The 57671-nt window shown below is 61.2% G+C and carries 48 protein-coding genes, 5 pseudogenes and 1 riboswitch (2 of these 54 only partly in view); of the genes and pseudogenes, 32 read left to right on the forward strand and 21 right to left on the reverse strand.

Annotation, left to right across the window (positions count from 1 at the left end):
* Positions 1–61, reverse strand: partial view of a WYL domain-containing protein gene (locus tag SCLO_RS13965; RefSeq protein ID WP_066519888.1) — the beginning only. 824 nt of this gene lie to the left of the window's left edge; only the first 61 of its 885 coding nucleotides appear in the window; its start codon is at positions 59–61; its stop codon lies beyond the left edge, outside the window.
* Between the two features lie 223 nt (positions 62–284).
* Between SCLO_RS13965 and SCLO_RS13970 the strand changes: the two genes are divergently transcribed.
* The 6 genes from SCLO_RS13970 (at position 285) to SCLO_RS13995 (ending at position 15368) form a co-directional block, all read left to right on the forward strand.
* A complete protein-coding gene (locus tag SCLO_RS13970; protein WP_066519886.1) occupies positions 285–2939 on the forward strand; it encodes a PD-(D/E)XK nuclease family protein in 2655 nt (884 codons plus the stop codon).
* Positions 2936–6325 carry a UvrD-helicase domain-containing protein gene (locus tag SCLO_RS13975; protein ID WP_231923238.1) on the forward strand — a complete coding sequence of 1130 codons (3390 nt, stop codon included), beginning with the start codon at positions 2936–2938 and terminating at the stop codon, positions 6323–6325. Before SCLO_RS13970 ends, SCLO_RS13975 begins: the two co-directional genes overlap by 4 nt.
* A gap of 125 nt (positions 6326–6450) precedes the next feature.
* Positions 6451–9126: an ATP-binding domain-containing protein gene (locus SCLO_RS23925; protein ID WP_231923239.1), complete on the forward strand. Its 2676-nt coding sequence runs from the start codon at positions 6451–6453 to the stop codon at positions 9124–9126.
* Between the two features lie 93 nt (positions 9127–9219).
* Positions 9220–10404, forward strand: coding sequence for a DUF6361 family protein (locus SCLO_RS13985; protein WP_066519877.1), 1185 nt, complete (start codon positions 9220–9222; stop codon positions 10402–10404).
* Positions 10394–12250: a phospholipase D family protein gene (locus SCLO_RS13990; protein WP_066519875.1), complete on the forward strand. Its 1857-nt coding sequence runs from the start codon at positions 10394–10396 to the stop codon at positions 12248–12250. Before SCLO_RS13985 ends, SCLO_RS13990 begins: the two co-directional genes overlap by 11 nt.
* On the forward strand, positions 12240–15368 hold the full coding sequence (locus tag SCLO_RS13995; RefSeq protein ID WP_066519874.1) for a P-loop NTPase family protein: 3129 nt from the start codon (positions 12240–12242) through the stop codon (positions 15366–15368). Before SCLO_RS13990 ends, SCLO_RS13995 begins: the two co-directional genes overlap by 11 nt.
* Position 15369: 1 nt before the next feature.
* On the opposite strand, the gene SCLO_RS14000 is transcribed toward SCLO_RS13995, so the two are convergent.
* From SCLO_RS14000 to SCLO_RS14015, 4 genes are all read right to left on the reverse strand, one after another.
* Positions 15370–17223, reverse strand: coding sequence for a HipA domain-containing protein (locus SCLO_RS14000; protein WP_066519871.1), 1854 nt, complete (start codon positions 17221–17223; stop codon positions 15370–15372).
* A gap of 310 nt (positions 17224–17533) precedes the next feature.
* Complete coding sequence (locus SCLO_RS14005; protein WP_231923240.1) at positions 17534–18415, reverse strand: plasmid partitioning protein RepB C-terminal domain-containing protein; 882 nt, start codon at positions 18413–18415, stop codon at positions 17534–17536.
* A gap of 19 nt (positions 18416–18434) precedes the next feature.
* Positions 18435–18911 carry a plasmid partitioning protein RepB C-terminal domain-containing protein gene (locus tag SCLO_RS14010; RefSeq protein WP_231923241.1) on the reverse strand — a complete coding sequence of 159 codons (477 nt, stop codon included), beginning with the start codon at positions 18909–18911 and terminating at the stop codon, positions 18435–18437.
* Positions 18908–19780 (reverse strand): recombinase family protein, encoded by an 873-nt coding sequence (locus SCLO_RS14015; RefSeq protein WP_306304823.1) that lies wholly within the window; start codon positions 19778–19780, stop codon positions 18908–18910. The genes SCLO_RS14010 and SCLO_RS14015 overlap by 4 nt, the downstream gene beginning before the upstream one ends.
* A 157-nt stretch (positions 19781–19937) precedes the next feature.
* Between SCLO_RS14015 and SCLO_RS14020 the strand changes: the two genes are divergently transcribed.
* Positions 19938–20270, forward strand: a complete 333-nt coding sequence (locus SCLO_RS14020) for a hypothetical protein (RefSeq protein ID WP_231923242.1) — start codon at positions 19938–19940, stop codon at positions 20268–20270.
* A gap of 150 nt (positions 20271–20420) precedes the next feature.
* Complete coding sequence (locus SCLO_RS14025; RefSeq protein WP_066519864.1) at positions 20421–23075, forward strand: UvrD-helicase domain-containing protein; 2655 nt, start codon at positions 20421–20423, stop codon at positions 23073–23075.
* Between the two features lie 68 nt (positions 23076–23143).
* Here the strand turns inward: SCLO_RS14025 and SCLO_RS14030 are convergent, their stop codons facing one another.
* From SCLO_RS14030 to SCLO_RS14040, 3 genes are read right to left on the reverse strand one after another with little or no spacing between them, the layout of a single operon-like run.
* The gene (locus SCLO_RS14030) at positions 23144–23605 is read right to left on the reverse strand and encodes a DUF6527 family protein (protein WP_197705105.1); all 462 of its coding nucleotides are present in this window, start codon (positions 23603–23605) and stop codon (positions 23144–23146) included.
* Positions 23605–24789, reverse strand: a complete 1185-nt coding sequence (locus tag SCLO_RS14035) for a ThiF family adenylyltransferase (protein ID WP_066519862.1) — start codon at positions 24787–24789, stop codon at positions 23605–23607. The genes SCLO_RS14030 and SCLO_RS14035 overlap by 1 nt, the downstream gene beginning before the upstream one ends.
* Entirely contained in the window at positions 24764–25423 is a 660-nt protein-coding gene (locus SCLO_RS14040; protein WP_066519860.1) for a multiubiquitin domain-containing protein, read from the reverse strand. Before SCLO_RS14040 ends, SCLO_RS14035 begins: the two co-directional genes overlap by 26 nt.
* Positions 25424–25562: 139 nt before the next feature.
* On the opposite strand from SCLO_RS14040, the gene SCLO_RS14045 reads away from it, so the two are divergent.
* The 5 genes from SCLO_RS14045 (at position 25563) to SCLO_RS14065 (ending at position 29002) form a co-directional block, all read left to right on the forward strand.
* Complete coding sequence (locus tag SCLO_RS14045; protein WP_096362149.1) at positions 25563–25952, forward strand: MbcA/ParS/Xre antitoxin family protein; 390 nt, start codon at positions 25563–25565, stop codon at positions 25950–25952.
* Positions 25927–26649: an RES family NAD+ phosphorylase gene (locus tag SCLO_RS14050; RefSeq protein ID WP_066519858.1), complete on the forward strand. Its 723-nt coding sequence runs from the start codon at positions 25927–25929 to the stop codon at positions 26647–26649. The genes SCLO_RS14045 and SCLO_RS14050 overlap by 26 nt, the downstream gene beginning before the upstream one ends.
* A 68-nt stretch (positions 26650–26717) precedes the next feature.
* A complete protein-coding gene (locus SCLO_RS23660) occupies positions 26718–27443 on the forward strand; it encodes a hypothetical protein (protein ID WP_197705106.1) in 726 nt (241 codons plus the stop codon).
* Between the two features lie 24 nt (positions 27444–27467).
* Positions 27468–28244: an NYN domain-containing protein gene (locus tag SCLO_RS14060; protein ID WP_066519853.1), complete on the forward strand. Its 777-nt coding sequence runs from the start codon at positions 27468–27470 to the stop codon at positions 28242–28244.
* Complete coding sequence (locus SCLO_RS14065; RefSeq protein ID WP_083949150.1) at positions 28241–29002, forward strand: GIY-YIG nuclease family protein; 762 nt, start codon at positions 28241–28243, stop codon at positions 29000–29002. The genes SCLO_RS14060 and SCLO_RS14065 overlap by 4 nt, the downstream gene beginning before the upstream one ends.
* 104 nt (positions 29003–29106) lie before the next feature.
* On the opposite strand, the gene SCLO_RS14070 is transcribed toward SCLO_RS14065, so the two are convergent.
* From SCLO_RS14070 to SCLO_RS14095, 7 genes and pseudogenes are all read right to left on the reverse strand, one after another.
* On the reverse strand, positions 29107–30396 hold the full coding sequence (locus tag SCLO_RS14070) for a hypothetical protein (RefSeq protein WP_123905517.1): 1290 nt from the start codon (positions 30394–30396) through the stop codon (positions 29107–29109).
* 283 nt (positions 30397–30679) lie between these two features.
* Positions 30680–31951 (reverse strand): tyrosine-type recombinase/integrase, encoded by a 1272-nt coding sequence (locus SCLO_RS14075; protein WP_066519847.1) that lies wholly within the window; start codon positions 31949–31951, stop codon positions 30680–30682.
* 254 nt (positions 31952–32205) lie between these two features.
* Entirely contained in the window at positions 32206–32343 is a 138-nt protein-coding gene (locus tag SCLO_RS23415; RefSeq protein WP_157080321.1) for a hypothetical protein, read from the reverse strand.
* A gap of 21 nt (positions 32344–32364) precedes the next feature.
* Positions 32365–32574 (reverse strand): DUF2274 domain-containing protein, encoded by a 210-nt coding sequence (locus SCLO_RS14080; protein ID WP_066519844.1) that lies wholly within the window; start codon positions 32572–32574, stop codon positions 32365–32367.
* A pseudogene (locus SCLO_RS14085) lies at positions 32571–32999 on the reverse strand (TrbI/VirB10 family protein); the annotation flags it as partial. The pseudogene SCLO_RS14085 and the gene SCLO_RS14080, both read right to left, overlap by 4 nt.
* A pseudogene (locus tag SCLO_RS14090) lies at positions 32996–33628 on the reverse strand (ATPase, T2SS/T4P/T4SS family); the annotation flags it as partial. The pseudogenes SCLO_RS14090 and SCLO_RS14085, both read right to left, overlap by 4 nt.
* A 177-nt stretch (positions 33629–33805) precedes the next feature.
* A complete protein-coding gene (locus tag SCLO_RS14095) occupies positions 33806–34534 on the reverse strand; it encodes a hypothetical protein (RefSeq protein WP_197705107.1) in 729 nt (242 codons plus the stop codon).
* Between the two features lie 122 nt (positions 34535–34656).
* Between SCLO_RS14095 and SCLO_RS14100 the strand changes: the two genes are divergently transcribed.
* The 13 genes from SCLO_RS14100 (at position 34657) to SCLO_RS14160 (ending at position 46699) form a co-directional block, all read left to right on the forward strand.
* Entirely contained in the window at positions 34657–34914 is a 258-nt protein-coding gene (locus SCLO_RS14100) for a ribbon-helix-helix domain-containing protein (protein WP_174521979.1), read from the forward strand.
* Between the two features lie 4 nt (positions 34915–34918).
* Positions 34919–35233 carry a type II toxin-antitoxin system RelE/ParE family toxin gene (locus tag SCLO_RS14105; RefSeq protein WP_066519839.1) on the forward strand — a complete coding sequence of 105 codons (315 nt, stop codon included), beginning with the start codon at positions 34919–34921 and terminating at the stop codon, positions 35231–35233.
* Between the two features lie 47 nt (positions 35234–35280).
* On the forward strand, positions 35281–35730 hold the full coding sequence (locus SCLO_RS14110) for a GIY-YIG nuclease family protein (RefSeq protein ID WP_083949148.1): 450 nt from the start codon (positions 35281–35283) through the stop codon (positions 35728–35730).
* A gap of 34 nt (positions 35731–35764) precedes the next feature.
* A riboswitch (TPP riboswitch) is annotated at positions 35765–35881 on the forward strand.
* A 38-nt stretch (positions 35882–35919) separates the two neighbouring features.
* The gene (locus SCLO_RS14115) at positions 35920–36567 is read left to right on the forward strand and encodes a TenA family protein (RefSeq protein ID WP_066519892.1); all 648 of its coding nucleotides are present in this window, start codon (positions 35920–35922) and stop codon (positions 36565–36567) included.
* A gap of 4 nt (positions 36568–36571) precedes the next feature.
* Positions 36572–37249, forward strand: a complete 678-nt coding sequence (locus tag SCLO_RS14120) for a TenA family protein (protein ID WP_066519838.1) — start codon at positions 36572–36574, stop codon at positions 37247–37249.
* Entirely contained in the window at positions 37249–37743 is a 495-nt protein-coding gene (locus SCLO_RS23930) for a thermonuclease family protein (protein WP_231923243.1), read from the forward strand. The genes SCLO_RS14120 and SCLO_RS23930 overlap by 1 nt, the downstream gene beginning before the upstream one ends.
* 360 nt (positions 37744–38103) lie before the next feature.
* On the forward strand, positions 38104–39768 hold the full coding sequence (locus tag SCLO_RS14130; protein WP_066519836.1) for an AAA family ATPase: 1665 nt from the start codon (positions 38104–38106) through the stop codon (positions 39766–39768).
* Positions 39765–40646 carry an HNH endonuclease gene (locus tag SCLO_RS14135; RefSeq protein ID WP_066519834.1) on the forward strand — a complete coding sequence of 294 codons (882 nt, stop codon included), beginning with the start codon at positions 39765–39767 and terminating at the stop codon, positions 40644–40646. Before SCLO_RS14130 ends, SCLO_RS14135 begins: the two co-directional genes overlap by 4 nt.
* Positions 40647–40655: 9 nt before the next feature.
* Positions 40656–42530, forward strand: a complete 1875-nt coding sequence (locus tag SCLO_RS14140; RefSeq protein ID WP_123905518.1) for a hypothetical protein — start codon at positions 40656–40658, stop codon at positions 42528–42530.
* Complete coding sequence (locus tag SCLO_RS14145) at positions 42527–43288, forward strand: hypothetical protein (RefSeq protein ID WP_096362150.1); 762 nt, start codon at positions 42527–42529, stop codon at positions 43286–43288. Before SCLO_RS14140 ends, SCLO_RS14145 begins: the two co-directional genes overlap by 4 nt.
* A 64-nt stretch (positions 43289–43352) precedes the next feature.
* Positions 43353–44615 (forward strand): IS21 family transposase, encoded by a 1263-nt coding sequence (gene istA / locus SCLO_RS14150; RefSeq protein ID WP_096362064.1) that lies wholly within the window; start codon positions 43353–43355, stop codon positions 44613–44615.
* Positions 44612–45472, forward strand: coding sequence for an IS21-like element helper ATPase IstB (istB, locus tag SCLO_RS14155; RefSeq protein ID WP_066522470.1), 861 nt, complete (start codon positions 44612–44614; stop codon positions 45470–45472). Before istA ends, istB begins: the two co-directional genes overlap by 4 nt.
* Before the next feature lie 126 nt (positions 45473–45598).
* Positions 45599–46699 (forward strand): hypothetical protein, encoded by a 1101-nt coding sequence (locus tag SCLO_RS14160; RefSeq protein WP_096362151.1) that lies wholly within the window; start codon positions 45599–45601, stop codon positions 46697–46699.
* Positions 46700–46786: 87 nt separating this feature from the next.
* On the opposite strand, the gene SCLO_RS14165 is transcribed toward SCLO_RS14160, so the two are convergent.
* The 3 genes from SCLO_RS14165 to SCLO_RS14175 all read right to left on the reverse strand — a co-directional run bounded on the left by SCLO_RS14165 (position 46787) and on the right by SCLO_RS14175 (position 51940).
* Positions 46787–47710: a hypothetical protein gene (locus tag SCLO_RS14165; protein ID WP_066522112.1), complete on the reverse strand. Its 924-nt coding sequence runs from the start codon at positions 47708–47710 to the stop codon at positions 46787–46789.
* 3 nt (positions 47711–47713) lie between these two features.
* Positions 47714–51190, reverse strand: a complete 3477-nt coding sequence (locus tag SCLO_RS14170) for a hypothetical protein (protein WP_066522114.1) — start codon at positions 51188–51190, stop codon at positions 47714–47716.
* Positions 51191–51733: 543 nt separating this feature from the next.
* Positions 51734–51940, reverse strand: coding sequence for a recombinase family protein (locus SCLO_RS14175; protein ID WP_066522116.1), 207 nt, complete (start codon positions 51938–51940; stop codon positions 51734–51736).
* 368 nt (positions 51941–52308) lie between these two features.
* Between SCLO_RS14175 and SCLO_RS14180 the strand changes: the two genes are divergently transcribed.
* Together SCLO_RS14180 and SCLO_RS14185 are read left to right on the forward strand one after the other, a co-directional pair.
* Complete coding sequence (locus SCLO_RS14180; protein WP_066522118.1) at positions 52309–52503, forward strand: hypothetical protein; 195 nt, start codon at positions 52309–52311, stop codon at positions 52501–52503.
* Between the two features lie 8 nt (positions 52504–52511).
* Positions 52512–53087, forward strand: coding sequence for a Fic/DOC family protein (locus SCLO_RS14185; protein WP_066522120.1), 576 nt, complete (start codon positions 52512–52514; stop codon positions 53085–53087).
* A 125-nt stretch (positions 53088–53212) separates the two neighbouring features.
* On the opposite strand, the gene SCLO_RS14190 is transcribed toward SCLO_RS14185, so the two are convergent.
* On the reverse strand, positions 53213–54283 hold the full coding sequence (locus SCLO_RS14190; protein ID WP_066522499.1) for an IS630 family transposase: 1071 nt from the start codon (positions 54281–54283) through the stop codon (positions 53213–53215).
* Between the two features lie 50 nt (positions 54284–54333).
* On the opposite strand from SCLO_RS14190, the gene SCLO_RS24405 reads away from it, so the two are divergent.
* Both SCLO_RS24405 and SCLO_RS14195 read left to right on the forward strand, forming a co-directional pair.
* On the forward strand, positions 54334–54480 hold the full coding sequence (locus SCLO_RS24405) for a hypothetical protein (protein ID WP_407695335.1): 147 nt from the start codon (positions 54334–54336) through the stop codon (positions 54478–54480).
* 661 nt (positions 54481–55141) lie between these two features.
* Positions 55142–55966: pseudogene (locus tag SCLO_RS14195) on the forward strand (tyrosine-type recombinase/integrase); the annotation flags it as partial.
* A 12-nt stretch (positions 55967–55978) separates the two neighbouring features.
* On the opposite strand, the pseudogene SCLO_RS14200 reads toward SCLO_RS14195, so the two are convergent.
* Positions 55979–56181: pseudogene (locus SCLO_RS14200) on the reverse strand (helix-turn-helix transcriptional regulator).
* A gap of 556 nt (positions 56182–56737) precedes the next feature.
* Between SCLO_RS14200 and SCLO_RS14205 the strand changes: the two are divergent.
* Both SCLO_RS14205 and SCLO_RS14210 read left to right on the forward strand, forming a co-directional pair.
* Positions 56738–57100: a type II toxin-antitoxin system RelE/ParE family toxin gene (locus SCLO_RS14205; protein ID WP_066522415.1), complete on the forward strand. Its 363-nt coding sequence runs from the start codon at positions 56738–56740 to the stop codon at positions 57098–57100.
* A gap of 2 nt (positions 57101–57102) precedes the next feature.
* A complete protein-coding gene (locus tag SCLO_RS14210) occupies positions 57103–57441 on the forward strand; it encodes an XRE family transcriptional regulator (protein ID WP_066522413.1) in 339 nt (112 codons plus the stop codon).
* Positions 57442–57577: 136 nt separating this feature from the next.
* Here the strand turns inward: SCLO_RS14210 and SCLO_RS22995 are convergent.
* A pseudogene (locus tag SCLO_RS22995) lies at positions 57578–57671 on the reverse strand (IS481 family transposase); its annotated part runs 509 nt beyond the window's last position; the annotation flags it as partial.

Raw genomic sequence — 57671 nt, forward strand, 5'->3', positions numbered from 1 at the left:
ATTCAATGAATTCAAGCCGGCGCTCCACCCCCCATTTCAGCGTCGTTGCGGCTTCTGCCATCTTGGCCTCGCATAAGTAAGAATAAAAACTATATGGACATGCCGTATCGATCCGTGTAATTATTATTCCCATATTGAGCTACAGTCAATGGGCTATCGGGTGCAGAGATGGAGCAAGACATGCATCAACAGGGCTTGAAATGTCAGACCATCTGCGCGCGGGCGGCATCCGCCGCCACTGGTGTGACGCCCGGCAGTAAACGATTCCTGAAAGGAGAGCGGCAATGACCATTGCGCATCGATCCACCCTGATCGTTCACGGCCGCCTTGCGATGCGGGAGAGCCGGTTGGCCGCCGGTCGTGACGCTCGCCACGGTCTCCAGATCATGTCCTTCGAGCAGGCCGCTGTCCGCCTCGCTGGTGGCTTCGTCCGTCCGATCGATGATGAAAGCCTGCGCTCGGCCATTCAGGCAGCCATTCCGGCGACACCGATGGGTGAGTTGGAGAGCATCAAGACGCTTCCTGGCATGATCGACGCTGCTGCGGACACGCTGCACAAAGCCTGGCGCGCGGGGATCGATCTTGCTGGGCGCTCGGCCGATCATCCGCGCCTCGCTGCCATCGCTCGCCTAGAAGCGGCGGTCCTGGATCAACTGCCCACCGCCATGATGCGGCCAGTTGACATTGTCGCCGCCGCGATGGCCCGCATCGGCCATGCACCGGCAGTCCTCGGCCCGGTGGAAATCACTGGCCTTACCGAACTATCGCCTTGCTGGCGGCCCTTGCTCCAAGCCCTCACCGACCACATCCCAGTGCAGTGGACGGCTGGCCCGAGGGGCATTCCTGCATGGCTGGAGGGCATGGGCGTCACTATCGCGCGGGCGCCGGCAGGAGCCCCGGAGATCAGTGCCGTCAGCGCCGCGACCTCCTATCACGAAGCTGTTGAGGCGATGCGCTGGGCGCGAGGCCTGCTGGCATCGGGCGTCTCGCCCTCGGAGATCGCCATCGCGACGGCCTCGCCTGCGGACTATGACGATCATTTCCTGGCATTGCGCGCTGACGCCAATATCGACCTCCATTTCGTCCACGGTGTCCGAACCGTCGCCACCCGGGAAGGCCAGGCAGCCGCAGCGCTCGCCGACATTGTCGTTCGTGGGCTGTCACAATCACGGCTGCGGCGCCTTGCTGCTCTATGCCGGGAAAGCGCACCTTTCGAAGCGCTACCTGATGGCTGGCTGCGTGTTTTGCCCGCAGATGCGCCGCTTTCTACGGAAGGCGCCTGGAGCCGCGTGCTCACTCGGTTGACGCCTGAGCACTGGCCTGACGGCAAGGATCACGCCCCGGCGCTCCGCGCCGCTGTCGATGTTCTGGCGAAAGGGCCGGACGCCGCCAGCGAAATCGGTGAGGCCTTTCTCTCTGGCCGGGGGCTCGCAATCTGGCGTAAGGCACTGGTGGCTGGCCCCGCCGCCTCGATCGACGCAACTCTAGAGACCCTGAAACAGGACGATGGACTGGAGGCCTGCGTCTCTATCGTCTGGATGCCTGCCAGCGCGCTAGCGTCGTCGCCGCGCCGCTTCGTGCGTCTTCTCGGGCTGAATTCTTCGCGCTGGCCGCGTGGGATCGCCGAGGATCGGCTCATTCCCGACCATATCATCTCAACTCCGGTTCTCGATCCCTTGCCGGTCAATCTCGCCGACCGCCGTGACTTCGAGACAATCCTCGCCACGACAGCCGATACCGTCGTTCTCTCGCGCGCCAGACGCGACAGTGATGGCCGTCTCCTGGGACGCAGCCCATTGCTCGCTGGACGCGGCGACGAAATCTACCTCCGCCGCAATGCGATTCCAACGCATGCCTTCAGCGAGACCGATCGCCTCATGGGCCGGCCAAAGGAGTTCGCTGCCGACCCGCAAGCGATCGGCGCACAGGGCTGCTGGCACGACTGGAGGCAGGCGGATATCACTCCTCATGACGGTCTGGTGCGTGCGGACCATCCACTTGTTCTCGCCATCCTCAACCGCACCCAGTCAGCCAGCTCACTGCGGCGCCTGCTGCGCAATCCACTCAGCTTCGTCTGGGTCTATGCGTTCGGCTGGCGTGAACCACAGAGCAGCGCCGAACCACTCGTCCTCGACGCGCTCGGAATTGGCGATCTCGTCCACATGGTTCTCGACCGCGCCTTGCGTGACCTCGAAGCCGCAGGTGGGCTTGCAGCCGCTGACGCGCAATCCATCGAAGTCGCGGTGACACAGGCCGTTCAGGCTGTCGCTGCGGATTGGGAAAGCGAACGGCCGGTTCCGCCGACGGTCATTTGGGGGCGAACCCTCGACGATGCCCGCGTCCTGGCAGGCCGGGCTCTGTCCTACGGCGATGCCCTATTGCCGGGCACGCGCTCCTACGGAGAGGTGCCTTTTGGCGGATCGGAAGCCAAAACCGCAACCGAGGCTCCGTGGGATACGAGCACGCCAGTCACGATCCCCGACACTGGCTTCAACATCGCCGGCTATATCGACCGGATCGACATATCCGGCGACGGCAAGCGTGCGATGGTGCGCGACTATAAAACAGGTCGTCCACCGCGCGGGGACATCCAGCTGAATGGCGGACGCGAGCTTCAGCGTTGCCTCTATGCCTTCGCAGTGAAAGCGCTTCTCGGCGATGACGTCGCCATCAGCGCCTCGCTGCTGTATCCGCGCGAGCCGATTGATCTCCATCTCGATGATCCAGAGGCGGTGCTCGCGCAGATCACGGGCTATCTCCGCGCGGCACGGGCAAGTTTTGCTGGCGGCGCGGCTCTGCCTGGTCCGGATACCGGCGGCGATTATGACGATCTCGCCTTTGCCCTGCCGGCGAATGCCAGCGCTACCTATTGCAAACGCAAAATGCCCGCTGTGACGGAACGGCTGGGCGAAGTCGCTCAGGTCTGGGAGGCGGAATGATGAGCAACATGTCCAAAGTGCTGAAAGATGACGGTGCACGCCGCGATGCGATCAGCCTTCACGATCGTTCGATCCTGGTCGAGGCTGGTGCGGGTTCAGGCAAGACCGCGGTGATGGCAGGGCGCATCGCCGCCATGTTGGCCGAAGGCGTCGCGCCGCGCTCCATCGCCGCCGTCACCTTCACCGAACTCGCGGCGAGTGAGCTACTTTCGCGCGTCCGCGAATTTGTCGCCGATCTGTCGGCCGGCACGATCGCAACCGAACTGCGCGTGGCTCTGCCCGATGGGCTGTCCCAGGCCCATCGCGACAATCTCACCGCCGCTAGCGCCGCGATCGACGAAATCACCTGCTCGACGATCCACGGTTTCTGCCAGCGGCTGATCAAGCCCTATCCGGCGGAAGCCGACATCGATCCCGGCGCCGGCGTGATGGATCGCAACCAGGCCGATCTCACCTTCCTGGAGATCGTCGATGGCTGGCTGCGCGAACGCCTGTCAGGCGGCCAGGGCGGCGTCCTGGCTGAAATGGTGCTACACAGCCCCGGCGAAACCGTGGCGCTCATCCACAAGATCGCCGAAAATCTGCGCCGCCGCCCCACGCTTACCGCGCCGCTCGTTTCCCCGCTCGAGGGACACCTGACAGCGTTCCGGCAGGCCGTGGCGGATTTTGCAGGTTTCCTGGATGGCATCGCGGCGGTCGAACCGGAAACGGTGACAATCGCCGAGCAGCTCGCCGAGATGGCGACCGCTGTGGCGGATGGTCCCGATCCCGCCACGTCTGCGGGTCTCATCTGGCTTCTGACCTCGCGGCCCCATCCGGATCTTTGTAAAAAAGACGGCACTTTCTACTCCTACCGCAAGAAGGGCAAATGGGCGGCCGCCGCAAAGCAGGCCGGCCTTGCCAAGGCTGACGGGGACCGGCTGAATGACGCAGCCGACGCCCACTATGCGGCCTGCTGTGAAAGCTGGATATCGCTTGTGCAGTCCGCCGCCGGCCACGCCCTGGCGGCGTTGATGGACGAAGCACGGCCGATCCTGCAACGCTATCGCGAGCACAAGCGTGCCAGCGCGCAGCTTGATTTCGATGATCTGATTTTCGCCGCACGCGATCTGCTGCGCGATCATGATGCTGTGCGCCGTTCGCTGGGGCAGCGTTTCGCTCATGTCCTCGTCGACGAATTTCAGGACACCGACCCGCTACAAACCGAAATCTTCTGGCGGCTCTGCGGCGAGCCGGTCGATGGCGAGGACGATTGGACCCAGTTCCGAATCCGACCGGGTGCGCTGTTTCTGGTCGGTGATCCCAAGCAGGCCATCTACCGCTTCCGGGGCGCCGATGTCGGCGCCTATGTGCAAGCGCGCGACGCCTTTCGCGACCAGAATCCAGACAGCCTCTTGTCTATCTCCACCAACTTCCGCTCCTGCGGCTCGATCCTCACCTTCGTCAACGAGCGCTTCGAAGCCGTTCTCTCGGCTGATGGGCAGCCTGGCTTCACCGCTCTCGACTCCTTCCACGAGGACCGGGGCGGCCTGTGCGTGGCAGCCCTCGACATCGCCGTGGCTGACGAAAACGGCAAAGCCAGTGCAGAAAAGCAGCGCGACGCCGAAGCCGACGCGATCGCGCAGCTATGCGCCCAGCTCATCGAAAGCCACCCTATTATCGACCGTCGCAGCGGTGCGGAACGGCCCTGCCTGCCAGGCGACATCGCCTTGCTGGCACCGACCGGCGCAGAGCTATGGCGCTACGAGGAAGCTTTGGAGCGTCGCGGCATCCCCGTGGCAACCCAAGCTGGCAAGGGGCTATTCCGTCGCCAGGAAATCCAGGACCTGATCGCACTGAGCCGCGTCCTCGCCGATCGGCGCGACACGCTCGCGCTCGGCGCGCTGCTGCGCGGCCCCCTGGTCGGCCTCACAGAGGAAGAGCTTCTGGACATCATCTGGGGACTTCCGCGCACGGAGGAACAGCCAGATCGGATTCCGCGCCTGGATCTCAACGTCGACCCCTCCGCCATCGCGCACCCGCTGGCGCGGGAAATCATCGAGCGGCTGCAATCGCTCTCCCGGCGTGTCAACAGCACGACCCCGCACGAGCTGCTATCTCAGGCCGTGGATGTCATGCGCGTCCGACCGCTTCTCCTCGAGCGTCATCGCGGCCAAGCCGAGCGCGCACTCGCCAATGTCGATCTCTATCTCAGCCTGTCGACAGGCTATGCCGTGCGCGGTCTGCGCGCCTTCGCGGAAGCCATGACAGCAGCATGGTCCGACGAGGCGCGCGCCGTTGAGGGACGGCCTGACGCGCAAGAGGAAGCGGTTGCGCTGTTTACCATGCATGCGGCCAAGGGGCTGGAATGGCCGATCGTCATTCCAATCAATACCATGACCGGCGTCATGGCACCCGAAAGCGCTGTCATCGACCGTCAGGCCGAGACCTTTTATTGTCCCGTTCTCGGCGTTGCGCCTGAGGGCTACGAAACGGTACGCCAAGCCGAAAAGGAAGAACTGGACCGCGAACGCATCCGCCTGTGGTATGTCGCCGCAACGCGCGCTCGCGAGCTTCTCGTTCTCCCGCGGCTCGACATCACGCCGTCGAAATCAGCGTGGATCGGTCTTGTCGATCTGTCGCTCGCCGATCTTCCAGCCCTCGACGCTTCGCACTTGCCGGCGGGTTTTACGACGACTGCTGCTGGCGTGGCCAACCCCCAGACGCGCGCAAGTTTCGCCGCGGAAGCCGAAACCATTGCCGCCGGTCAAACCCGGCTGACTTGGCTTGCTCCCAGCCGCGACGAAAGCGCCGCCGGACGCGTTCTGCGAGAAGAAGAACCCTCGCTCTGGACAGGATCGGCTGATGACCTGCCCCAGGAGCTGGAGACCACCGCTCAGGTGCAAGGCGGCCGCGAACGCGGCTTGATCCTCCATAAGCTCATGGAAGAGGTGCTGACCGGCGAAACGGATGAGGCCGAAGCCACTCTGACCGACCGTGCCGCTGATCTTATTCGCGCCTTCGGCAAAGTCCCTGTTGCAGATCCGGCCACCGGGCTTTGCGCTGGAGAGCTGGCCGGCTGCGTCGCGCGAACCCTTGCATTGCCGGAGATCGCCGCTCTCCGGCCGGAGCTGCTCGCCGAATTTCCTGTCTATGCGCTATATGGCGAAGGCTCAGAACTGGTGGCAACGGCGGGCATTGCTGATGCACTGACCATTGGCAGCGACGGTCGGCCGGTTGCAGTGGTCGACTGGAAGAGCGACGTGAACCCCAACGCTCAGACGCTCGACCACTATCGGGCTCAGGTCAGCGCCTATCTCGACATGACCGACGCCGATCGCGGACTGATCGTGCTGATGACCTCGGGGCGGATCATTGAGGTTCAGGCAAGTGCAGCGATTTCGTAACATGAAAAGGAGGCAGTGAGGATCGAACTGGCTGCGGCGAGTAAGAAAATCAAAATCTTGAGGTAGTTATTCTGGACTTCGGGCAACTGGCTTACCAAGGTGAACGTCCATCGGGGGGAATGGCTTTGAGTTTGAGTGTCAACGAACACACCAGCGATATTGCAAGAGAAGCTTTGGCTATCTTCGATAATGTTGCGACAGGTGCAAAAGCGGAACTGGCGCGCTTCAAAGGCCCGTCGGCCGAAAGCCTCGCCCCCTTGAATACGCTCACCACCGAGAAGGCCGTAGCGAAGCTCAATGAAATCGGCCGCGAGATACTCAACGGTCACCAGATCCTGTCGCGCGAGCCGGCTATTGCCAGGGTGATCGCGGCTGACGAATCTGACAACATAACGACATTCTACATTTCCCGTTTCGCGCCCTCCGGTTTGCGCGATTCCAAGGTGCGTTTTGCCAGTTACAACGCTCCAGTCGGTCGCCTCGCGTCACTGCGCCCCGGCGGGTATATCGAGGTGCCGGGCGGCTCCCTGGAAGTGCTGGAACGGACGGTGTTTCACGCGGAGGCCCTGCCTGTCGGCTGGGACTCTCTGGACACGATATTCGAGGCAGATGGCCAGAAGACCGTCACTGTCACCTCATTGCTACGGCTGCTTTCCGAGCGCGATGCCCCCGCAGATGCGCTCGACGAGATTGAGCGGATGCTCAAAGACGCCGAGGTCGACGACAACGTCACCATTGGGCGGAAGCGCGGGATCATCGACAAGATGCAGCTTCGCGATCAGGCGGTGCTCGATGAATATCAAGATGCGATCTTCCGATTGTCGCTGGACTCGCAGCTTCTGATCCTTGGTCCTCCCGGAACAGGAAAAACGACTACGCTCATCCGCCGATTGGGGCAAAAACTCGACCCACACGGCCTCAGTGACGATGAGCAGAGCCTGATCGACGTTTCGCCTTCGCCTCTGCCGCATGGCCAAAGCTGGATCATGTTCACGCCGACTGATCTGCTGGGACAATATCTCAAAGAGGCATTCAGCCGAAACAACGTGCCTGCGCCGGACCTGCGGATCAAAACGTGGATCGGACATCGAAAGGAACTCGCGCGCAATCACCTCTCGATTTTGCGCACGGCAAATGGCGGCGGCCCCTTCATTTTGAAGGATAACGCTGCCACCATCACCCCGGATGCCGTGCAATCACCGATCGAGTGGTTCGAGCAATTCCAAACCAAGCAGAACAGCGACTTTTGGTCTGGCCTGGAAGGTGCTGCGGCAATTTTATCTTCGGCTACGGACGCAGAAATCGCAAAGCTTGGTGACCGTCTTCGCGCCGCTGTTCAGAGCGCCCAGACTACCTCCGCTGCAAGCGGCATCTATGCGCTTGTCTCACTCAGCGAAGACGTTCGCCGCGTTCTTGGCCGTGTTCGAGCAGACGTCGACGGCGTGCTGAAAACTGCGCTTGCTCGGGCTCAGGCCGGTGCGCGCACGCAGGGCGAGAATTTTTTCGAGCAGCTTATCGCCTTTCTCGACACCCTGGATGATCAGACAGATCAGGCCGACGACGATCTCGATGACGAGGAAGAGGAAGAGGAGGATCGTCCGACGAACAAGCCGGCTGCGGCGCAACGGGCCTATTATGCGGCCCTGCGGTTGCAGGCGCGTTCAAAGGCACGTCGCCGGTCAGCGAGTTCCCGCAGCGCGCTGGTTCTCGACTGGATTGGTGATCGAGGCTTAACTGATACCGAGGCCAGCGGATTGGCTGAACGATTGGGCTGGCAATTGTCCCTCAATCGCTTCAGCGCCCCCGTCCGCCAATATCTGGGCAAGGTTCCGGCTCGATACAGGCAATTCAGGAGGAGTGAGCGAGGCGGGCGTTGGTATCCCGACGGAAATCCGGGCCGTGACCTTCATCCTCTGGAGGCAGACCTTATCATTCTGGCCATGCTTCGCGCTGGAAACGCGCTGATGGCAGATAATCGGGTGCGGCGGAATATAGATCAATCCGCCTATGAGTCCCTTCGCGCGCTGTACGACATCCAGCGCAATCAGATTCTCGTGGACGAGGCGCCCGATTTCTCGCCGGTTCAGCTCGCCTGCATGCGAGCACTGGCGATCGAACCTATCGGGTCATTTTTCGCATGCGGCGATTTCAATCAGCGCATCACAGATTGGGGGAGCCGAAGCGAAGAAAGTCTCCAGTGGGTTGAACCATCGCTCCAGATTCAAAGAATTTCGATCGCCTATCGGCAAAGCCGTCAGCTTAACGATCTGGCTAAAGCATTGGCTGACCCGGCAAGCGGGAACCAGTCTGATGCTGATTTGCCGGAGGACGTGAACAACGATGCCGTGTCACCAGTGATGGCTTCCGGTCTTTCCGAGCCCGAGGACGTGGCTCTCTGGCTCAGTCAGCGCCTCTCCGAAATCGAGCGGTCAGTGTCCCCGCGACCGCTCCCTTCCATCGCGATTTTGGTGCCTGAAGAAGCGGCAGTTCGCCCAATAACAGATGCCTTGAACGCGGTCATTGAAGATCAAAACCTCCATGCGGTCGCTTGCGTTGATGGAAAAATAATCGGCCGGGATGATGAGATCCGCGTATTTGACGTTCGCCATATCAAGGGCCTCGAGTTTGAGGCTGTTTTCTTTGTCGGGGTGGACAGATTGGCGGCATCGGAGCCGTCACTGTTTGAGCGCTATCTCTATGTCGGCGCGACGCGTGCGGCGACATATCTAGGAATGTGTGCCGACGACGAAATCCCCCCGTCATTAGCCCGCCTGAGCGATCACTTTGGCGAGCGCTGGTAGCCAACTTCCTATCCCGATCCGTATCGCGGCGAGCTGAGAACCTCGGATCGCCGCGTCGACCTCACAGTATCGATAAAAAGGCATCAAAGCAGGATGTCGTCACTAGCTTGGATAGATTTCGACGAAGCTGAGCGGCAGCGCGCCCAGCGGATCATGGAGCTTTTCCAGGAACGCGAAACTCGCGACGAACTGGGACTGGGTGCCATTCGCGATTCCATTGCCGACCATCTCTTTCCCGGGACCAGCACAATCCAGACCCGGCTGCGCTATATGCTGTTCATTCCCTGGCTGTTTCAGATGATCGAAGGATCATCGGTCGGTTCGGATCAGCTCGCCCGCGAAGCAAGATCGCTGGAGATCCGGCTCGTCAACGCGCTCAAGGCTGGCGGGGAATCGAATGGGGTCATCGGCCGCGATGCCGGCGCGAACCTCCAGCGCCTGCCCAGTTCGGTCTATTGGGCCGGCTTGGGGAGCTGGGGCATACGCTTATTTCCCGGTTCGACTGACAATCTCTTTACCTCGATGCGCCACCTTCAGCGCAGCCGCCCGCGCGTGCGCGAAAGCGAGGATGCGGCATCCGAACGCCAGGCCTTGCAGATCTGGACGCCGACGCTGCCGCAGTGTCCCAACGATCTGCTCGATGCGGCGCATTTCAAGCTCTCCTCGGACGAAGCGCAGTTTGTCGTCGATCGACTGGTCGCCACTCACCCGGACAGCTTGCTGACCTTTTTGGCCCGTAGCGGTGACGGCGAGGCAGAGTGCGACAACATCTGGGAACATCCCCAGCTTGCCAATTTCCCTGCCGTTCCCCGCCGCCTGGTCGAGCACGCGGCGCTTTTTTCCAGCGTGATGCACGGAGCGTCGCTTCTTTACAATTTGCTGCTTAGCAGGCTGCGGGATCGATCCGAATGGATCGAACGCTATGAGACAAGGCTGGCCGACTGGCGTGCGGGCCTCGACATGGCGGCCATCCGCGCCTGGTCGCTCGACGCATTTTGGCAGGCCATTGAGCATCCGGCACATGGCATTCGACCTGCGGCCAAACGGTTCGTTACCGACTGGTTGGGATTACTGACCTCCGAAGGTATCGGGGACAGCCTGACGGCGCCGGCTAGCCGCCTCGTGCAGGAGCGCGAACGGCGGCTCAAAACCAATCAGTCGCGCTTCGTGAACCGAGCCGTGCGGGACAGGTGGACTGGCGCATCAGGTGCCGAGCCGCTCAGCTTCCGCTGGTCGCAAGCCCACTCACATCTGCGGGATCTGGCCCATGTTGAATAGGCCCACCCTCGATCCCGAAACCCGCGTGCTCTACGGCGACAGCCTTCAACCGCCGCCGGGCTATGTTTTCGATGCCGCCGTCGCGACCACTTTCTCGCTCGACTTTGAGACTGCGCTCGCAGCGCCGGTCAGCCTGGCTCTGTTCGCGGCTGAAAATCGCGATGATATTCTGACCCATCCACTCGCCCTGCTAGAAGGTGCGGAACGGATTGCCGGCAGGCTCGTCGTTTATGCCGATGCCGGGCACCTTCACGCCCAGGGACGACCTCACTCTCGCCTTTGCTCTTTGTTGGAGCGTATCATTGTCGAAGTCGCAGCGCCTCGCGGTGGCGCATTTCATCCCAAACTCTGGGCGCTGCGCTATCGTCCGATCCGAGCGGGCGATCCGACCCTGCTGCGCCTGCTTATTCTTTCCCGGAACCTGACGCGCGACCGTTCGTGGGACATCTCGCTCCGCCTCGATGGCAAACTTACACGACGGGTCGATGCCGAGAACCGGCCGCTGTTCGACCTCGTCAACAGCTTGCCGGACCTTGCGGTTACCGAGGTCTCGCAAGATGCGCGGGAACTGACAAATTCGGTGGCACAGGATCTGCGACGCGCCGAGTGGACGCTTCCCGAGCGGTTCGATGAGGTTCGTTTTGCGGTAAACGGTTTCAGCAACAAGGTCTGGCAGCCGGAGCCATGCGCACGGCTCGGCATCATTTCGCCATTCTGCGACGGCCAGGCCCTTGAACTGCTCCGTAACTTATCACGGGCCGAGCCGAGACTGCTAAGCCGGCCCGACGAGCTGGCATGTATCGATGCGGATGTCCTGGAGCGCTTTGAACAGGTGGCCGTGCTCGATGAAATGGCCGCCAGTGAGGATGGTGAGGAGGACGCCTCGCCCAATGCGATTCAGGGCCTTCACGCCAAGGCATTCATCGCAGAGGTGAGTTGGGACACCGTGCTTACCGTGGGATCGGGCAACGCGACCCGTCCGGCACTTATTTCAGGCAACAATGTCGAACTCTTCGCTTCGCTCAAGGGTAAGCGTTCCAAGGTTGGCAGCGTCGATGACATCATGGGCGAGAAAGGCTTTGGCCGGCTTACCCGGACCTATGAACGCAGCGAATTGGCCCCTGTCGATGCGGCCACCAAATCGGCCGAGTTGCGGCTTGACGAAGCCCGCCGCGCTTTGTGCCGTGGCGGATTACGTCTGCGGTGCGAGCGGATCGAAGACCAGGACAGCGAGGCGTTGTGGCGGGTCTGGCTGATCCCCGTTGAGCCTATCGTGCTCGCAGGCGTGGCCGCGCTCAGCATATGGCCGATTACCCGCGGCGATGGGCATGCCCGCGATGGCTTAGCCGCCCTGCGCGAGGGTGTTGCGGTCGATTTGGGAGCCATGCCCTTGGTCGATCTTACCCGGTTTCTCGCCTTTCGCCTGGAGGCCGAGGACGGCCTTGCATCCGCATTGTTTAGTACGGGGCTCGTTATGGATGGGCTCCCGTCCGAACGGCACGCAGCCATCCTTCGCTGGGTCATTGATAGCCGGGGTGCGTTTTTCCGCTATCTGCGCCTCCTCCTCTCGGAGCTGGGCGATCCCTTCGGTGCGGCTCTGGCGGCACAGGAAGGCGGCGGAGGTGGCGGATGGGAAGCGGCCGCCGACGATGCGCCGCTATTAGAAGACATGGTCCGCGCGCTCTGCCGGGGCGGCGAGCGTCTTCATGCCATCGAGCGCCTGATGACCCGGCTGGAGGCCGGCGGGGAAGACCCCGTGGGCAATCCAATTCCGCCGGAATTCCGCACACTCTGGGAAGCATTTCGTATCGCACTACAGGATCGGGGAGACGGCCGTGCCAGATAGCAGATTTGAAGCTGCTGCCGCGCTGGCGCCGCTCAAGGCCTTCCAGCGTCGGACTGTCGATTATGTGTTTGACCGGCTTTACGGAGAGCAGGATCCTGTCAGGCAGTTTCTCGTCGCCGATGAGGTAGGCCTGGGCAAGACGATGGTTGCACGCGGCGTCATTGCGCGAACGATCGAAAAACTCTGGGACACGACCGACCGCATCGACATTCTTTACATCTGCTCAAACCAGGCCATTGCCGCACAGAATCTCAACCGCCTCAACGTCCTTGGCCGTAAGGAATTGGCGCTCCCCACACGCATGACCCTCATCCCGTTGCAAGTCCGCGGCGACCAGGGCCTCGATGCCAATAAGGTGAATTTCATCAGCCTGACGCCGGGCACGACATTCGATCTGAAATCAACCACCGGTGTAACCCAGGAACGCGCACTTTTGCTGCGGATGTTGGAGGACCGCGTTTCCAGGCCGCGTGGTCTGCACAATCTGCTTCAGGTGAGCGCCGGCGTCACGGGATGGAACGGCGCCGTGAGCGACCTGTCGCTCAAGGGTGTTGACCCGCGGATTGTCGAACGCTTCCGCCGTGATGTCGAAGCAGACACTGATCTATTCGAGGAACTGGAGGCGGTATGCGACCTCTTTCCCCGGCGCCGGGAGACCTATCCTCACGAGCTTAACCAGCGGCGAAACGCGCTGGTCGGACGTCTGCGCGGAAAGCTTTCCCATGCGTGTATCGACGCCCTGAAGCCGGATCTGATCATCATGGACGAGTTTCAGCGGTTTCGCGATCTCCTCCATGGCAAGACGCCTGCGGCCGAACTGGCTCAGGAGCTGTTCGACTATTCCGATGGTTCAGGCCTTGGCGCACGTACCTTGCTGCTGTCGGCTACCCCTTATCGGATGCTCACTCTTTCCGGCGATGAACCCGATGACGGCGAGCATTATCGTGATTTTCTCGAAACGCTCTCCTTCCTTTACGGCAAGGCCAATGGACCTGAAATCGCCCAGACGCTGGAACGCGAGATGCGGGCGTTTCGCGGCTTCCTCCACGCGCTGCCCGGATCCCGTCCAGAAGCCATCACGGCCCGCCAGACGATCGAGGGCCGCCTGCGGCGGGTGATTGCACGCACTGAACGGGTGGCGAGTACGATCGAGCGAGATTCCATGGTCAGCGAACCGCCGATGACCATCTCCATACAACCTGCCGATCTTCGCCAGGCAACCGTCGTTTCCGACGTCGCCCGCGCGCTCGAAGCGCCGGAAATTACCGAGTATTGGAAATCGGCGCCCTATCTCCTCAATTTCATGCGCGATTATGCGCTCAAACGCCTTCTGAGGGATAAGCTAGACAAACCTGCGCCCGAACTGCGCGAAGCCCTGGAGCAGGCCCGGCCAGCGATGCTCGATCACGAGGCGCTCGCCAATTATGCGCCATTGGAACCTGCCAATGGCCGCATGCGCGGGCTGATGGACGAGATGTTCGCGGACGATCTCGAACAGCATCTTTGGATCCCGCCTTCGCTGCCCTATTATGGACCAGAGCGGAAGGGGGCGCCGCTTACCAAGGCGCTGATCTTTTCGTCATGGTCGATGGTGCCCGATGCGATCGCAGCGATCCTATCATATGAAGCGGAACGCCGCATGGGTGTCGGTGCCACGGGGCACCGCTATTTCGACCGAGTGCGCCCACGCCCCATTCAGTTCCGACAAGCACAGGAGCGCCTGGTCGCGATGCGCGCGCTGCATCTTGTTTATCCCTCGCCAACACTCGCGCAGCTTGCCGACCCCCGAGAAATCTTCGGTCAGACCACCCAACGGCTGACCTATGAGGCGATGCGTCAGGCTGTCGCCGAACGTCTGCGTGCAAGCGTGGCGGCACTCGAGGCTCGGACGGGAGACGCATCGGACGGCCGCGATTGGGAATGGGCCGCACCCGCCGTGATTGACGCGGTCGCGGGTGCGCGCTCGGTCTCCTGGGTGACAACGTCCTATGGCTTTGCCGCGCTTGGCAATGAAGAAGGCTTCAAGGAGCATGTTGCCGAACTTCGCACCGCTGCCGGTGACAGGCTGTTTGGTGCAGTGCCCGACACGCTCATCGATCTTCTCACCGACATCGCGCTCGGAAGCCCTGCCGTGTGTGCCTTGCGAGCCTTGCAACGGGTCGCGCCCGACATGGCACTGGACGACCATCGGCTGCTCAACGCCGCGAGCCAGATCGCTTGGGGATTTCGCACGCTATTCAACCAGCACGATGCCGTCGCACTGCTGCGCAAGGGCGATGACGATCGCTACTGGCATCGCGTGCTGACTTTCAGCGCCGAGCACAATCTCCAGGCCGTCCTCGACGAATATGTCCATTATCTCGTTGACGCCGAAGGGCTTGGCGCACGCCCGTCCGCAGATCGGATTGCCGGGATCAGCCGGGCGATCTCAGACGCGCTTTCGATCCGGCCTTCGCAGATCGATGTGGAAGACCCGCGCGTCGAAGGCAAGAAGCTCGTTATCGGTAAGTTCCAGATGCGCGGACGCTTCGCCATGCGGTTGTCCGACTATAAGGACGAGGAAGGCGGCGCGGCACGGTTGGGCAGCGTTCGCGATGCCTTCAACTCGCCGTTTCGTCCCTTCGCTTTGGCGACCACATCGGTCGGCCAGGAGGGGCTCGATTTTCACCCCTACTGCTATCGGCTTTACCATTGGAACCTGCCCGGCAATCCGGTTGATCTCGAACAGCGCGAGGGACGGGTTCATCGCTTCAAGGGCCATGCAATCCGGCTCAATCTGGCGTTTAATCAAACCGATGTCGTGCGCGGTGCAGGCGCGGACAAGGGTGACCCTTGGCAGGCCATGTTCAACGCCGCGCGCGCTGAAGCTGCGGTCGATTCCGACCTCATCCCCTATTGGATCTATGAGGGACCGGTTAAGGTTGAACGGCGCGTTCCAACGCTGCCATTCAGCCGCGAGGTGCGCCGATTGGAATGGCTCAAACGGAGCCTGACCCTCTATCGTCTAGCCTTCGGTCAGCCACGGCAGGAAGATTTGCTGGAATATCTGCACTCCCTTCTGGGCTCGGACATGAGCGCAGAAGACCTGGCCGAGCTTCAAATCCAGCTTCAGCCGTAAGCTAACCCGCATCGTCGGCGAGCGCAGTGCAGCGCTCGCCGACGATGGCCAATATCTGGCCCTGGACGGTAGCAGCGGCCTCGGCCTCCGCTGCAAAAGCCGGTAGCCTGACGGTTTCGACGGCTTGGGCGAGGCTGCCCGTCAATTCGGCAATCGCCGCCTCCGCATCGCTCTGGGGCAGGCCGATGGTGCGCGCCAGCGTCATGAAATCTCGGCGCGTCAGCCGATCATCCTTGCCGTTGAGCTTGAGCGCCATGCGATCGCCGCCGAGACCCGGGAATACCCGCGTCGTGACCGCATCATAAAGCGGGGCGAAACGAACCGAGGTGAAGGCCTTGGCGTCCGGTTCAGCGATTTTGAGCAGCGCGAGGTTTTTGAGGTGCATGTCGCCATCGGCGATCAGCCAGGCGAAAACCGCGCGGCGAAAGAGAATATCGAGATCGGCCGCAGGGTCGGTCGACAGCGGCCGCAGTCCGCGCGCCATCCGCTCTATCGTCCCATCATATTTGGCCGAGGCGGGAAGATCCAGGATCGAACAGAAATCCTCAAGCGCGATCCGCCTTTGATCGTCCGGTCCCTGGCGGATGTCGAACCGCTCCACGACGAGGGCTGGGGCCATGCCATCGGGCATCGCCGTCAGGGCGACGTCAGGCGCCGCGAAGCCGGCCGCTCGGCCAAGTTGAAGGCAGAGCCATTCCACGATCGGCAGCATCTCGAAGCCAGCGGTGCCTGCCGGCTTGAGGATATGGGTAAATGGCAGATCGATGGCCGGGAGGAGCGCGCCATCGGACGCCAGATGCATCGGCGCCTTGATCTGGACACCCGACAGGCGCGGCGTTTCCGCGCGAGCGAATATGCGCGCGAGGTTCTGCTCGAAACTCTCCTCGATCGCGCCGCGTGCCGGGCCATCATAGCGACCGGTGAAGCGCCCTGCGTCGATAAAGCCGTTCAGCCTCGTCGTGAGAATGTCCGCCGGTAGCGCCGCCAGCTCGTCGCGGGCCTCGACCACTGTGATGTTCGACATATAACGCCGCCCACGCTTCAACGCCTCGCGCTCATCGCGCTCGTGAAGCACCTGGGCGAGCCAGCCTTCCGGTAACAGGGATTCGACAAATGCCGGGAGCTTCCCGGGTGTTGTCTCCCGGACGAGCGCCGGTCCTGAACGCCGAGCCGGCTTCCAGCGCCATTCAAAGCCGTCATGAATCAGGCGGCCGAGCGGCTCGCCGTGCCAGGCGATCATCAGATCCAGCGCCGCTTTGTTGACGGGCGCTTTGGATGTGCCCGGCTGCGCCAGGAGGAAGCGTTCAGCGCCTTCGCCTTCGCGATACCAGCCATTTTCGCGCGCCAGCGCCCAGACTGCATCGGCGGCATCCTTGGGCGAGCCGTGCTCCTCGACGAGGCGCGCGGCCATCTGGACGCGCATTTCGGCAGTAATGGCGCTGGCATGCTCGCTGCGCAGACGAAAGGCTTCCAGAAAACGCTGCCGGGGTGAGGATGCGTCGATGCGCAACTCGCCCAGTTCGTCGCCGATCACCGCTGAGGCGGTCGAAGGATGCGGCGGCGCTTCGTTCTGAACGATCTCCAGGCTGCGCAGCCTCGTGCGCTGGTTGCGCCTGCCGCTGATAAAGAGCCGGCCGTCGGGTGTCGGCGCAAGCAGCACGGCGCTCGCCGACGACAGGTAGGCATGGGGATAAAGATAGTGGGCGATGCGGATCGCATGGTTCATTATGGCGGCGTCTGCATCGACATCGTGATCGACATATATGCCCCGCACGAGCTGCACGAGCTCGCCGGCTTGCGCGCGCTGGTGCGCGCGCTTGGCATCGATCGTCTCGCCAACCAGATGGATCGTCATGGAATTATCTCGCATTTCAGATGCGCGATAATCCCACTGATGGACGTGATGGGCAAGAATTATCTCTCATCTCACATGCGCGATAATTCCAAAGGTCATTTTGGAGCGCGCCGATGGGCAGCTGCCATCTGCGCGCTCCTTGGACCATCATGCCGTAATCACGGCAAGCAGCCAGCCCTATGACGGCTGACCTAGCGGGCTCCGAGCGGGTTCGCCGCCATCCCCGCCGCCGTCCTTGATCCGCCCCATACGACGGCTTCTCCGACGGTCCCGGCGCTTTTGGGTCCCGGTCCCCATATGCTTCTTACCGTCAGGCCGACGTCGACTGGTCGAGCGATGTGGCCTGAACAATGGCGCGGAAATTCTCCAGAAACTCTGGATGACGGCGCTCCAGAAAGCCCTCGATCTCGGGCTTGGAAAGGAGCCGTTCGATAAAGCCCGAGGCAACCACTAGCACCAGCATGTCATCGCCATAGGACGCCTCGAGCTCCTTATAATCCTCGCTCACCGAGGCCATCTCGCGTTCAAGCCTGGCCATCTGCTCGGCGGAAAGGCCCGTCGCTTTCTTCAGCTCGTCGGGCTTGTGCAAGTCGGCAGGCTTTGATGTCGCGAGCAGGGCCTTGGCATAGCTCACCGTGTAATTGTTCGCCGACACCATGAGCTCGGCGACCTCAAGCTGCCGGATAGGCTTCATCTTGCGCAGCTTCTGGAAGGCATGATGCCCAACCGGCTTGTCCTTGAGCAGCTCGGCGACATCCGCGCTGATCCCGGCCAGCAGGTGACGCCGCTGCCGGATGACCTTCACATCGACATTAAGCGCCCGCGCCAGCTTCTCCTCGGGCACGCCGCGATCAAGCGCGCGCACGATCATGTAATGCTCCTGGATCGTCGCGAGACGGTTCACGCGCTTGTTGTAGGTGAACGCCTCATCGTCGTCGGCCACGACGCAGGCCGCCTCGGTCGCGCCCAGAAATCGCAGGGCATCGAGCCGCATATGGCCATCGAGCAGCAAATAGCCCCCGCCTCCTTTCTGCCGGGCGATCGAAAGGGGTTCGATCAACCCGACCTCGGCGACAGACGCGGCGATCCGGCGATATTTAACCGTCTCGCGCACCCCCGCCGGCAAACCCTTGGTCGGGAGGAGATCGGCGATCGGCTGGATGATGATCTTGCGCTCGAAGGCGATTTTCACAGGATCCACCATGGCTCACCTATGCCGGTTCGATGCGCTCGGCGAGCGCGCGCGGGAGCGTGCTGAGGCCTTCGGCTCGCAGCAACGTCACAAAATGCTCGTTGGCCAGGAGGCGCCGCATCGCATTGGCAACGAACAGCAAACGGCTGCGCGCCAGCGAGGCGCGCTTGATGAGGAGCTTTTGCCGCTCAGTCTCCCGCTGATAGGCACGGATGAGGCCTTCGGAGGTCACCGGCCGCTGTACCCGCCCTGGACGTGAACCGCGCTTGTGGAGCTGTTTGCCGCTGGTGTTGCGCTGATCGATGATCTTGCGAATAGCCAGAACCTGATTGCCCGGAATGGCCTTCTCCTCATAGGCCTGCGCCAGCGCTTGCTGGACCTCGCCATCCTTGGCCCTGGCGATTTCCATTGCGATCGTGTGCGGGATGACCCCGCGATCGACCGCCGCGATCAGCTTTTCCTCGCCCCGATCGAGCAGCAGGCAAATGGCGCTCACATATTCGACAGAGAAATCGACCTTGGCGGCGACTTCCGCATAGGAATATAGACATTGTTGCCGATATACTTCTCGTTGGTCAGTACCTGATGAACCGTGCCGCGTGTCCAGGGACGGCCGAGATCGGTAAGAATGCCTTCCTCGTTCAGTGCTGCGGCGATCTCGGTTTCCGTCCGCCGTTGCACCACGAACATCCGGTAGAGCCGCCGAACCACCTCGACCTCTTCGGGAGGGCCGGGTTTCAAAATGACGCGGTCGGTTTGCAGGCTCTTCTGCTCACCGCGACTGAGCACGGCCTTGGGCTGCCGGTGCTCATCGACGAGATAACGCCGCAATCCGAAACCCGCAGCGCCGCCTTGCCGAAACCCCAACCGGATAAGACGGCATTGCCCGGTAAAGACCTTGACCGACAGTTCGCGGCTATATTCACCGGCCATCGCGCGCTTCATGCTCTTGATGATCGTCGCGCTCAGGCTGCCGTCATTCTCGAACTGTTCCGCGCAATATTGAACGGTGATGCCAGCCTCGCGGCAGATAAACTCATAATAGGCGCTCTCGTCGGCATCCTGAAATCGACCCCACCGGCTCACGTCATAGACGAGGATGGCCTTGAAGTCGGTCTGGCCGCTCCGCACATCGGCAATCAGCTGCTGGAGCGATCGCCGTCCGTCGAGACGCAGGCCGCTCTTGCCCGAATCCTCATAGGTCTTGACGATCTCGAACCCCCGCCGGGCGGCATATTGAGCGATGACCTCGGCTTGGTTCTCGGTCGAATATTTCTGATGTTCTGTCGACATACGGACATATTGCGCGGCGCGGACAGGTTCGCGCGGTACGGCTTCTGCGGCAATTATCTCCGTAGAGTTCATGACACCGACTGCTTTCGTTGACCGCAAGCGGACAGGCTCGACTTCCCACCAACTGTATTGGGAGTGAGCCAGAATGTCGTTTTCCAAGAAAGACCGAAAACTTCAGTCCAGAAGTGGAATAATATTTCCTACCTCCTCCTTCACGGAACCGCTGGCGATGGCCATCGCCGGAGCCCTCAAGGAAGAGTTCGGCAACACGCCCTCAGCCCTCAAGACGATCGCGCAACTGACCCGCTCCAACGAGCGTGCCGTGCGCAACTGGTTCGAGGGGAAAAACAGTCCAAGCGCCGAGAATCTGGTCATTCTTATGCGCCATTCCGATCTCATCCTGCGCACGGTGCTTGCGCTTGCGGATCGCCAGGATCTCGTCGTGGCAGTCGGTCTTGCCGGCCTCCGCCGTCAGCTCATGGACGCGGTCGCGGCGATCGACGGGTTGCCGACAAACACCTCGGACCATGGATCGGATGACGCCGAAGACGCCGGGACATAACGACTTTGGAACTGTGCTATGACTATATGGTCTGGTGCAGAGACGAAACGACATTGATTTCAAACGACTCGCGGCGCCGGAAAACGGTGCCGTGGCGAGCGGCGACACGCTCACCCTGCGCGCACGCCTCGTCCCCGGCCGGAGGCGCACATGATCGAATGGATCATCGGCGCCGCCCTCCTTGCCGGCGGTCTCTTCGGCAACAACAAGACGAAGCCACAAAGCCCGCGCCCGGCGCCCGGCCCGCGTGAGGACTTTCCTGCCAAGGTCGCGCAATGGCGCACCAACTGGGAGCCCGCCGTCGATCGCTCACGCTGGATCCCCAAAAGCATGGCATCGCGCATCATTGCTCGCTTTCCGCCGCCCAAGCGCTCTGACATCTCCTTATCCTGGATGGGTGGGGATCGCGTCGAGCAGGAATTGCTCACCGAATTTGCCGCGCACAATGTCGCCTATCTGGCGAAGCAAAAGGAACGGCTGAAACCCTTCTTCGACACGGTCGAGAAGAACCCGCTCACCGATGATCAGATGGACGGCTGCATCTGCATGGACGATGCGGTACAAATCGTGGCCGCGGCGGGGTCGGGCAAGACATCGACCATGGTGGCGAGGGTCGGCTATGCGCTTCACGAAGACCTGGTACAGCCCGAGCAGATTCTCGTACTCGCCTTCAACCGGGCCGTTGCTGAAGAACTCCAGGCCAGAATCAAGGCCAGGCTGGCAGGATTCGATGGCGTCGATGCTGTGACCGTCAAGACGTTCAATGCCTTTGGTCTAAGCGTGATCGGCAAGGCAACGGGGCGCAAGCCTTCGCTCGCTGAATGGGCCGAGCCGGGCCGGGATGGAGCCATGATCGTCGAGATCATCGATGACCTGCGGTCCGGCGATGATAAATTCCGTCACGACTGGGATCTGTTTCGCACGGTTTTTGGCCGAAACATTGGTTCATGGAACGAGCCTGTGCAGGCCAACGCCTATCGCGACGGCAGGCGAGGCATTCTCACGGCCAATGGCGAAATCGTCAAAAGCGAAGAGGAGCGGATGATCGCCGACTGGCTCTTCTATCATGGAGTCCTCTACCAGTACGAACGTCCCTATGAGCATGATACCGCCACCGAACATCATCGACAGTATCGTCCCGACTTTTTCTACCCGGAGATCAGCCTCTATCACGAGCATTTCGCGCTCGACGATAAGGGGCAGGCGCCGCCACATTTCGGTGGCGACTATGTCAGCGGGGTCCACTGGAAACGCGAACTTCATGCCGAGAAGGGCACGCGGCTCTTCGAGACCACCTCTCACGGGATCAGGGGAGCGGCCGGCTTTGCAGGCCTTGCAGATGAGCTGAAACGGAGCGGGATCACCCTCCAATATGATCCTGACCGGCCGGCCAAAGGCCAGCGCCCTATCACCACCGAGCAGCTCGCTGCGACAATCCGAATTTTCCAGCAGCACGTCAAAAGCAACGGTCTTTCCCACGAGCAGCTCCGGGATGCAGCTGCCAAGGATGCGCAGGATCATGCCGACCGCTCAGCCCGGTTCCTGACACTTTTCGAACGGATAGCGAACGAGTGGGAACGGCGGCTGCGTGAGGCTGACTGTATCGATTTCGATGACATGCTGCTGATGGCGATCGAGCATATCGAGAGTGGCAGGTTCGCCAGCCCCTATTTGATGGTGCTGGCGGATGAATTTCAGGACACCTCACGGGCCAAGGTGCGCATGTTGAAGGCTCTGTTGAAGAACGCCGGCGAAGAGGCGCATCTGTGTGTCGTCGGCGATGATTGGCAGGGTATCAATCGATTTGCCGGAGCCGATATCGCGGTCATGACCGAGTTCGATAAGGTATTTGATCATTCGACCCGGCTCATGCTGAACACGACGTTCCGCTGTCCTGCGCAATTATGCGAGGCCTCAAGCACTTTTGTTCAAGCCAATCCCCGGCAGATCAAAAAGGCGGTCGAGACGACGAACCTCTATGCGAAAAAGGCGCTGCATGCCTTCGCCGCGGAAACGCCTGCTTTGGCGCAGGAACGGCTCGAGCAGGATCTGCAAAGCATGTACGACTTTGCGCGGGACGGCCGGCTGAGCCCGGACGTCGACGGCCGCATCAGCGTGATGATGCTCGGCCGGTACAACAATGACGAACCCCGTGGCTGGCGGCGCTGGCAACGGCGCTTTGGCGAGTTTCTGAGTATCGAGTACCGCACGGTCCATTCCTCCAAGGGCCTCGAAGCGGACTATGTGATGCTCCTCAACGTCGTCGAGGGGATGATGGGCTTTCCAAGCCAGATTACCGACGATCCGGTCCTACAGATCGCGATGCCCGAACCCGATCCCTATCCGTTGGCCGAGGAGCGCCGCCTCTTTTACGTCGCACTGACCCGGGCGCGCCGCCAGGTACGCATCTACACCCAGACAGACTCGCCTTCGCGCTTCCTGAGCGAATTGGCGAAGTCTGGCGCGATAGAGGTGGAAACTGAGGGAGGGGTTCTGACCCCGTGCCCGAAGTGCGGCGAGGGTACGATGAGGCGGTACGATGGCCAATATGGCCCGTTCGAAGCGTGCAGCACCCACCCCCGGTGCGATTTCAAACGCAATGTTTCAGGGGAGGGTTCTGCCGCGCCCCCGCCATCCAACCGGGTGAGGATCACCCATCCGATATCAGCCGGAGATGCCTGTCCCACCTGCGGCGACGGATTGATGGTTGTCCGCTCCGGCGGCGCGTATCAGCCGTTCCTGGCTTGCTCAGCTTACCCTTCCTGCAAGACGACCGCAGCGCTAGTCCCACTACCGACCGAGTGAATGACGTCCGATCACACCGGATCGCCAGTATGCGTTGCGGCGAGGTTAGAGAACCTCGCCGCAGAACATTATTCTCGGCCGATCAGCTTGCGGCAGATTGCCTTGATCCAAGTAAGGGTGCGTTGGACCAAACCAGTTCTGGGCGGCGGCACGGGCGTTGGCGTCGGCATGCCGATGGGCGCCGGCTTTGGCGCAGGCGGCCGCTTGAGCCTACGATCACGCTCCCGTCCCGCCTCGATAGCACCGCGAGACATTCTGCCCGCCCAAAGGATCTTGCCCTGCTTGATCACATAATGTGAAGCGCAAGCGAAGTCGTGATTGCCGATCGAAGGCCAGATCGATGCTGCATCCCCTTCCATCGTCAGTCGATATTCGGTGCGCACGAGAGGCGTGGACACTTCTTCCCCGCACCCACATGCACAATTATGCAACGCGACGCAGCATTCCTCCGAGACATACAGGATCCCGTCTTCGAGAACCTCAGGTATCTCATCCACGAACACGGTTTGAAGCCTATCGACCCGGGCCATTAGGCAGCCCTGTTCGAGATGTTGTTTCCCTCGATCATGTACACCGAGTTCACCTCGTTCCGTTCGTCGCGGAAATAGTTCGTCCAGCGCTTCCATCGCATGATCGCCATGATGGCGTTGAGCGAATTGACAGCCGCGATCTGAATATCTGTCCGGTAGAGGTCGTCGTCCTCCTTGTCATCGCCGAACGGCAGCAGCCGTTCGACCTCGGACCAGGCCGTGCCGGGGCGGATGAAGGTTGCTCGGGCGCAGCCATCAAGACAATCCTCTTCCAGCCCTACTCCGATCCCTGTGTCGACGAAGGGGATCTCCAACTGAAGCAATCCCTCGGCTATCTCACGGCGTGAAGACCCCTTATCGACGCAGACGAACACGAAATCGAAGCCTGCCAGCTCGTCCACATTGGCCGCCGTCACGCAAACAGGATGCGGGGTGATGCCGGTATGCATCCGGGCATAGACCTGCGCGTAATAGGCGACCTTGTACGGGAAATCCTTGAGCAGTTCCGGCTCGGGTGAGCCAGGCGACCGGAACAGATTGTGGTTTAAGAGCTGGTCGCCATCATAAAGATGGATTTCGGTGACCCAGGTCTTTGCCAGCAGGTCGAGCAGAAACGATCCGGTTCCCCCCAGGCCAATGATCGCGACCCGCCCCTTCAGCTTGCGGTTCACGCCGCCGATCCGATAGCGGGCCGAGGCGGAATCGGGAATGGCAAACGGGCTATCGTCATTGGCGATCATCGCCTTGGCATGGGTCCGGGCGTTGGCCGTCCGATCAAGAGACCGGGCGGCGCCGCCGATCAAGCGCTCATAGGCGACCACCTTGTCATAGATATTCTCGTACCGGTGGGTGACCTCGGGCTTGGACGAGAGATAGTGATCCACGTCCATTTCGCCGCAGCGCTGTTTCTGGGAATTGTTGATGATGTTCCCCATGGGGGCGCCGTTGCGATGGCACGGCGTCCCGCCTGCGAAATACATCGTGTGATCGCCCTGCGGCGTTGCCGTAAGGCCCGTGCCGTCGAGCGACAGGGCGCAGGTGAGCACGCCCCTTGCCAAATTCCCGTCAACCGTGACGTGCGGAACGCTCCGCACGATCAAGTGGCTGTTACGCACCTCGATCTCGAAGCCCTCGTCAGCGAGGCGCTTGAGATGGGGATCACGACTTATCAGAGCGGCGGACATTGAAGACCATCCCTTTCTTCACCTGAATGGTCTCGCCCTCGACGAGATCGCCCTCGGCGCCATGGACGCCGTGGAGATAGGTGATCGTGTAGTTGAAGTTCTCAAAGTCGGGGTTGGGATATGCGATCGCCGCGATCTCCCGGTAGCTGTGCGGGCGCTTTTCCACGGTCCTGGGGCGTCCATTGACCTTGATGGTTACCATTTTGGGCTCACGGCTGCGGATCCGTTCGACCCCAGCGCCATCCAGCGAGACCTCACCATCGCTCGGGATGATGGCATCGCCTGCGCTGTCGAGGATGAGCTCAAGTTCTTCGTCGATCTCGCCATAGCGATAGATGTCGGCGGCGAGGATCGTCGGGGAACCCCATTCCCAGCCCCGCTCGTTGACGGTGAAGTTGTAGGTGCGGTCGCTGGTGAACGAGAGGAAGACCGCAATCTCGCCGCTGGCGAACTTGACCTCCTCCTCAATACTGATCGAGCGGGCAAGGCCGCCTTCAATCTGGATCAGAACGAAATCGCTGGCAGGTTCCAGCCCCGCAATCTCGCGGATCTGGCTACCGTCCAAGACTTTGTCTCCGGTGCCATGAAGGGCACCGTTGACGCTGAACTGAAATTTGTCGTGGCCCTTGGCCATAACGGTGCTCCATATTCTGCTGACTCTTGATCCCGAATCCACCATGGACTAGGATCGCCATCGAGTCCCGATGTGGACTATCTATATCGGGACTAATTTGCGTTTCAAGTCCAAATCTGTATGAGAGGGAGAATTATGCGTGGTTAAGCTCGAACCCACCGCCCAAGCGGGCGAGGGGCGGTCCGCGATTCCGGCGGCAATGGAGGCATTCCAGGGGCTGGCGGAATTATGGCAGCTGTCGACCGAGGACCAGTTGCTACTGCTCGGATCACCCGGTCGATCGACCTTTTTCAAATGGAAGAAGGATGGCGGGTCGCTCCCGCGTGACACGGTTGAACGCGTTTCCCACCTACTGGCGATTCACAAAGCGCTCGAGATTCTGTTGCCCGACACTCGCGCTGCCGATGGTTGGATTCGCCGACCCAATGCCCAGTTCAACGGGCAAAGTGCCCTTGATGTCATGCGCGGCGGCCAGGTGATGGATATTTATCGCGTGAGACAATATGTGGATGCGCAACGTGGCGGATGAATTCATCGCGGAAGATGTCGAGCAGCCCTTCTTCACGCTCATTCCATCGCGCTTCCCCACCATCGACGTGTTCGCCCGTGTCGCAAATGATCGCAGCCATGCGCTGGCCGAGATTGAATCGCTGACCAATCCGCGCTTACGCGAACGGGATCGCCTGATGAATGGGGCGCAAGTCGTGGACGGAAATGGTCCGCTTCTGCAAAACTGGAACCACGCGCCATTCACCTACCCGAACCCGGATGGTACGCGTTTCTTCGACGCGGATCGCCCCGCGCTCGAACTGGCCGCGGATATGCAAACGGCATTGGCGATCTCGATCCGAAAGCGCGAAACGTTCCTCAGCAAGACTGGTGAAGCGCCGATCGGCCTAGAAATGCGCGAACTCTCGCGGAAGGTGAAGGGACGGTTTGTCGATGGGCGTGACTGGGATCCCGAGCTTGATCTTGCCGAACGGCGCCGTCGTGGCCGCAAGATTGCAGAAGCGGGCTTCGATGGCATTCTTTTCCGGCCTGCCGAGCGACCGTCAGGCCTTTGCGTGAGCGTGCTCAAGGGCGACGTGCTGGAGCGCGCCGTTCAACGCGATCACTTCAAGTTCGTTTGGGATGGCAGTCGCGTCCGCACCGTTTACTCGTTTGCCTCCGACGTCCAATATTCCCCGGAAGATTTGTGCGGGATCACCCAAGTCCTAGCGGCCTAACGCCCATGCACCGGCATCGCCCCGCCATGGGGGCATGTGCGACGGCGCAGGACTGATAGGGCGCTCAATTGCGGCAGATCAGCGGTGCTCCAGATTGCGGGAGACATGAAATTCCAGGCCAACTGATCACCGCCGTCGATATGGCCAATGCCAATGGCATCGATCCGAAGCGTTTCCGTGCGGCCCTCCGAGCCGCGGGTCTGGGCTGGCATCCGCACAACGGTCGTTGGGAGGCCATGCGTGGAAGCAATCAGCATCAGGACATGGAAACGGTCATGGCGCAGATTTGCGGAGGGGGCTTCAAGCAACATTTGGCCACAAAGGCTCCCCGCGCCGTTCCCAAGGCAGCATTGCGCGATGAGCACTATGTGCTCGATCTCTGCGACGAATTTCTAGGCTTGAGAGCCGTGCGTCAGCATTGCTTCCCATTTCTAACCGGAGATCCAGATCGGCGTGGCCGCCGCAAGGCCCTGCCTGTCGATGGCTTTTACCCAAGCCTCAACCTCGTCGTGGAATATCATGAGCGCCAGCATCGCGAGCGTGTCGGCTTTTTCGATGACAAACCGACGGTCTCGGGAGTGTCTCGTGGCGAGCAGCGCCGGCGATATGACGAGCGGCGTTGCGATTTATTGCCGCAACACGGTTACACGCTCGTGGTGCTCGAGGTAGCCGAGTTTGCCCATGATAGAGCCAAGCGCCTGCTCAGGGTTGCCCGAGACAAGGACGTCGTTAGCCTCCGCCTTCATAAATTCGGGCCAAAAACACGCTCTGGCACAGTTTTATCTGCTGATTAATGAAAATTGAGGCATGGTGCGCCAATGGCTACTGAACCGCGCGCGCCCAGACTTGCAGTGTTGATTGATGCTGATAACGCCTCTTCGCGGATTGCGCCCCGTCTATTCGAAGAAATTGCAAAAATAGGCGAAGCCAGCGTTCGCCGGATCTACGGCGATTTCTCGGGAACCAGGCTGAAATCCTGGGCTGACGTTCTTTCGCCCCATGCCATTAAGGCCCACCAAAGCTTCGCATATACCAGCGGCAAAAATGCGTCGGACATCGCCTTGGTCATCGACGCGATGGACCTGCTGCATACCGGCCGATTCGATGGCTTTTGTCTCGTGTCGTCCGACAGCGACTTCACCGGTCTGGCGTCGCGTATCCGCGAACAAGGCATCGACGTCTATGGTTTTGGGGAGCAAAAGACCCCCGAAAGCTTCCGCCAAGCATGTCACCGGTTCATCTATACGGAGAATCTGCTGCCAGAGGCACCGGCGTCGGATGAGCCGGAGCGGCCCGATACGCGTCCGGCCAGCGTCAAAAAGCCGCCCAGCGCTGCGGTGCCATTGATCCGAACCGCAATTTCGCAGCTGGATGATGAGGCGGGATGGGTTGCCCTTGGACGGGTAGGCCATCGCCTGGCAGCCCTTGCCTCTGATTTTGACCCCAGAAGCTACGGCCAGAGCAAGCTCAGCGATCTGGTCGAAAAGGCAGGAGGGTTCGAGTCGCGCCGGACCGAGGCCGGACATATACAGATTCGTGCGACGCAAAATGCCAAGGCGAAGCCGGCGCAGGCAAAGCAAGCCAAGCCGGCATGATGGACGAGCTACCCGAACTCTTGCTCTCTCAGATCGCTGATGGGGGTTTCGTCCACACTGGCCGGTGGGCGCTGAATCCTGAAGGAGCGCTGGTTTTTGCCGGCAATGCCCCGAAGCAGCCCGGCGTCTACATTTTTGTGCAGGCCGGAACTGCGCGATATGTTGGCGTCGCGTCAAAAAATCTCGCGCAGCGCCTCTATATGTACGGTCGCCCTGGCATCAGCCAGCGAACCAATATCCGCCTGAACGGGGTTCTCCGAAACGCGCTCGCGAACGGCGAAATCATCGATGTATATGTGGCGAGCCCGCCTGACCTTGAGTGGAATGGGTGGAAGGTTTCCGGTGCCGAAGGGCTCGAAGCGGCGATTATCCGTGGCTTTCGCCTGTCATGGAATCGTCGAGGAACAGCTCCAGCTCCGATGCAATCTGCATCGAAGGGACGGCCCCCGTCCGATCTGTCCGAGACCGTGGCTTCCTGTGAAGCCGCAGATACAGGTGAAAGGCCGAATACCGCCGACCGCATTCGAGACTATGCGGAAAGCAAGTTTTTCGGCCCAGCCAGGAATGCTGGTCAGCCCCTTGTTGAAGTTTCTGCGCGGAAGATTCACGACGGTCTCAGGCTGCGCAATGCATTCCCTTCGGTTTGTCAGGCGCTCGGCGGACGAAAGATCGCTGAAATGTGCCGGGTCAAACTAACCCGGCGAATTGGCCCCGCGAACAGTTCAACGACCGCCTTTGTTTTCGAACTGCTCCAATAATGGCGGGAGCGACCGATTGACTCTGCACTGTGCATTGATCGATGCTCCTGCCTGAGCCAATTTCTTACGAATGCAGCAGCGATGAATTACACAAGGCGGCATTTTCAATGAGTAAGGAATGCCGCGTCCTGAACTTGCCCATTATCGTCGTAACGAACTGCGAGTTGCATATCCCCCGCTTTCGTCAGCATCCCTTGAACAAATCCATCCAACCTTGAAATGGCGTCGCTATATTTTTCCGAAACGGAATATGCATTGAAATGAATTTCCTTCGCAATTCGAAGAACATTTTCGCTTCTAAAGCTTATTAATTCATCAGTATTAACATAAGAATGGCTTATTAATTCTTTGACCTTCTGAGACACGGCCTCTTTGAAGGCGTCAATAGATGGCAACCATTCTTCCGATATAATCCTCGGCCTTGAGTATCTTCTATTCATCGGGTCAAGGTAACTGACAATGGTTTGCGCGACGGCGGCCAATTGCAAATACATCTCATAACGCGCCACCAAAGGTTCAATCTTTCGAACCTGATCCATGATTTCGTTATAAGTATAACGCGTTCCCAACGTATCCTTGGATTCTATCTTGGAAATGTTGCCAATAAGATTGATTAAATCTCGCTGGACAAGAGTAATCCATCCATGCGATTCCCTAATAACATTCTCTATTGCGTGAGACTTTTCACTAGAAATTGCATTTGGATCAGACAAATCTCGCAAATAAGGGAGCATATCTTTTAGATAGTTCAGTGCTCCGGCTATCTTCGAGACGTCCTGGCTCTCCATGTGCTGCTGAATATTAGATAGCGCACGATTGATGCTTCCGAGGCTTCTCTCGATATCAGCTAAGTGGGCTTGAGCTACCGCGATGCTAACAAGCATGAAGGCACCACCCGCGATCTGCGATGCCTGTCCAGATTGAACAATACGCCCTTTCCCCACAATCTGGTTGGCTCCGCTGGAAGACACTTGCACTGCGTCCGCAAATACCTCTCCAGATTTGCTTTTCATAAGCGTATATGTCCCATCTTTCAGCCCTTGCGCAATTTCGGGCTTGAAGACGAGACGGATTGTTTTCCCAGGAAGTCGCGCAGATCCGCTAACCAGATCTGATGCTAGTTGCGCTATTTTGCCTATCTGTTCGTCAGATCGATCAATGCGCCGCGTGGAAAGTGGCATGGATGCCATCTCCTCAACCTTCATCAAAACGGCACCGCTGTGGTCCACCACGGACATATCTAGGACTTCGTAGGCGTCGGGATTAGAGGTGGGGATAATGTTTGCGGGCGCAGCAGCTATGGTGCCTTGCCTTTTAAGCCGTTGGGTCTCGCGAGCATAATAGGCCGCGGCTATCGAGACTGCGACCAACATCACTACGAGAAATACTGTCATCACATGTACCACGCGAAAATACCGTACGTTTCACGTTCGTACGGTTAAATCGCTAATCTACAAGCGAAGATGAGCGTCACGAAGGCAAAATTCGACGGCAGGAGGGTAGGCTTCGCTGGCGTTGGCAAAGACCTGATTAATGCGATCTAAAAGTGATAGGGCATTCTCACCGTCAGCCTCGCAAATTGGCGCAGCGAGTGACCGGCCGTCTCACTTTGCGTTGGCAGGAATGCCCCAAGTCTCCTTGCCCATGCTGACCGGCATCGTACCGTCGAAATGACAATCATGCAGCCTTTCGATCCGCCGGACTGTGCTGGGCCTGATCGTCCGAGGAATCCAGCAGCGCGGCGATCTCACCACAGGTACGGGTAACGGCGAGTTTCAAGGCTTCGTCGATATGCACGTACCCTTGGGTGACGCTCTGTGCAGCGTGGCCGAGAAGCGCGCGGATCGTCAGCTCGGAAAAGCCGAGATCACCGGCAACGCTACCGAACGTATGGCGTAAGGTGTGAGGCGTGATCCCCTCAATGCCAACTGACGCACACAGCCGCGAGAGGCAGGCTTTGGCAGCTGTGAAATATCCGTCGCCGAAATCGGCGGGAAAGACATAAGGGCAATTCGGGCGAAAGGGCTGGCCGGCGGCCAGTTTCGCGGCAGCGGGGCCGATAGACCTGATTTGGGCGTCCCCTTTGGTGTCGGGGAAACTCACATAGCCTGCATCGGCATGAAGCCATGCGCGCTTGAGGCCCTGACCTTCAGAAATACGAAAACCGGTAAGGAGGAGAAAGCGCACGATCGCCAGTGCGACGGGATGCTCGCCGTTCCGCTCGGCATGGCGCATCGCCAGGCCCAGCATCCGGATCTCGGCAACACTCAGTCGCCGTGTCTTCTTTTGCCCAGCCAGTTTTCGGGCGCCACGACTGGGATGATTTTCAATCTGGTCCAACCGGGCAGCATGGCCAAGGATCGCTTGCAACGTCGCGACCGTTCTTGCTGCAACTCCGGGGCCGCCGGTCGTCGCGCCGCCGCGCCGCTTGTCCTTCGGCTTCGCTGTCTTCCCTGCCGCAATATCGGACTGCATTCCCTCGATATCGGCCACCTTGAGCCCCTGGGCGAGGCGTGCGCCAAGGAGAGGTTTGATGTGCGTTTCGATGCGGCTTTTATCCATCGCGAGTGTCGATTTCTTGATCGGGCGATTGCGACGACCGAGGATGCGTCCGGCTTCGGCTTCCTTGAGATACCAATCGCACAGGGTCGCAACAGTCACCTGGTCGCGAGGATTGTCTTCCGCGTCAGCGGGGTCCTCGCCGGCAGCGACAGCGCCGAGTTTGATCTTGGCCTGGTCGCGAGCGAGTTCGACGGTCAGCGTTCCGTATCGCCCCAAATTGATGCGGCGGCTTTTTCCTGCCGCGTTGCGATACTGGATGATGAAGGTTTTCACTCCGGCCCTGGTCACCCGCACGCCGAAACCTTTCAATTCCCCATCCCAGAGGAACGCTTGAGCCGATGTCGGTGCCTGCAAAGCGTCCACAGCTCTCTTTGTCAGTTTGGCCATTTCACATTCTCACCGTCCATCTGCTTACACGGCTGGATCATAGCATCTATGTAAGCAATATGTAAGCAGATGGATGGAAAAATTAGGTCGGCGTGGCGAAGCCTATCGAACGACATCCAGATTTATATATTGAAAAATAGTGCTTTATCGTGATTTCGGATATTGCAGCGTAGGCGTTGAGGGACCTTGCCAAGGTTGGGGTCGAGGGTTCGAATCCCTTCGCCCGCTCCAGTTTTCCTAATAAAATCAGTAACTTATGTTAGGCTGCGTTTGCGGCGATGTTGGCTATTTTTCATCATCGTCCACCGATCGTCCACCGTTTTCGCCTGTTCTGGCGACCAGTGGCGATCACTGGCGTAGATTTTTCGTACCGATTTTTTGAGATCAACCATCACTGTCCGAGTCCTGCGACTTCAACGGTCGCGGCGCGCTTTGGCGAAAACCCGGTCGGTAGCCATGAATCGCTCCAGCATGGGGGCGATCAGGCGGGCGGGCGGGATTGGGCTGCCTTCGCCGAGTAGCTCGCCATAAACGACCAGATCACGGTGGACGGACGCCGGCAGTTCCACGGTAAGCTTGACCGGCCGATCGTCGGCCAGCGGCCCGAGCTTCAGTTTCGTCATCGATTGTCTCCGATCGCTTCCAGGACAAGGTCGCGGGTCAGAACGATCCTGAGCGGATGCCCCGGCCTGATGGTGAGCGTGGGCTGCACATTCAATTGCCGCCGCACGATCTGCTGGCCGGTCTGGTTGATGGTGTCCTGCGAACCGCGTCGCAGGGCACGGGTGAGATCGTCCTCGCTGTCTGCCCCCAACTCGGCCCCGACCCCGAGCAAGGTCGATATGGCGGCGGCTTTGAGCAGATTCCCCCAATGCTGATTCACGCGGTCCTGTAGCCCCGCGAACCCCGACGCATCGGTGCCGGGCTGGCGCTCGAGAACGATCGAGCGGCCGTCCGGCATGATCAGCCGGTCCCAGGCGAGCAGCACGCGAGTCTGGCCCGCCGCGACCTCGCTGTCATACTCGCCGATCAGCCGCGCGCCCTGAGATCGGACAGCGAGACGACGCCATCCTTGGTCCGCATGGCGACGAGGTTGGGCGCGGCGCATTGCAGCTCGCGCGTGTCCTCGATCAGCACGATCCGGTCGGTGGTCCGCGCGACTTCCGCGAGCAGCGCGTTGACCAGCGTGGTCTTGCCGGTGCCGGTTCCGCCCGCGACGAGGATGTTGGCGCGGGTTTCCACCCCATGCCGCAGCGCATCGGCGTGAGTCGCCGACATGATCCCGGCAGCCGCATAGTCGCCCAGCGTGAACACCGCGACGGCCGGCTTGCGGATCGCGAAGGCGGGCGCGGCGACGACGGGCGGCAGCAGCCCCTCGAACCGCTCGCCCCCTTCGGGCAGCTCGGCCGAGACGTGCGGGGACCGGGCGTGAACCTCGACGCCGACATGGTGCGCGACCAGGCGCACGATGCGTTCGCCGTCCGCGGCGGTCAGCAGCTCACCGGTGTCGCTGATGCCTTCGCCCAGCCGGTCGACCCACAGCCGGCCGTCCGGGTTCAGCATCACCTCGATCACGGCGGCATCGTCGAGCCAGGCGGCGATCGACGGCCCGAGCGCCGTGCGCAGCATCCGCGCGCCGCGTGACTTCGCCTCGGAACGGATCGGGTGGACGGTCAAGAAAAAGCCCCTGATGAGGGCCGGGCGAACCGCCGCCCGGCTTCAGGGGCTCAGCAAGAAAGCCGCAAAGCGGGCAGATTCAACAAGGAAATGCAGCCGTCGAACCGTGGCGAAGAAAGACAGGGAATGGCGTAGGAACCGCGCAATGCCGGTCTCCGAACTGGGCATCGATTTTCATCAGTGCCGCGTTACCGATTCGAGATGCCGGTCAGTTTCCAGTGACAGGGCTGCATGCCAGAGTGGCGTCTTGAAGAAATGCTCCTGCCGGGCGAACCCTTCTCCGGTGCGGACCTCTTCCAGCAGCCCCGCCCAGCACAGCGGACGCAAGACATGAATATAGAGCGCGGCCCTTTGTCGCGGATATCCATGTGGCGTTTCCTGTTCGTCGGAACCGAACAGGACAGAACATAGCGTTTCCTCGCTCACGCCGTTCTGCACTTCGACATTGATCACGTTCAGGAAGATGTCCCAGTTTCCGAGCAGATGGTCTCCGTACCGGGTGTATTTGCTGTGATCGGTGTCGAAGAGCAGCCGCGATGCCAGCAGCGTCCATAAGCTGGCAGGGTCATTCTTCAACTGTCCGGCAAGACGGGTGAGATGCAGTGCGCCCTGACGGTGGCGCACGAGCTTCGCTCGCACCAGCAGATCATGCAGGATTACCAGGGGCGGAAAATCCGACTCGTTGAGCACCTTGTTGACCGCATAAAGATCGGACGCTGAATACCAGCGCCAGTCGAACGCTTCTGCGGCCCATTCCACAAAATAGCGTTTCAACCCACGCGATGCGGTAAGCCCGATCGGACCGTTGGCCTCGATATACCCGATGGTCAGCAATGCGGCACGAAGCAGCGGAGAATGCTGTGCCGGTAACTCCGGGTCGATGATCGGGTTGAAAGGCGTCATCATCTCACTGTCGCGAATCTACCGGCAAAAGCCAGTTGCCATGCGCGGACGACGCACATAGCCGCACGCTTGTCTCTGTCCACAATATCCCTTATCCTGATGACAAGAGTTTGAAGGAAACTATCATGTCCAGAACCATGACGCTGAACGTGCGGGTGAGCGGAGCGCTGGGTGAGTTCGTTGCCAGCAACGTCGGGGACGACGGGGCCTATGAGAATGTCAGCGAATATGTCCGGGATCTCATCCGCCGCGATAAGGAGCGCGCCGAAGCCGAACGGTTCGAGCGATTAAAGGTCGAATTGACCGCCGCCTTCGCGGCACCTGAATCGGCTTATGAGGCTATCGACGCCGAGACGGTCATCGCCCGCAACGCGCGGCATTGATCGCATGACCGCCTTTCGCGTCCAGGATCGAGCGGGCTGCCGTCTCGACGATATCTATGTCTATACCCGCGACACCTGGAGCGAGGAACAGGCCGTCCGCTACATACGGGGACTGTTCAAACGGTTCGGCGAGATTGCGGCGCGAAAAACCCCCTGGCGGCCTGTTCCGGCCGAGTTCGGGGTGGACGGCTTCTACTGCCGGCATGAGCATCACTATATCTACTGGCGCCTGCTGTCCGATGGCGCGGTCGGGATCGTGACGGTGCTGCACGAACGGATGCACCAGTTGGAACGTTTTCGCGAAGACGCGCCGTTGTAGCAGGCACGCGGCAGAGCTCGTCGAGGTGAGCTGGTGGGTACGGCTACATGATAATCGAAACAGAATTATTGGCCGCCATGTGCAAGGCTTTGCCCGCCTCGGTTGCTGCCGGGCCGGAAACACCTGACTGCGCGCCATGTGGCAAAGGTGCCTATGCGCTCATCATCACCATCGGCTCCCCGGCGGAATTTGCACATAAAGGCATCACGCATGTCCTGCCCGCCAGCACATACATCTATGCCGGGAGTGCATACGGTCCCGGCGGTATCGGCGCCCGATTGCGGCGGCATTTCCAGCGAGAGAAAAAGCTGCATTGGCACATCGACCGGCTCACCACCGCAGCGGAGAGTGTTCGGGCACTCGCCATTGAACACGGCAGGGAATGTGAGATTATCGCTGCGCTTGGCCATCTACCGGGATTTCGGCACCCGGCCCTAGGCTTTGGCAGCAGCGATTGCCGCACCTGTTCCTCGCACCTTCTCCAATATTGCCCATGACCGGATGACTTCACCGCTGCCCCGGCCTACAGTCTATGCTTCCAGGGGGGGGCCGGCACAGGGCTGAGATACCGCAGGCGTAAAGCAGCGCGGAAAACCCTTCGAACCTGATCCGGGTCATGCCGGCGAAGGGATGGGATATGTCCGCCTCCCGCCGCACCATGACCATGCCAGAGAAAGGGCATGACGATGAGTGAGCGCTTTACCGACAGCCTGCGGCAGGCGAGCGAGCCGTCATGGTCCAGGGCGACCGGCCACCGCCTTGTCACCCAGTTGTTCGACGGCAGCGTGCCGGACAAGGTGATGGCATCCTATCTCATTCAGGATCACCGCTTCCTCGACAGTTTCCTGATCCTGCTGGGCGCAGCGATGGCGAGCGCGGACAGTTTCGAGGCGCGGATACGGTTCGGGCAGTTTACCGGCATGGTGTCGGGAGAAGAGAACACCTACTTTCTGCGTTCATTCGAGGCACTGGGCGTCAGCGAACGGGAACGGAGGGACGCACCGGATACTGAGCCAACAGCCGGGTTCAAGGCGATCATGCGCGAGGCGGCGGCCACCCGTTCCTATGTCGCGGCGCTGGCGGTGCTGAACGTCGCGGAATGGCTCTATCTCGACTGGGCGATGAAGGCGCCCCAACCGCTTCCCGAAAACTTCGTCCATGCCGAATGGATCACATTGCACGACAATCCGGATTTCCGGGACTTCGTGGCCTTCCTGCGCGCGGAACTGGATCGCGTCGGCCCGTCCGAAGCGGAGGTCGCCCGCGACTTCTTCCTGCGCGCGGTCGCGCTGGAGCTGGCCTTCTTCGATGCAGCTTATGAGGTTGAGGCCTGATCCCATGGACATTTTCGATCGTCTGAAAGCATCAGCCCAGTCCGACTGGGATAGCTATGTCGATCATGCGTTCGTACGCCAGATGGGCGACGGCACTCTGCCCGAGCCCGCATTCCGCACCTATCTGGTGCAGGATTATCTGTTCCTGATCCAGTTCGCTCGCGCCTGGGCGCTGGCGGCCTACAAGAGCCGGACCATCGCCGATATCCGGGCCGCGCAGGCCGGCCTTGCCTCCATCCTCGACGAGACAGAACTGCATGTGCGTCTCTGCGCCCGCTGGGGACTCTCGCCTGAAGCGCTGGAGGCTGCGCCCGAGCATCAGGCGACGGTGGCTTACACTCGCTTCGTACTGGACTGCGGCGCGGCCGGAGACTTGCTCGACCTGCATGTGGCGCTGGCGCCATGCGTTATCGGCTATGCCGAAATCGGTAGGAAGCTCGCACCCCATGGTGTCGATGCCCTGGGCGATCACCCCTATCGCGAGTGGATCGGGGAATATGCAGGCGATGGCTATCAGGGGGTTGCAGATGCTGCCCGCCGTCACCTGGACGATCTTGCTGCCCGCTCCCTGACGGATCGGCGATTTGCCGAGCTTTCCAGCCTGTTCGGCAAGGCCTCACGGCTCGAAGCGGACTTCTGGCAGATGGGCCTCGATGGCGTGACAAAGGAACGCCGGGACTGATGCGCAGAGGCCGGAGGGGCTGGCAGAAAAGGCGATCGCCTGCACCGAAGACAAAGCTGAGCAACCGGGCTTTCTGGACCGTCACCGCGATCATGTCCGCCAGCGCCTTCGGGGCGGTCTGGTTCTGGGATGGCGGGCCGTCGGTTTCATCCCCCGGCGATCCGGACACATTCGCCTGCACCGCCCCCTATATCCACGACGGCGACAATATCCGGTGTCAGGAAACCGGGCGCGGAAGGCTGTACGGGATCGATGCTCCCGAAATGCCCGGCGCGTGTCGTCCGGGACGCAGTTGCACGCCGGGCGACCCGATCGCCAGCAGGAACCATCTTCGCAGTCTCACTGCTTCTGGAGACATCCGGTGCAGGAAAATCGAGACCGACCATTATGGCCGGGCGATCCTGCAATGCTGGACCGGTCAGACGGATCTGGCATGCGCGCAGGTGAAGGCAGGCCATGCCGTTAAACGCTACGGGAATCTGCGATGCAGATAATCAGCAGGAGAGCATACAGCTGTGAATGCTCGGCTCCGGCAAGCGCCAACATTGCCGACATTCCACGGCTTAAAGTGGCGCCCTAAAACCTGCCGATCATTCATCGGGCCATTGCATCCTAGCGTGCGATCCAAATTCCATTGATCCTGTGGGCAAAACCGAAGCGAGTTGCGCCCTCCTTCTGTCGACAAGACCGAAGTGCTGGCACCGGCGCGAGGCATAGAACAAAGGGAACCGCTGCACCTAGACATCGCCGCGGAGTTTCCTTTAGCTACATAAAGCATTCGACCGCGTCACACTCCATAGTATCCAACTGACGTCAGGCAGAATCGCAAGGCAATCGATCGGCATCAGGGGGGTATGGTGGCAGAGAACCCATCACAGGATTACTGCGTTCAGTTCGTCACCGAACGCGGGATCTCGCGCCAGAGCGAACCGGGCACGATCACGATCGCGCCAAGTTCGGACAGCTGGAATGATTTCGGCGAGCGCATCCTTGTCGAGATCGCCATCCAACCCCGCAGCGAGCCCCCATTCTCGCATGAGCGCCTGACCTTCCGTGGCTTCTTTGGCTTCGTCGATAAGCAGGCAGGAAAAAGCGATACACTGCATTTGCGCGACATCGTCGATCAGACTCCCGACACGCCAGTCTCGGCCGACAAGGTGCCGGATTATTTCACGATGCTGCCGGACATGGCGAGCTATCGCCGCATCGTCGGCTATCTCGGCCCGGAGGAAGCCCGGCTTGCACTGCGTGCGATAAACGACATCGTCGAGGCCGACGACCGGCCGGTCAACCGACCCTGGCTGCGCGCGGCGCGTGAGAGCCAGATCTTCCTCAACGCCTTCCTGCGCCATAGCGAACCCTATTTCACCTGGAAGAATGCGGCACCGATCCTGCGCGGCGTCGAATATGAGGAACTCGACCGGATTTCCGACGGGCTCCATATCAAATTCCGGCTCGCCGGCCGGCCCAACGACCATGACCTCACCTTCCGCTTTGCCGATGGCGACGCCGTGCTGCCGCAGCGCTTCGCGATCGTGATCGGCAAGAATGGCGTCGGAAAAAGCCAGACGCTGGCGCAGATCGTCGATGCCGCACTCGCCGGCAAGCCGAAGCTGACCGACACTCGGGGCGACCGGCCGCTATTCAACCGCATCCTCGGATTCTACCCATCGGCGACCATCACCTCGGTGTTCCCTAGCGACCGGCGCAAGCACGCGCGGGTCTGGTATCGGCGCTTTTCGATGGTGAGCGGGCGCTCGCGCCAGACGACCAGCGATCTCATCGTCCAGCTCGCGCGCAGCATAGAGGGCATCGGCGGCACCAGCCGCTATGAAATTTTCCTGAAGGCCATCACCACGATCGACGGGTTCCGGGAGCTGGTCCTGCGCACCAAGAGCGGTGAGCGCGGTCCGGTCCCAGTTCACGGCCTCAATCGCGGCGCCGAGCAGGAGACCATCCGTCGCTACGCGTCGATCAACACCCGCTCCGAACCCGTCCGAATGATCGACGGCAAAACCTATCCCCTGAGCAGCGGCGAACTCAGCTTTCTCCGGTTCGCGGCGCTTGCTGGCCTTTATATCGAGAACGGCACGCTGCTGCTGTTCGACGAGCCCGAGACGCACCTCCATCCCAACTTCATCAGCCAGTTCGTCGCGCTGCTCGATGGGCTGCTCGCGCAGACCGGGTCGGCGGCGATCCTCGCGACCCATTCGGTCTATTTCGTGCGCGAGGCGGTCGAGGAACAGGTCACGGTGCTGCGGTCGGATGAAGACCGTGCGATTTCGGCGGAGACGCCGACGCTCAAAACCTTCGGCGCCGATGTCGGCGCGATATCCTATTTTGTATTCGGCGAGGATCAGCCCTCGCGGCTGGCGCTCGAAGTCGAGAACAAGATCATGGCGCAGACAGCATCGTGGGCGACGGTGTTCGAGACCTATAAAGACCGGGTGTCGCTCGACCTACTCGGCGAGATCCGCGCTCGCGTCGAAGGCACCGATAGCGAGGCCGACGGACAATGAACCGGCTCGATCCGTCCGAGGATTTCGACGATGCCGGTGCGCTCGATGCGCTCGGCCTCAACACGCGCCTCAAATCCTATCCGGATTTCGCGGTCGAAATCCCCGCGCTCAAGGCCGGCTATCTCCAGTATGTCGCTGCCAGCGGTAACGCCCACGTCATCCTCAACGTGGCCCTACCCGACCCCATCAAAGCACAACTCAAGTCGCTTTACGCCAGCCCATCCAACGAGCTGCCGCACATCAACCGCATGCGCGCCGAGAGCGACGCCAATTGCTGCCCGATGTGCGGATCGTTCCACAGCGGCACGCTCGATCATTTGCTGCCCAAGACCGATTTTCCGGCTTTCGCGATCTTCGGCCGCAATCTCGTGCCGGCCTGCAAATGCAACAGCAAGCGCAGCACGCTCCTCACCGGACCCAATCCGGGCGAGCGTATCCTCCATCCTTATTATGACGACATCCTGGGCGAGCGGCTGTTCGTCGCGCGGTTCGAAGATCCTGGCAAAGTTCCGCGCATCACGCTGCGCCCGCTCCTCGACGCCGTTGATCCCAACTACACGGCGGTGCGGTTCCACATGGCCAACATCGTCGAACGCACGTCGATCATGCGCTATCTCAAGGCGAGCTGGATGGGCATGCTGCGGCGCCCGAGCCTCGCGGCGGGCGAGCTGCGCAATGCGCCTGCGACCCGCCAGGATCTCGATGACATTCTGACGCTCGAGCTTGACCGCCAGGACGATACCCATGGCAGCAGGAACAACTGGCGTTCAGTATTCGTTGCCGGCTTGCTGGATGATCCTGTCCTCGACTGGCTGATCGCCGCTTTCCAGCGGCCAAACTATCAACCCGACGGCCCATTGCTAGACGGCATCGTCTAGCGACGCACCATGAGTGGACTTACCCTTCCGGCAAAGGGGGACTGGTCCAGAGCGAGTGTATTGTCGCGCGCCGAATGGATGAACTGGCGCCAAACTTCGCCTATACTGGGACTGCGGCCTGACCCAAGCGCCGCCGATGGGGGACGATTGAGCGACCGGAACGACATCATCGCAGCAGCGAATGCGGGCAAGCTGCCCGAGCTGTTCGTCGAACGGCTGCGCCGTCACCGCACCGACGAGCTCGGCAAGGCGTTCCGCGCCACCCTGGCCAAACTCCACAATGACGGAACAATCGATTTGCTGGAACCCGCGCGGCAGATCGCGACATCACCGATCAACCAGCACGACTTCTTCACGGTGATGTACGTCTATAGCGAGCTGATCCCGGCGCTCGACGCCAGCGTCCCGGACATGCTCGCCGCCGTCAAAGCCCTGTCGACGCGCGCCGGCGAGGATCTCGCCTCGGGCATGGCCAATGGCGGCTATCGGACCTGGGCCGAACAGGGCAGCCGCGCTCGCGACACGTTCGAGACAATCAACCCCGAGGATGGTGACGACAGCGCCTATGTCTTCCTGGCGTTGCAGGCGCTGGCCAAGGCCGAGCCCGATGCAGCGCTCGACCGCGCGATCCTCTATGTCGGCGGCAATGCGGGTCCAGCGCGGTCGGCTGCGGCCAAGGCGATCGGCACGTTTGATCTTACCGATCCCGACCGCCGTACTCGCGCTACCGACGCGCTCGCCGCCCATGCAGCGAGCGCCGACGACAACAGCCTCGGCCATATCCTCGCGGCGATCTGCGAAATCGCTAAAGCTCATCCCGACACTCACACAAAGGCCGCGGCGCTGATCGACGCCAATATCGAACGTACCGGCGACCATGCGATCAACCAGCTATCGCTCGAACTGATGTTCCATGCCGACGAGCTACCGCCGGCAATCGTAAAGCCCCTGACCGCGATCATGCACCGTGTTCCGATCGGCAATCGCGGCACGATCCGCGACATTGGCGCGGCGGCGGGCAAGCTCGCCGACAAGAACCGCCTCGATGAAGCGCTGGCGCTGATCACGCCGTTGCTCTCACAGCATGAGGAGCTGACCTCCCTCGAGCCGCTCGGCAGCCTAAACTATCATCTGCTGCAGTTACCGCCCGATGAACTCGCTCAAACCATCATCATCTGGCTGCTGGCGTGCGACCCCAATCTTGGCCGCGCTACCATGGCGCTGGTCGGCGACCATCATGGCGATGCGCCGCTCATCCTCGATCCTCGCTCCGCAGCCGCCGGCCTCGACGACCCCGAGCGGCTGCTGCTTGCCCACCGGGCGATCGGCTGGCTGTTGGTCCATCCGGTCACTGCCGCGTCGCTGGTGGTCGGCCTGCTCGACGGCGCCGGCGACGCTGCGCAGGGCACGATCGCCGAACTGCTGTTCGATCCGCTTCTGATCAACTTCTCGGGGTCGGTCGGTGACTGGATCGCCGAACAGGCCAAGGCTCCGGGTCATCCATCACAAGCCATCCTCGAAGATCTCATCACGCGGCTCGAGGCTTATATCGAGGGGCTGCGGGAGCCCGGCCGGATCAAGGAACTGCGCCCGTCCGAGCGCGAACGGCTGATCGAGAACCACCGCCAGCATGAGTCGATGCGCCAAGCCTATAAGGCATCGGAGAAAACCTCGATCCTCGCGTCGCTCGCAACGCGGCAGGTGCTGCTCTACGGCACGCGCTCGATCAGCTATTTCAAGGGAATGGGCGGCAAGCAGCAGCGCAGCGAGATGAAGATGCACAGCTTCAGCCACAGCATCGAATCGCCGCGCCTCAACATCCTCGAGCCGTTCGACCTTGACTATATGCTGCGCGTGTTTCGCGCGATGAGAACCGCGCCATGAAACTCGTCATCCGGGAATATCTGGCGTCGCTGAAGGAGCGCGACGAACTCGACGCGATTCTACCCGACCTACTGACCGAACTGGGCTTCACGGTCTATTCGCGGCCGGCGCGTGGCACGCGCCAATATGGCGTCGATGTCGCCGCGGTCGGCCCCGGTCAGGATGGCATCCGGCGCGTGCATCTGTTTTCGGTCAAGTCGGGCGACCTCGATCGCAACGAATGGAATACGGCGAGCCCGCAAAGTCTCAGACCGTCGCTCGACGAAATCCTCGATCATTATATCACGAGCCGCATCCCGCCCGAATATGCGAGGCTCCCGATCGCAATCTGCCTGACCTTCGGCGGTGCGATCGATGAGCAGGTCCGCGCCGAAGTGACGGGTTATATGACCCGCAACACCACGCCCAAGATCAGCTTCGAGGAGTGGAACGGCGATCGGCTGGCGCAGGTCATTCTCGACGGCATCTTGCGCGAGGAGCTACTGCCAGCACCGCAACGTAGTCATTTGCGCAAGGCCGTGGCGATGGTCGAGGAGCCCGACATCGCGCTCGACCACTTCCAAAGGCTGTTGCGCGCCATAGCTGACCAGCCCGGTGCGACGCCCGCAGGCCGGCTCAGTCAGGCGCGGCTGATCAACATCTGTCTGTGGATCATGTTTGTCTGGGCGCGTGTGTCATCGGTCGTGCAATTCTCCGCAAAAGTGGGCTTTGAAAATTCCCTAGTTGGTGGCCCCTTCATCTCATTCTGCCGGGGCTAGCCCCGGCAGAATGAGATGAGCCGACATTGTCCTCATCTCCTTTGCAGACGCGGAGACGGGGCCGATGATCCGACTTGGAGAATTGATGATGATCCTCGAACTACATCGGCAGGGCGTATCGATATCCGCCATTGCCCGACGCACTGGTCGCGATCCCAAGACCATCCGAAAATATATCGAACGGGGCATCGAGGCCCCGGTTTACGGCCCTCGCATGCTGGGTCGACCGAACAAACTGGCACCCTATCTGGAATTTTTGCGTGAGCGAGTGACGGCCTTTCCCGATCTGACTGCGGCGCGCCTGACGCGGGAAATCCGTGAGCTGGGATATATGGGCGCCTATACCGCGGTAAAGCGGTTCCTGGCAGCGATCCGGCCGGAAAACGGCCCCAAGCCCTTTGAGGTTCGGTTCGAGACGCCGCCTGGCGTGCAGGCACAGGTCGACTTTGCCCGGTTCGTCGTCGAATTTACCGATGAGCCCGGCGTCAGCCGGATCGTCTGGCTGTTCAGCCTGGTGCTGGGACATTCGCGCTTCCTGTTTGCGCGCTACGTCATGCATCAGGATCTCCAAAGCCTGTTGCGCTGTCATATGCAGGCCTTTGAAGCGCTCGGCGGCGTCCCGATCGAGATCCTCTACGATCGCATGAAAACCGCTGTGACCGGGGAAGATGATCAGGGCCACATCATCTACAATCGATCATTGCTGGCTCTGGCCGGGCATTATCGCTTCGTGCCGCGCGCCTGCCGTCCCTATCGGGCCAAGACCAAGGGAAAGGTCGAGCGGCCATTCAGCTATATCCGCAAGGACTTCTTCCTGGGCCGGAGCTTCCGCAATCTGGACGATCTCAATGTCCAGCTGATCGACTGGCTCGATACCGTCGCCAACGTCCGTGTCCACGGCACGACGCAGCGGATTATTGCTGAAGCCTTCGCCGCCGAGCAGCCTGAGTTGCAGCTGCTCCCGGCGGGCCGCTTTGACGCTGTTCTGAAGCTGGAGCGCCGCGTCAGCCACGATGGGATGGTCTCGGTCGGCGGCAATTACTACAGCGTTCCCGATCGCACCCGGCGCGTCGTCGAAATCCAGCAGTTACCCGACAAGATCCGGATCGTAGACCTGGGCCAGGTCATTGCCGAGCACCCGGTTCTTGAGGGGCGTCGGCAGTACAGGATCGATCCTGCGCATCGGACAGGCAGCAGCGGCGCCAAGCGCCGTATCCATGGCAAAGAGGTAATCGCCATCGGTCGTGTAGGCGAGCATGTCGCCGTGCGCTCCCTGGCCATCTATCAGGCGATCGGCAGCCAACTGGCGCGGGGAGACCGGCCATGAACCATGGGGGTGCCGCATCCCGCGTCGATAATATCCGCCGCAGCCTCGTCCATCTCAAAATGCCACGCGCCCTGGAGATGCTCGACGCCACCCTGCGCGGCATAGAGCAGGGCAAAATCGATGGCATCGAGGCCATCGACATATTGCTGAACGAAGAACTGTCGCTCCGGGAGAACCGCAGGATCAAGGCAGCCCTGCGCATGGCAAGGCTGCCGATCATCAAGACGCTGGACGGATATGACTTCTCCTTCCAGCCATCGCTCGACAGGAACCGCATCCTGGCGCTCGCTGGCCTGGACTTCATCAACCGGGCCGAGGTGGTGCATCTGCTGGGCCCGCCCGGTACCGGGAAAAGCCATATCGCCACGGCCCTTGCCGTCGAGGCCGTGAAGGCGGGCAAGAGCGTCTACTTCATCCCGCTCGCCGATCTGATCGCTTCACTGACCAAGGCTGAACGCGAGGGCACGTTGCGCGAGAAGATCCGCTTCCTATGCCGATCCTCCCTGCTCGTCGTCGACGAGATCGGGTATCTTCCCGTCACGCCCGGCGGCGGCAATCTCTTCTTCCAGCTCGTCAACGCCCGATACGAAAAGGGTGCCATGATCCTGACATCCAACCGCGGCTTCGCCGAATGGGGTGATGTCTTTGGCGATCCGGTGGTGGCCACCGCGCTGCTCGACCGCCTTCTTCACCACGCTGTGGTCATCCAGATCGAGGGCTCCAGCTATCGCATGCGACAGCACGCCGACCTCCTGCCCGAGCATGCGCGCATGGCACCGTCCATCAACCCGCCGCCCTTGCCGAAACGGCGCGGCCGCCCGCCAGCAAAGGAAAAGCCCGATCTCCATCACGGCTGATCACCGACACAAACCCTCCCGCCAAACTAGGGAATTTTAGATGCCCACTTTTGCGGAATCTTCGGTGCCCGTTGACAGCGTGAGGCCGACAATGTCGAGGCGCCCTATCGGGCCAGCGAGTTGGCCTTGCTCGAGGTGTGGCAACTGCTCAAGACCGACATCGCCAAGACCTCGAAATCTGGCGAGGCCGCCAGCCTAGTCCTGAACGAACTGGCCGAGCTCCATTTCACGATCTGGGATGCGCTGTTCGAGGACAAGATCCTTCCGGCGGCCGAGATCCGTCATGCGATCTCGACCGCGGTCGAAAGCCACGCCGCGCTCGACATCAACCTCAAGTTGTTCGATCTCGTCGGCCGGCTGGCGCTGCGCGGGCTGTGGCTGGTCTGGCAATTGTCGCCGGCGAGCGGCCCCGTTGTTCTCACCAACGACTATCTCAACACGCTCCCGGCCCTCGTCAGCGACACCACCCGGGCGAGCCTCAATCAGATCGACCGGCTGATCGAGGCCATGATGGCGATCGTCAGCAACAATCGCGCGCTGCTCTCGCCGATCGGCGACTGGCAGGCGATCGACATTGGTCTCGCCTTCACCCTGCTCGCCTGCCGTCCCGGCGCGCATGGCGCGATTGATCAATGGGCCGAGGAACTCGCCAAGCACTCGATGTTCGCGTTCAAAGCGCACGGCCGCTACCCGATCACCAGCCGCTCCTACTGGGATCTGGTTGATCATCCGTCCGAGCGCAGCGACGAGTATCGCACCGCCTCGACCGAGGGCAGCATTCTCTATCCGTTGCTAGCGCTGTGGGCGGCGGCCAGAGGCGAGCAAGCTCTGTTTGACGAGATCGCAAAGTTCAGCGAAGACGGCCTTGCACATTGCACGTTCCAGACCTGGCTTCCCGACGAGGACAGCGAGGACAATCTTTATCTGAACCGCGACAGCCACGGGGCGGCGCTAGCCGGCATTCCGGTGACCGAGGGCACGCACGACGCGCTCGATTTCATCCTCGCCGAGGCGAAGACTAACAAGCATTATGACCAGCTCACGGCGGTGAAGCTCGGCCATTGGCCAATCGTGCTGACCGCTTGCCGCGCACATCGCCTGCCGGTGCCGCCGCAAGTCTGGCGCGACCTGCTGCCCCATGTAACTCGGCCAGCCAGAGAGCCGGTCCCGCCCCCAGATGACGGCGCGCCTGAGCCACCAGACGCTGGACCCGAAGACGCTCGCTAGACGCGATCACCCGCCAGCGCGGTCCCGCCACGCCGACAGGGCTTCGCCGATGTCGGCACTTGGACGGTGCGTGCCAATGCCAAGTCGTCAGGTGCGTCGTTTCGACGGCGGGTTGATCGATTTTCTGGTCTTCGCTGTGCTCGACTTGCGTTTGGCGCGTGCGGCCGCGCGCTTGTCCTTGAGCGGCACCACCTCGGAGACGTCAATCTTGCACACAATCGGTTGCGGACCTGTCGCGGCGCTTTCCCGAATTGCCCGCGCGCGCGAATGAAGATGGTCCATGACGGCGGAGAAGGGGACGAGTGGGTCGCCCGGCGCGATTTCCCAGCCGCCCGGGCGCGGCTGCTGGTGGACGAGGAGCAGGATGCCGTGACGCGCCGTCTGGTGGCGCAGATATTGACCGCAAAGTTGAACTTCGAGCGCCGCTTCCAGCTGCTTGACCGAGAGGCCATCCGCCACCTTGATCTCGACCGGGAGATCGACACCGCCATGCCGGCTCGTCAGCGTGATGTCGGGTTCCTTTTCATCCGCGAAATGGGTCTCGCGCTGTACGGTATAGGCTTCCTTGCGCCGCTCCTCGAGCTGGGTCGAGACCCATCGCTGGACCGCATTCTCGTCGGCCAGTCCCTGCAGCGTATCGCCCTGCGCGAACTTGCCGTGAAGAAGATCATGCTCGACCGCCTCGAGCCTACGCCGCGCTATCAGCTGCAGATCTTCCGTCGTGCGCGGCGCGCGATCGAAACTATTCTCGAACACCACCACGTCGGACGGCAGCCAGGCGACCAGCTCCGAATTCACCTCGGCATGCCGCTCTGCATGGATGCGCAGATGCTTGGGTTCGATCGGAAAATCGGCGATCTCCGCCATGCGCCGGATCGCGGCCTGCGTGGCCTCGCCGGGCGTTTTCAGCAACCTGTCGAAGATCATATGCCGCGCGTTTTGCGCCTCATCGCGCAGTCCCGGCGAATAGACCTTGCCGTTCGCGCGGACGATATCGTCCGCCGGTCGCACGCCCTAGAACGCGATGATCAGCAATTGCTCGAGACGTTCGGCGGACAAAGGCAGCGGTGGCGCCACGGTGCGATTGAACCGGCTACCGAACAGACGCGGCAACAAGGTGCAGCACAAGGTGGCCTGGTCCTGACCGTCGAGCATGCTCATCTTCTCGCGCAGCCGGTCGACGGCCCGATCGCCCTCCAGCGCGAAGAGAAAGAGCAGATAATAGGCTGCAATCACGGGATCGGTCGCTGTCGTGGCGCGGGCCTCGGCCATCTCCGCCACTCCCTCATCCGGAAAGGGCTGCGCCTGGATCAGCACCGAGACGATCTTTTCGAGAGCCGCGGCCGCCAGATCGTCATGCTCGCGCAGATAGCCGGTCAGGTCTGGAACCAGCAGCCGGGCGAGCACTCCATCGGCATATTCCAGCCGGTCAAGCATCCCGTGGTCCACCTCATCCAGCCGGTCGAGCTGGGCGCGCGACGCCCGCCACAAGACCGAACGCACAGCCTCGGGATGCACCTGGCTGAGCGATACGAGATAGTCAGGAAAGCCGTTGAGCTCGATGACAGCCAGCCGCGCCGCCCGCGCTGCGCGCGCCGGATCGAGCTGCTCCGCCCAGTTCGGGACCTTGGCCGCCGCCAGCGACATGCCGGTCAACGCCATGATGTCGAAGCTGGTGACCGTGCGGCGCTGGGCGGACTCTTCGACGGTTCCGACCGGGGTGCGCTTATAAGCGAAGGCGATCAACGCCTCACCGAAACGCCTCGTCATGTCGGGTCCGAACACCGGCTCGACCACATCGAGGCTGTCGATCGAGTAGCGCGAGCGGGACTGGGCGCGCCACGAGAGGAACTGCCATAGATGATAGAGGCGCGAGTCGACGGTCTCGTCGGTCTGTGGCGACAAGCTGTCGAAGAAGCTCGGATCGTCGCGGAGCGTGTTGATGAGCTCGACCCAGCTCTGGTCGCGGGCCTCCGCTTGATCCTCATTGCGCTTCCGCGCCGCCTCGAACCCGGCCATCCGCTCTATCATCTCGGGTGTCTCGGGCGGCGGCGACCGCCAGGCCGCAAGCTGGGCCGACAGCTCCGCATCATCGGCGACGGCGGCGACGATGCGCTGCATGTCCGCGTCGGTGCCCTCGAACTGCCGCCAGAGCGAATGCGCCGCGCGGAGCGCCGTCAGTCGATCCAGCCGATCGGTCCGCTCGCATATATCGAGGAGGAGCCAATCAATGTCGGCAAGGCTCAGCAGCACCGGCCATCCAAGATGCTGGACGAACCAGATGTTGAGCTCGCCATCGCCGCGCACGTGAGGATGCGTGCGTAGCCGCGCGATCGACCGCCAGAGCGACGTGCGGCGCCGCCCCGGCGATGCACCAAATGCCTCGCCCAGCGCCTTGAAGCTCGCCTCGGACCCGATCCGGCGGTGCGATTCATGGAGCAGCAAGAAGAGATCTGTGACGACATCGGGGACGTCCAACGGATGATAGTCGAGGAGACGAAGCGCCGCGCTGGCTGCCATCTGCGAGAAGGCCTCGCGAAACGGCTTCTCGTCGTCGACCGTGTCGCCGCTGAAATCGCCGGATCGAGCGACGACCTCGGTCAGGAAGCGGTGCAGGTCCTCCTTGCGCGTCAACCCCGCTGGCAGCTCACTGCCCAGCGGCAATATGGTCGCGATGTCGTCCTCGCCCATGACCCCGGCCTTGTCGATCAGCGCGAAGAATGTCTCGACATCGATCTCCTCCGGAAACAGCGCGTCGAGGGCCTGGAGAATGATGGAGCGCGAAAGATCGGATCCATGCTCGACAACATGCCGTGCATAGGCGGTTCGATCTGCCTTCTCGCCGAGCTTCAGAAGAGCTCGGCCCGCGAGCAGCTGCGTGATCTCGTCGGTGCTGCGATCGTAAGCAACTATGCGAACAACTGGGAGACCGCCTTTCTGGCCGCCGAAATCGACGAGGCGCAGTAGCAGGTGCCGCGCTTCCTCATCGCCTTTCGCGATCTCCCACCACCCCGCGATGTGATTGTCGAGACCGGGATCGGCGAACCGACGAAGCCCTTGCTCGCCGAACCAGAGCTTCTGCGGATCGATCGTCTCGACCTGGGCGAGAGCCGCGGCGAATGCCTTGACCCGCACCGGTATCGGCAACGACCCCGGGTCCCCATAGCGCAGGAGGTTATAGGGCGACCGCGCGATGAGCGCGTCGGCGATCGCATCATTCTCTCCCGCCAGCCATGCCGAGACCTCGACCATCTCCGGTCGAACCAGCCGGTAACCATAGGTATCGGCGAACAGGAGATCGTTCACCGCCGCCACGGGACACCCCTTGGCGAGAAGCCGTCCGAGCCAGCGCGCCAGCAAATAGCATCGCAGCGTCGCCTCATTGTCGTTGTGCAGGCGCGCCCGGCCAAGCGTCGCCGGATCGAAGACCGGGCGCCCAAGCAGCAGGAGTCGTTCGCCGTCGGACCAGTCCGGCAGGATCTCCTCGATCGGCATCGAGCGCTCGGGAGGCGACAGGTCCAGGCCGGCGGCGGGGACACGCACGGAATCGCGCCCGCACAGCAAAAATGCTGCCCCAATCCGGTCAAGGGCGTGAGCGCCCTTGGCGAGATCGAGCGGATCGCGCTTGCGGCGAAGCGGATCGGGATCGAGCAGCCTCGCCTTCAGGCTGGCCTCGATCATCTCCCGAAGCGAGCCGAGCCGCTTATGATCGCGCCAGAACTCCACCATCCAACCGAGGTCCATCGGCCGCGCCGCGAATTCCCAGAGGCTGCCATGATCGACCGCAGCCAGGAAAGCATCGATCGTCTCGATGCCTGAGGCACGCGCGAAGCGCTCGACCTGCCAGCGGCTGAGCGGCTCCAAGACCAGGACACCGATCTCTTCGCGCACCTTTGGCGGACTCTTGTCCCGGTTCTGCAGTGTCGCGCGAACCTCATCCGCGACATCGGTCGGGGGAGGGGGCGGCTCGGGGAGCGAGAGCCATTTCTCGACCGAGATGTGATCGGCAGTCTTATCCCAATCGGTATAGCGGCTCGAGATGTAGAGATGAACGCGCTCCTCCAGCCCCGCGATCGCATCGGCCAGCTTCCGACAGGCCGCGTCGAAATGATGTCCTTGGTCCTTGGCTTCGTCGACTGAGTCCACGAACAGCCAGCAAGGCGCGTCCGGGTCTACCCGCCATTGCGCAAATCGAGTGCGGTCGGTCGGAACGAGCGACGCCTCGAGGCCGGCGTCCGCAACGTCGCGCACAGTCGCCTTGAACGCAAACTTGTTCGCCTGGCGCAGGGCGGAACATTGATGGTCGAACTCGCTGGACTTGCCGCTGCCCGCCTCCGCAAGGACGATGGTGCGGCGCTTCTCCAGCAGTTCGGGCCACGCCGGCGTTCCTGTTAGGTCGTCGCCGAACAGTCCCCGGAACGGACGGTCCTCGTCCCCTTCCTTGGTAGCCGGACGAAACCGGCGACTGAGATCGTAATGCTCCCCAAACATCTTCTTACTATAGCGGCGCCGTCGAGTCCGAACAGGGCCATGAGGCCCTCTGATGATGGCGCCGCAATAGCCGACAATGAGATCGCCGGAAAAAAGGTAGCAGGCTGTCAGTTCCCGCTTCTGCATGAGCGGGTTGGGAGAGCGAGCTTGCTTGTCGCCTCACGATCGCCAATACGCAAGCGCATTAGACTTGGCTCGCGCTCTCCGAAACTTCTTCGCCCCGGATTTGGATCGTTACCCGGCCTTCGGCGGGTTATTGTCGAAGAAGACCTTCATGGTGCCTGGTCGGAGCGTTCGCTCTGGTCGGAGTCTGCCTAACTAACGGCCATTGGTAATTCCAATGTCCGTTTACTGAGATCGGCCTACGGATTCCGGACAGTCCCAAAGGTCGAACTTCCTGCCATCAACTATATTTGTGCGTCACCCGGATCCCTTGCTGCCTCGGCAGTCAGCGCGGCTACACGGCGTTCCATCTCGATACGCCGATCTTCGGGCAAGGCCGTAAGCATCTCGTCGACCCAGCCACCTGGCGTGAGAACAGCGTCAGTCGATGTCGGGGTTGCGACGGAGATAGCGAAGCATCTCCCCGAATGCGGTCCGTCCCGCCTTGCGGGCTGTCTCGACGTCGATATGGCTGCTGGCGATCGCCAACCCATGGAGCGCGGCATAGTCTTCGAGCAGCTTGACCTGCGCGGGGATCGAATAGCCTTCCCGCTCCTGGTCTCGCGTGGATACGCGGGCGTAGAGCACCGCCTTGCGGGAGCCTGATCCCTGCGATCTTACCTTTTTCTTCCTGTATCGATTTGTTGCTTTTCTCGGTTGCGCCAACGCTGTTCACTCCTTGATGTTCTCCATCCCCAGACGGAAGGGGCGCACCCAAAAGCAGAAACAGAAACCTCACGCGAGGCGATGTCGACGCAAACGGCTGGCGCCGCGGGCATGGCGGTGGGCCATAGCCGTATCCAGGCACATTGCCACCCGAGCTTGCACTGCTCCGGCCATCGGTTGCCGTGACATGATGAGCGACGGGTTGGGCGTGCTCTGCTCGATTGTTAAAACGAGAGGTGCATAATCCCGACGGCTCACTTATAGTCGGTTGCACGATTCAGGAGGTCACAATGGCGAAACAGCAAACGGAGCGGCATGGGAGAATCCTCACCCTAGGCCTTTCGCGGTTCGCCTCCATCAGCGCCGTCGAAGGCATGCACCTGTCCGACGAAGCGAAACGGGAATTTCGTGCGGATGATCGCCGTCGCGCCACGCCCGCTGAGCGCCGTCAGCGCATCATTGCGAAATACGCCGCGAAAGCCTGATCTGCCCCGTGTATGAAGCATTCAAGGATCCTTACTGCTATCCGGGCACCGACGTCCTTCGCAATCGCCTGAACCTGACCGATCCAGCTGATCTCGAAGCCTTCGAGACTGAAATCACCACCGCCCGCGCCACCGAGCCTTTGCCCAACGGACGGTTCGGCATTGCCCATTATCGCGCCATCCACCGGCATCTGTTCCAAGATGTCTATGTCTGGGCGGGTAATTTCAGGACGGTCCGCATCGCCAAGGGAGGCAATGCGTTCTGCTATCCGGAATATATCGAGCCTGAAATGGTCAAACTGTTCGCGCAGCTCAGCGCCGGCGACGGACTCCGCCAGCGGAACCGAGAGGGATTTGTCGATGGCGCCACGACCTTTCTCGCCGACCTCAATCAGATCCATCCGTTCCGCGAAGGCAACGGGCGCACCCAACTCGCCTTCATGACATTGCTGGCGGATCGTGCCGGGCATCCCCTGACGTTGGAGCTGCTCAATCCCGAGGCCATGCTTCAGGCCATGATCGCAAGCTTTCATGGACAGACGGCCCTGCTCCGAGCGTTGCTTCACGATCTGACGGCGGCCTGATCCCGGCGTCTGCACCATCGGCGTCAAGCGCCTCACCAGACATCACGAATCCCCGCGCATCTGCCGTTTTCATGATCGCTTTTTCCGTATCAGTAATGTTGTAGAGGCCGGTCTAGTGCACTGACTCAGTCGGTTGGTACAGGCAGCCGCCTGAGTTTGGCGAGAATGGTCTCGGCCGGCTTGGTCCAGACGAAGGGCTTAGGGTCGGCGTTCTGCTTTCGGATGTAAGCGCTAATGGTGTCCTGGAGGTCGACGACGGAGGTGAAGACGCCGCGCCGGATGACCCTTCGGGTGAGCGCCGAGAAGAAGTTCTCGACGGCGTTGAGCCATGAGCCCGAGGTCGGGGTGAAATGGAACACCCAGCGTGGATGATCGGCGAGCCACTCCAGGACCTTCGGATGCTTGTGGGTGGCGTAGTTGTCGAGGACGGCGTGGATCACCTTGCCGGCAGGAACGGCGCGCTCGACGGCGTTGAGGAACTTGATGAACTCCTGGTGCCTGTGCTTGGGCATGCAGCGACCGACGACTGTGCCGTGGAGGACGTCGAGCGCGGCGAACAGGGTGGTCGTGCCATTGCGTTTGTAGTCGTGCGTCATTGTTCCGCATTTGCCCGGCTTCAACGGCAGACCGGGTTGGGTTCGGTCGAGGGCCTGGATCTGGCTCTTCTCGTCGATCGAGATGACGACGGCGTGAGCCGGCGGGGCCATGTAGAGACCGACGATGTCTTCGACCTTGGCGGCGAAGGCGGGGTCGCTCGATCTCTTGAAGGTTCGCAGACGGTGGGGTTGGAGGTGATGGACCTGCCAGATGCGCTGGACGGTTCGGAGCGAGACGCCGAAGGCTTTGGCCATTGCGCGGCCGGTCCAATGGGTCACGGCACCGGGCGGTTCGGAGCAGGTCAACGCAACGATCCGTGCGACGACGGGCGCGGCGATCGGCGCCGTACCGGGCTTGCGCGTCTTGTCGCGGAGAAGACCATCGACGCCTTCCTCAGCGAAGCGCTGTTGCCAGCGCCAGACCGCAGGTCGGCTGACGCCGGCGCGGCGGGCCACTTCGAGCACCGGCAAGCGGTCGCTGGAGAGCAGCACGATCCTGGCGCGCAGCACATGCTTGAGCGGGCAGTTGCGGTCGCCGACGATTTGTTCAAGCCGAGCACGGTCGGCGGCGTTCAAGAGGATGTTGACGGTCTGGGCCATGACGGGAGAGTCGCATGTCCTAGACGATTTGTGAATCTCCCGTCTGCGTCATTGCACTAGCCAAGCGCCAGACCGCCTCGGCCAATCTCAAGGCAATGGCATCGATCGGCCTCCTGGAAGAGCGAAAGGCCGGCCGCGAACGCCTGTTCGTCAACCCGCCCCTTCTTCACCTCCTGACAGCTGATGAGCAAAAGTAACAAAATTTGCACCCAGAGCACTAATTTGCTCTCCAGCGGAAGTTCACTGCCTACCCCGGTTGCGGACCCGGAGGCTTATGCCCATAATCCCTCATAGATCGCATCTGAGTATCGGTAAGTCGTCAGTCGCTGGACGCACATGGCCGATCGAGGAACGATCGACCACATACATATCCGAAGATCGGACAGGTGAAATTGAACCTGGGTCCGGAGGCGCTACACGCTCGTACGCGAGTGATGAACCCTTCATACCCGGCGCCACGAAAGTATCCTGAAATTTTTTCGAGTATATATCAGACAAACTAAGCTGCGTTCAGGAACGTGGCTCGATATCGCTCGACTATTTTGCGAGATTCGACTGTTTGAAGCTTGAAAAAGTTCGAAACGTGAACAAAAGCGGTCACCAAAATCCTCTCCCAGAGGGTTCCAGAAGATGCCACAAGTGGCTGATTTCTGCGGGTTTTCGGTGGTATAGGTATCCCATACGGAGCGGCTTCGTGCCACCGGATACCACCATCTTGATGGTATATCTGATGGTAGCGCGGTCCTCCCCTTGCAGGAGATACCATCATGGCGCTTACCGCTGTTGCAATTAACAAGGCCAAGGGCCGCGCAAAGCCCTATGAACTCACCGATGGCGACGGGCTGTTCCTCTATGTCACGCCCAATGGCGGGCGCTATCACCGCACAGGAGTTGCTTGTCATGCTTCGCAAGATGGAGAGCAAGGGCCGCTATGAGACGGCGAAGCGGCTGCGCAGCACTGCCAGCCAGATATTCCGCTACGCCATCGCCACGGCGCGGGCCGAGCGTGACGTTGCCGCCGACCTTCGCGGCGCGCTCATTGCACCCTAACCCGTCCACCGCGCGGCGATCACCAGCGCCAACGAGGCGGGCGGCTTGCTCAGCGCCATCGAGGCGTTCGACGGCTTTGCCAACACCAAGGCAGCGTTGCGGCTCTTGCCCCATGTGTTCGTGCGTCCCGGAGAGCTACGCTATGCGGAATGGGCGGACTTCGATTTCGACAAGGCGCTTTGGGTCATCCCGAAGCACAAGACCAAGATGCGGCGCATCCACAGCATCCCGCTTTCCCGGCAGGCGCTCGCCATTCTCGAAACTATCGAGCATGCCGCGGACTATAGCAGCTTCCTGTTCCCGTCGCTGCGTTCGATCGATCGGCCCATGTCGGAAAACACCATCAACGCGGCGCTGCGGCGCTTGGGCTTCGTCCAGGACGAAATGACCGGGCACGGCTTCCGGGCGATGGCGGCGACGCTCCTGAACGAGATGGGCCTGTGGCATCCCGACGCCATCGAGCGCCAGCTTGCCCATTGCGACAACAACGCGGTGCGCCGCGCCTACACGCGGGGCGAGTATTGGGACGAGCGCGTGCGGATGATGCAGCACTGGTCCGACCATCTCGATTTTCTCCGCGATGGCGCGAAGGTCATCAAGGGCACGTTCCGCAAGGCCAAGGCCGAGCAATAGCCCCGCCTCGCATCACTCGGCGCGATCTTCGCGGTAGGCGGCGGGGTTGGCGATCCAGCGATCCACGGCGACTCATGCCAGCCGGTGCCGTGGACGCTGATCGTGATTTGCCGGGGGAAGCTGCCTTCCGCGATTTTTCTATACAAAGTGGAGCGCGAAAGGCCGGTGCGGGTCAGCACGGTTTTGAGACGGATGATCTTTTCCTTGTTGGACATCAGGGTAACTTTCGACTTCGCCGTTGATACAATCCCCTACGAACAGAATTGGCGGCACGGATTTGCAGCGCAAGAGCGCCCCGGCCAAGATATGATGAAGATGCGGCTCGCGGCGGTCTAAGTGTGGGCAACGGCGGGAAACGGCAGCGCACTATGGGAAACGCTGGCGTATGACGGTGGACGGCGGATAACGGCGGTAATTGCTATCCTATACTTGGACGGTTCCTTGCCGACTGTGACAAATAAGTCACGACATCACGCAACTTGTTGGCAATCAATGCGACTCGATGAACTTGGCGCGCTTCCGATTCGCACGACATGGCGGAGCCTTTCTTGTCATGGCCCGCCATAGCCAGAAGCCCATGCTGTATCAGTTCATTCCGCAACGCAAGAGGGGGAGGCATTACACTGCCGACAGGTGCCAACTTAGTCCTAAAAGGTGCTGATTTTATCCGTTTCTGCCCGCAGGGGGACAATTCGGATGAAGATCGCCGCATCCTTGCAGCCATAGCTTCAAGGCTATGGACAAATTATAGCCCAGAGGATATATAGCCCTATGCCGTGGACGGTTCGCAACCATGATGCCTTTGATGCCGAATATGACGCGATGCCCGATGCGGTGCAGGACGAGCTTTTGGCGGCAACGGGCCTATTGGAACTTTATGGCCCCCGGCTTGGCCGTCCCCATGCCGATACGCTTGGCGGATCGCGTCATGCGAACATGAAGGAGTTGCGCTACCATGCCGATGGCGGCGTGTGGCGCGTAGCTTTTGCGTTCGACCCGGAGCGGCAAGCGATCCTGCTTGTCGCTGGTGACAAGGCGGGCGTGGCGCAGAAGCGGTTTTACAAGACGTTGATCGCCAAGGCCGACAAAAGGTTTGACGAGCATCTAGCGGCACTGGCCGCGAAGGAGAAATGACGATGGGACGTTCGCGCAGTGAGATCATGGCTACCCTGCCCGAAGATCGCCGCCGCCGGATCGAGGCGCGGACGCAGGAATTAGTTGCAGAGGTCGAGGGACTGAAAGCGTTGCGTCAGCTTGCCGAACGCAGCCAGGAGCAGATCGCGGAAACCTTGGGCGTGAAGCAGCCTTCCGTTCACAAGATCGAGCGGCAAACCGACCTTTACCTTTCGACGCTTCGCCGCTTCGTGGAGGCAGCGGGCGGAAAGCTGGAACTTCGCATTGAGTTGCCGGGCAAAGGCGTTCTGCATCTGACAGGCGTTGGCGACATTGGGACAAATTCCGTCGTTGCACCATGAAAGAACACCGCTGTCAGCCCCGTTCGTCAAAGCTGTGGACGGCGCAATGTTCCCCTTTTCTTCTCGCGCATGATCGCGTAACGATAAAGGGCTGACTTGTCCCTTATTCTGGCTTGGCCCGTCACGGGTGCTCGGCGAACTGGATGCCATTGTCCGTCAGGATCGTGTGGATGCGGTAGGGCACCGCTTTCAGCAGGTGTTCGAGGAACTCCCACGCCGTTCGGCGATCC

This window comes from Sphingobium cloacae, assembly GCF_002355855.1.
GTDB classification, from domain to species: Bacteria; Pseudomonadota; Alphaproteobacteria; order Sphingomonadales; family Sphingomonadaceae; genus Sphingobium; species Sphingobium cloacae.

Bases quoted from the DNA above. Each gene is read 5' to 3' on its own strand.
- SCLO_RS14205 (WP_066522415.1), top strand. From the start codon at position 56,738: ATGCCGTGGACGGTTCGCAACCATGATGCCTTTGATGCCGAATATGAC.
- SCLO_RS14115 (WP_066519892.1), top strand. From the start codon at position 35,920: ATGAGTGAGCGCTTTACCGACAGCCTGCGGCAGGCGAGCGAGCCGTCA.
- SCLO_RS14105 (WP_066519839.1), top strand. From the start codon at position 34,919: ATGACCGCCTTTCGCGTCCAGGATCGAGCGGGCTGCCGTCTCGACGAT.
- SCLO_RS14135 (WP_066519834.1), top strand. From the start codon at position 39,765: ATGAACCGGCTCGATCCGTCCGAGGATTTCGACGATGCCGGTGCGCTC.
- SCLO_RS14070 (WP_123905517.1), bottom strand. From the start codon at position 30,396: ATGACAGTATTTCTCGTAGTGATGTTGGTCGCAGTCTCGATAGCCGCG.
- SCLO_RS13985 (WP_066519877.1), top strand. From the start codon at position 9,220: ATGTCGTCACTAGCTTGGATAGATTTCGACGAAGCTGAGCGGCAGCGC.
- SCLO_RS14145 (WP_096362150.1), top strand. From the start codon at position 42,527: ATGAAACTCGTCATCCGGGAATATCTGGCGTCGCTGAAGGAGCGCGAC.
- SCLO_RS14100 (WP_174521979.1), top strand. From the start codon at position 34,657: ATGTCCAGAACCATGACGCTGAACGTGCGGGTGAGCGGAGCGCTGGGT.
- SCLO_RS14210 (WP_066522413.1), top strand. From the start codon at position 57,103: ATGGGACGTTCGCGCAGTGAGATCATGGCTACCCTGCCCGAAGATCGC.
- SCLO_RS14140 (WP_123905518.1), top strand. From the start codon at position 40,656: ATGAGTGGACTTACCCTTCCGGCAAAGGGGGACTGGTCCAGAGCGAGT.
- SCLO_RS14050 (WP_066519858.1), top strand. From the start codon at position 25,927: ATGTGGATGCGCAACGTGGCGGATGAATTCATCGCGGAAGATGTCGAG.
- SCLO_RS14170 (WP_066522114.1), bottom strand. From the start codon at position 51,190: ATGTTTGGGGAGCATTACGATCTCAGTCGCCGGTTTCGTCCGGCTACC.
- SCLO_RS13975 (WP_231923238.1), top strand. From the start codon at position 2,936: ATGATGAGCAACATGTCCAAAGTGCTGAAAGATGACGGTGCACGCCGC.
- SCLO_RS14065 (WP_083949150.1), top strand. From the start codon at position 28,241: ATGATGGACGAGCTACCCGAACTCTTGCTCTCTCAGATCGCTGATGGG.
- SCLO_RS14000 (WP_066519871.1), bottom strand. From the start codon at position 17,223: ATGACGATCCATCTGGTTGGCGAGACGATCGATGCCAAGCGCGCGCAC.
- SCLO_RS14015 (WP_306304823.1), bottom strand. From the start codon at position 19,780: ATGAACTCTACGGAGATAATTGCCGCAGAAGCCGTACCGCGCGAACCT.
- SCLO_RS13990 (WP_066519875.1), top strand. From the start codon at position 10,394: ATGTTGAATAGGCCCACCCTCGATCCCGAAACCCGCGTGCTCTACGGC.
- SCLO_RS14095 (WP_197705107.1), bottom strand. From the start codon at position 34,534: ATGATGACGCCTTTCAACCCGATCATCGACCCGGAGTTACCGGCACAG.
- SCLO_RS23415 (WP_157080321.1), bottom strand. From the start codon at position 32,343: ATGGTTGATCTCAAAAAATCGGTACGAAAAATCTACGCCAGTGATCGC.
- SCLO_RS14130 (WP_066519836.1), top strand. From the start codon at position 38,104: ATGGTGGCAGAGAACCCATCACAGGATTACTGCGTTCAGTTCGTCACC.
- SCLO_RS14035 (WP_066519862.1), bottom strand. From the start codon at position 24,789: ATGTCCGCCGCTCTGATAAGTCGTGATCCCCATCTCAAGCGCCTCGCT.
- istA (WP_096362064.1), top strand. From the start codon at position 43,353: ATGATCCGACTTGGAGAATTGATGATGATCCTCGAACTACATCGGCAG.
- SCLO_RS14180 (WP_066522118.1), top strand. From the start codon at position 52,309: ATGGCGAAACAGCAAACGGAGCGGCATGGGAGAATCCTCACCCTAGGC.
- SCLO_RS14025 (WP_066519864.1), top strand. From the start codon at position 20,421: ATGATCGAATGGATCATCGGCGCCGCCCTCCTTGCCGGCGGTCTCTTC.
- SCLO_RS14040 (WP_066519860.1), bottom strand. From the start codon at position 25,423: ATGGCCAAGGGCCACGACAAATTTCAGTTCAGCGTCAACGGTGCCCTT.
- SCLO_RS14030 (WP_197705105.1), bottom strand. From the start codon at position 23,605: ATGGCCCGGGTCGATAGGCTTCAAACCGTGTTCGTGGATGAGATACCT.
- SCLO_RS14080 (WP_066519844.1), bottom strand. From the start codon at position 32,574: ATGACGAAACTGAAGCTCGGGCCGCTGGCCGACGATCGGCCGGTCAAG.
- SCLO_RS14110 (WP_083949148.1), top strand. From the start codon at position 35,281: ATGATAATCGAAACAGAATTATTGGCCGCCATGTGCAAGGCTTTGCCC.
- istB (WP_066522470.1), top strand. From the start codon at position 44,612: ATGAACCATGGGGGTGCCGCATCCCGCGTCGATAATATCCGCCGCAGC.
- SCLO_RS13970 (WP_066519886.1), top strand. From the start codon at position 285: ATGACCATTGCGCATCGATCCACCCTGATCGTTCACGGCCGCCTTGCG.
- SCLO_RS14020 (WP_231923242.1), top strand. From the start codon at position 19,938: ATGGCCATCGCCGGAGCCCTCAAGGAAGAGTTCGGCAACACGCCCTCA.
- SCLO_RS14060 (WP_066519853.1), top strand. From the start codon at position 27,468: ATGGCTACTGAACCGCGCGCGCCCAGACTTGCAGTGTTGATTGATGCT.
- SCLO_RS23930 (WP_231923243.1), top strand. From the start codon at position 37,249: ATGCGCAGAGGCCGGAGGGGCTGGCAGAAAAGGCGATCGCCTGCACCG.
- SCLO_RS14120 (WP_066519838.1), top strand. From the start codon at position 36,572: ATGGACATTTTCGATCGTCTGAAAGCATCAGCCCAGTCCGACTGGGAT.
- SCLO_RS14190 (WP_066522499.1), bottom strand. From the start codon at position 54,283: ATGGCCCAGACCGTCAACATCCTCTTGAACGCCGCCGACCGTGCTCGG.
- SCLO_RS14075 (WP_066519847.1), bottom strand. From the start codon at position 31,951: ATGGCCAAACTGACAAAGAGAGCTGTGGACGCTTTGCAGGCACCGACA.